Origin of the sequence: Exiguobacterium sp. UBA3968 (assembly GCF_002385115.1) — a bacterium.
Taxonomy (GTDB): domain Bacteria; phylum Bacillota; class Bacilli; order Exiguobacteriales; family Exiguobacteriaceae; genus Exiguobacterium_A.
The window spans coordinates 1,827,485-1,885,155 of record NZ_DGCW01000005.1 but is presented as its reverse complement, the minus strand read 5'-3'; the positions used below and the strand labels follow the sequence as shown (position 1 = coordinate 1,885,155).

52 protein-coding genes (2 of these 52 running past the window's edge) are annotated in these 57,671 nt (G+C 47.4%); 32 read left to right on the top strand and 20 right to left on the bottom strand.

Annotated features, from left to right (window positions below; translation table 11 throughout):
* Nucleotides 1-1,363, top strand: the 3' portion of a protein-coding gene (locus tag B3S86_RS11475) for an alpha-glucosidase (RefSeq protein WP_290752642.1). Its footprint begins 248 nt before the window's first position; only the last 1,363 of its 1,611 coding nucleotides appear in the window; its start codon lies beyond the left edge, outside the window; its stop codon occupies nucleotides 1,361-1,363.
* Between the two features lie 62 nt (nucleotides 1,364-1,425).
* Here the strand turns inward: B3S86_RS11475 and B3S86_RS11470 are convergent, their stop codons facing one another.
* The 3 genes from B3S86_RS11470 to B3S86_RS11460 form a co-directional block, all read right to left on the bottom strand.
* Nucleotides 1,426-2,154: an MBL fold metallo-hydrolase gene (locus B3S86_RS11470; RefSeq protein WP_035410300.1), complete on the bottom strand. Its 729-nt coding sequence runs from the start codon at nucleotides 2,152-2,154 to the stop codon at nucleotides 1,426-1,428.
* Nucleotides 2,155-2,280: 126 nt separating this feature from the next.
* A complete protein-coding gene (locus tag B3S86_RS11465) occupies nucleotides 2,281-3,087 on the bottom strand; it encodes an SMP-30/gluconolactonase/LRE family protein (RefSeq protein WP_056063188.1) in 807 nt (268 codons plus the stop codon).
* 179 nt (nucleotides 3,088-3,266) lie between these two features.
* On the bottom strand, nucleotides 3,267-3,530 hold the full coding sequence (locus B3S86_RS11460) for a metal-sensitive transcriptional regulator (RefSeq protein ID WP_035410294.1): 264 nt from the start codon (nucleotides 3,528-3,530) through the stop codon (nucleotides 3,267-3,269).
* Nucleotides 3,531-3,756: 226 nt separating this feature from the next.
* On the opposite strand from B3S86_RS11460, the gene B3S86_RS11455 reads away from it, so the two are divergent.
* The 3 genes from B3S86_RS11455 to B3S86_RS11445 all read left to right on the top strand — a co-directional run bounded on the left by B3S86_RS11455 (nucleotide 3,757) and on the right by B3S86_RS11445 (nucleotide 7,261).
* Nucleotides 3,757-4,320 carry an RNA polymerase sigma factor gene (locus B3S86_RS11455; RefSeq protein WP_029342596.1) on the top strand — a complete coding sequence of 188 codons (564 nt, stop codon included), beginning with the start codon at nucleotides 3,757-3,759 and terminating at the stop codon, nucleotides 4,318-4,320.
* Complete coding sequence (locus tag B3S86_RS11450) at nucleotides 4,301-5,038, top strand: anti-sigma factor (protein WP_290752633.1); 738 nt, start codon at nucleotides 4,301-4,303, stop codon at nucleotides 5,036-5,038. The genes B3S86_RS11455 and B3S86_RS11450 overlap by 20 nt, the downstream gene beginning before the upstream one ends.
* 180 nt (nucleotides 5,039-5,218) lie before the next feature.
* Nucleotides 5,219-7,261: a bifunctional diguanylate cyclase/phosphodiesterase gene (locus tag B3S86_RS11445; protein ID WP_290752630.1), complete on the top strand. Its 2,043-nt coding sequence runs from the start codon at nucleotides 5,219-5,221 to the stop codon at nucleotides 7,259-7,261.
* 233 nt (nucleotides 7,262-7,494) lie between these two features.
* On the opposite strand, the gene B3S86_RS11440 is transcribed toward B3S86_RS11445, so the two are convergent.
* Genes B3S86_RS11440 through B3S86_RS11430 form a run of 3 tightly spaced genes read right to left on the bottom strand, consistent with a single transcriptional unit; the run spans nucleotide 7,495 to nucleotide 9,527 of the window.
* A complete protein-coding gene (locus B3S86_RS11440) occupies nucleotides 7,495-7,842 on the bottom strand; it encodes an iron-sulfur cluster biosynthesis family protein (protein ID WP_035410282.1) in 348 nt (115 codons plus the stop codon).
* A gap of 51 nt (nucleotides 7,843-7,893) precedes the next feature.
* Nucleotides 7,894-8,622, bottom strand: a complete 729-nt coding sequence (locus tag B3S86_RS11435) for a tryptophan-rich sensory protein (protein WP_290752625.1) — start codon at nucleotides 8,620-8,622, stop codon at nucleotides 7,894-7,896.
* Nucleotides 8,623-8,681: 59 nt separating this feature from the next.
* Entirely contained in the window at nucleotides 8,682-9,527 is an 846-nt protein-coding gene (locus B3S86_RS11430) for a DegV family protein (protein ID WP_290752623.1), read from the bottom strand.
* A 187-nt stretch (nucleotides 9,528-9,714) separates the two neighbouring features.
* On the opposite strand from B3S86_RS11430, the gene B3S86_RS11425 reads away from it, so the two are divergent.
* The 6 genes from B3S86_RS11425 to B3S86_RS11400 all read left to right on the top strand — a co-directional run bounded on the left by B3S86_RS11425 (nucleotide 9,715) and on the right by B3S86_RS11400 (nucleotide 14,723).
* Nucleotides 9,715-10,260, top strand: coding sequence for a helix-turn-helix domain-containing protein (locus B3S86_RS11425; protein WP_081780412.1), 546 nt, complete (start codon nucleotides 9,715-9,717; stop codon nucleotides 10,258-10,260).
* 13 nt (nucleotides 10,261-10,273) lie between these two features.
* Nucleotides 10,274-11,368 carry an ABC transporter ATP-binding protein gene (locus tag B3S86_RS11420; RefSeq protein WP_035410273.1) on the top strand — a complete coding sequence of 365 codons (1,095 nt, stop codon included), beginning with the start codon at nucleotides 10,274-10,276 and terminating at the stop codon, nucleotides 11,366-11,368.
* Nucleotides 11,368-12,174: an ABC transporter permease gene (locus B3S86_RS11415; protein WP_414651173.1), complete on the top strand. Its 807-nt coding sequence runs from the start codon at nucleotides 11,368-11,370 to the stop codon at nucleotides 12,172-12,174. The genes B3S86_RS11420 and B3S86_RS11415 overlap by 1 nt, the downstream gene beginning before the upstream one ends.
* Nucleotides 12,174-12,974, top strand: a complete 801-nt coding sequence (locus B3S86_RS11410) for an ABC transporter permease (RefSeq protein WP_035410268.1) — start codon at nucleotides 12,174-12,176, stop codon at nucleotides 12,972-12,974. Before B3S86_RS11415 ends, B3S86_RS11410 begins: the two co-directional genes overlap by 1 nt.
* Nucleotides 12,975-12,977: 3 nt before the next feature.
* Nucleotides 12,978-14,048, top strand: coding sequence for an ABC transporter substrate-binding protein (locus B3S86_RS11405; protein WP_035410265.1), 1,071 nt, complete (start codon nucleotides 12,978-12,980; stop codon nucleotides 14,046-14,048).
* A 162-nt stretch (nucleotides 14,049-14,210) separates the two neighbouring features.
* Entirely contained in the window at nucleotides 14,211-14,723 is a 513-nt protein-coding gene (locus B3S86_RS11400; RefSeq protein ID WP_035410262.1) for a hypothetical protein, read from the top strand.
* 31 nt (nucleotides 14,724-14,754) lie between these two features.
* Here the strand turns inward: B3S86_RS11400 and B3S86_RS11395 are convergent, their stop codons facing one another.
* Nucleotides 14,755-15,363: a YktB family protein gene (locus tag B3S86_RS11395; RefSeq protein WP_290752610.1), complete on the bottom strand. Its 609-nt coding sequence runs from the start codon at nucleotides 15,361-15,363 to the stop codon at nucleotides 14,755-14,757.
* Nucleotides 15,364-15,497: 134 nt separating this feature from the next.
* On the opposite strand from B3S86_RS11395, the gene B3S86_RS11390 reads away from it, so the two are divergent.
* Nucleotides 15,498-17,195 (top strand): GGDEF domain-containing protein, encoded by a 1,698-nt coding sequence (locus B3S86_RS11390; protein WP_290752607.1) that lies wholly within the window; start codon nucleotides 15,498-15,500, stop codon nucleotides 17,193-17,195.
* Nucleotides 17,196-17,292: 97 nt separating this feature from the next.
* Here the strand turns inward: B3S86_RS11390 and B3S86_RS11385 are convergent, their stop codons facing one another.
* The 4 genes from B3S86_RS11385 to B3S86_RS11370 form a co-directional block, all read right to left on the bottom strand.
* A complete protein-coding gene (locus B3S86_RS11385; protein ID WP_035410251.1) occupies nucleotides 17,293-17,943 on the bottom strand; it encodes a homing endonuclease associated repeat-containing protein in 651 nt (216 codons plus the stop codon).
* A gap of 269 nt (nucleotides 17,944-18,212) precedes the next feature.
* A complete protein-coding gene (locus tag B3S86_RS11380) occupies nucleotides 18,213-19,862 on the bottom strand; it encodes a peptide ABC transporter substrate-binding protein (RefSeq protein WP_056063166.1) in 1,650 nt (549 codons plus the stop codon).
* A gap of 330 nt (nucleotides 19,863-20,192) precedes the next feature.
* The gene (gene bcp / locus B3S86_RS11375; protein WP_056063163.1) at nucleotides 20,193-20,642 is read right to left on the bottom strand and encodes a thioredoxin-dependent thiol peroxidase; all 450 of its coding nucleotides are present in this window, start codon (nucleotides 20,640-20,642) and stop codon (nucleotides 20,193-20,195) included.
* Between the two features lie 13 nt (nucleotides 20,643-20,655).
* Entirely contained in the window at nucleotides 20,656-21,495 is an 840-nt protein-coding gene (locus B3S86_RS11370) for a hypothetical protein (protein WP_056063160.1), read from the bottom strand.
* Between the two features lie 121 nt (nucleotides 21,496-21,616).
* Between B3S86_RS11370 and B3S86_RS11365 the strand changes: the two genes are divergently transcribed.
* The 9 genes from B3S86_RS11365 to rlmD all read left to right on the top strand — a co-directional run bounded on the left by B3S86_RS11365 (nucleotide 21,617) and on the right by rlmD (nucleotide 32,417).
* On the top strand, nucleotides 21,617-21,904 hold the full coding sequence (locus B3S86_RS11365; RefSeq protein ID WP_035410238.1) for a HesB/YadR/YfhF family protein: 288 nt from the start codon (nucleotides 21,617-21,619) through the stop codon (nucleotides 21,902-21,904).
* A 130-nt stretch (nucleotides 21,905-22,034) separates the two neighbouring features.
* Entirely contained in the window at nucleotides 22,035-23,579 is a 1,545-nt protein-coding gene (pruA, locus tag B3S86_RS11360; RefSeq protein ID WP_029342578.1) for an L-glutamate gamma-semialdehyde dehydrogenase, read from the top strand.
* 78 nt (nucleotides 23,580-23,657) lie between these two features.
* Entirely contained in the window at nucleotides 23,658-25,169 is a 1,512-nt protein-coding gene (putP, locus tag B3S86_RS11355; protein WP_035410234.1) for a sodium/proline symporter PutP, read from the top strand.
* 130 nt (nucleotides 25,170-25,299) lie between these two features.
* Nucleotides 25,300-26,526: an Nramp family divalent metal transporter gene (locus B3S86_RS11350; protein ID WP_290752594.1), complete on the top strand. Its 1,227-nt coding sequence runs from the start codon at nucleotides 25,300-25,302 to the stop codon at nucleotides 26,524-26,526.
* A gap of 200 nt (nucleotides 26,527-26,726) precedes the next feature.
* Nucleotides 26,727-27,017, top strand: coding sequence for an Asp-tRNA(Asn)/Glu-tRNA(Gln) amidotransferase subunit GatC (gene gatC / locus B3S86_RS11345; RefSeq protein WP_023469336.1), 291 nt, complete (start codon nucleotides 26,727-26,729; stop codon nucleotides 27,015-27,017).
* Between the two features lie 15 nt (nucleotides 27,018-27,032).
* A complete protein-coding gene (gene gatA, locus B3S86_RS11340) occupies nucleotides 27,033-28,475 on the top strand; it encodes an Asp-tRNA(Asn)/Glu-tRNA(Gln) amidotransferase subunit GatA (RefSeq protein WP_035410229.1) in 1,443 nt (480 codons plus the stop codon).
* Between the two features lie 14 nt (nucleotides 28,476-28,489).
* Nucleotides 28,490-29,923 (top strand): Asp-tRNA(Asn)/Glu-tRNA(Gln) amidotransferase subunit GatB, encoded by a 1,434-nt coding sequence (gene gatB, locus B3S86_RS11335; RefSeq protein ID WP_035410227.1) that lies wholly within the window; start codon nucleotides 28,490-28,492, stop codon nucleotides 29,921-29,923.
* Nucleotides 29,924-30,070: 147 nt separating this feature from the next.
* Nucleotides 30,071-31,033 (top strand): diacylglycerol kinase, encoded by a 963-nt coding sequence (locus B3S86_RS11330; RefSeq protein ID WP_035410224.1) that lies wholly within the window; start codon nucleotides 30,071-30,073, stop codon nucleotides 31,031-31,033.
* Nucleotides 31,034-31,058: 25 nt separating this feature from the next.
* The gene (gene rlmD / locus B3S86_RS11325) at nucleotides 31,059-32,417 is read left to right on the top strand and encodes a 23S rRNA (uracil(1939)-C(5))-methyltransferase RlmD (RefSeq protein ID WP_290752581.1); all 1,359 of its coding nucleotides are present in this window, start codon (nucleotides 31,059-31,061) and stop codon (nucleotides 32,415-32,417) included.
* Between the two features lie 123 nt (nucleotides 32,418-32,540).
* Here rlmD and B3S86_RS11320 read toward each other — a convergent pair whose 3' ends face one another.
* The 3 genes from B3S86_RS11320 to B3S86_RS11310 form a co-directional block, all read right to left on the bottom strand.
* Nucleotides 32,541-34,682 carry a bifunctional glycosyltransferase/CDP-glycerol:glycerophosphate glycerophosphotransferase gene (locus tag B3S86_RS11320; RefSeq protein WP_290752578.1) on the bottom strand — a complete coding sequence of 714 codons (2,142 nt, stop codon included), beginning with the start codon at nucleotides 34,680-34,682 and terminating at the stop codon, nucleotides 32,541-32,543.
* A gap of 102 nt (nucleotides 34,683-34,784) precedes the next feature.
* Complete coding sequence (locus tag B3S86_RS11315; protein WP_290752575.1) at nucleotides 34,785-35,942, bottom strand: helix-turn-helix domain-containing protein; 1,158 nt, start codon at nucleotides 35,940-35,942, stop codon at nucleotides 34,785-34,787.
* A 116-nt stretch (nucleotides 35,943-36,058) separates the two neighbouring features.
* The gene (locus tag B3S86_RS11310; protein WP_290752572.1) at nucleotides 36,059-38,266 is read right to left on the bottom strand and encodes a methyl-accepting chemotaxis protein; all 2,208 of its coding nucleotides are present in this window, start codon (nucleotides 38,264-38,266) and stop codon (nucleotides 36,059-36,061) included.
* Between the two features lie 171 nt (nucleotides 38,267-38,437).
* On the opposite strand from B3S86_RS11310, the gene B3S86_RS11305 reads away from it, so the two are divergent.
* Both B3S86_RS11305 and B3S86_RS11300 read left to right on the top strand, forming a co-directional pair.
* Nucleotides 38,438-38,860 (top strand): CBS domain-containing protein, encoded by a 423-nt coding sequence (locus B3S86_RS11305; protein WP_035410212.1) that lies wholly within the window; start codon nucleotides 38,438-38,440, stop codon nucleotides 38,858-38,860.
* Nucleotides 38,861-38,998: 138 nt separating this feature from the next.
* Nucleotides 38,999-41,785, top strand: a complete 2,787-nt coding sequence (locus tag B3S86_RS11300) for a putative bifunctional diguanylate cyclase/phosphodiesterase (protein WP_290752565.1) — start codon at nucleotides 38,999-39,001, stop codon at nucleotides 41,783-41,785.
* Between the two features lie 289 nt (nucleotides 41,786-42,074).
* Here the strand turns inward: B3S86_RS11300 and B3S86_RS11295 are convergent, their stop codons facing one another.
* Nucleotides 42,075-43,778, bottom strand: coding sequence for a M3 family oligoendopeptidase (locus B3S86_RS11295; protein ID WP_035410863.1), 1,704 nt, complete (start codon nucleotides 43,776-43,778; stop codon nucleotides 42,075-42,077).
* A 178-nt stretch (nucleotides 43,779-43,956) separates the two neighbouring features.
* On the opposite strand from B3S86_RS11295, the gene B3S86_RS11290 reads away from it, so the two are divergent.
* The 8 genes from B3S86_RS11290 (at nucleotide 43,957) to B3S86_RS11255 (ending at nucleotide 52,369) form a co-directional block, all read left to right on the top strand.
* Nucleotides 43,957-44,460, top strand: a complete 504-nt coding sequence (locus B3S86_RS11290) for a PTS sugar transporter subunit IIA (RefSeq protein WP_035410206.1) — start codon at nucleotides 43,957-43,959, stop codon at nucleotides 44,458-44,460.
* Nucleotides 44,461-44,617: 157 nt separating this feature from the next.
* Complete coding sequence (locus B3S86_RS11285) at nucleotides 44,618-45,379, top strand: ABC transporter ATP-binding protein (RefSeq protein ID WP_290752559.1); 762 nt, start codon at nucleotides 44,618-44,620, stop codon at nucleotides 45,377-45,379.
* Nucleotides 45,366-47,285, top strand: a complete 1,920-nt coding sequence (locus B3S86_RS11280; protein WP_290752556.1) for an ABC transporter permease — start codon at nucleotides 45,366-45,368, stop codon at nucleotides 47,283-47,285. The genes B3S86_RS11285 and B3S86_RS11280 overlap by 14 nt, the downstream gene beginning before the upstream one ends.
* Before the next feature lie 94 nt (nucleotides 47,286-47,379).
* Nucleotides 47,380-48,066, top strand: a complete 687-nt coding sequence (locus B3S86_RS11275; protein WP_035410198.1) for a response regulator transcription factor — start codon at nucleotides 47,380-47,382, stop codon at nucleotides 48,064-48,066.
* The gene (locus B3S86_RS11270; RefSeq protein WP_035410195.1) at nucleotides 48,063-49,055 is read left to right on the top strand and encodes a sensor histidine kinase; all 993 of its coding nucleotides are present in this window, start codon (nucleotides 48,063-48,065) and stop codon (nucleotides 49,053-49,055) included. The genes B3S86_RS11275 and B3S86_RS11270 overlap by 4 nt, the downstream gene beginning before the upstream one ends.
* A complete protein-coding gene (locus tag B3S86_RS11265; RefSeq protein WP_035410192.1) occupies nucleotides 49,048-49,812 on the top strand; it encodes an ABC transporter ATP-binding protein in 765 nt (254 codons plus the stop codon). Before B3S86_RS11270 ends, B3S86_RS11265 begins: the two co-directional genes overlap by 8 nt.
* On the top strand, nucleotides 49,778-51,709 hold the full coding sequence (locus B3S86_RS11260; protein WP_290752548.1) for an FtsX-like permease family protein: 1,932 nt from the start codon (nucleotides 49,778-49,780) through the stop codon (nucleotides 51,707-51,709). Before B3S86_RS11265 ends, B3S86_RS11260 begins: the two co-directional genes overlap by 35 nt.
* Nucleotides 51,710-51,739: 30 nt before the next feature.
* Complete coding sequence (locus B3S86_RS11255) at nucleotides 51,740-52,369, top strand: helix-turn-helix domain-containing protein (protein ID WP_035410187.1); 630 nt, start codon at nucleotides 51,740-51,742, stop codon at nucleotides 52,367-52,369.
* 47 nt (nucleotides 52,370-52,416) lie between these two features.
* Here B3S86_RS11255 and B3S86_RS11250 read toward each other — a convergent pair whose 3' ends face one another.
* From B3S86_RS11250 to B3S86_RS11240, 3 genes are all read right to left on the bottom strand, one after another.
* Nucleotides 52,417-52,848: a hypothetical protein gene (locus tag B3S86_RS11250; RefSeq protein ID WP_035410184.1), complete on the bottom strand. Its 432-nt coding sequence runs from the start codon at nucleotides 52,846-52,848 to the stop codon at nucleotides 52,417-52,419.
* A gap of 66 nt (nucleotides 52,849-52,914) precedes the next feature.
* Nucleotides 52,915-54,114, bottom strand: a complete 1,200-nt coding sequence (locus B3S86_RS11245; protein WP_290752541.1) for an ABC transporter permease — start codon at nucleotides 54,112-54,114, stop codon at nucleotides 52,915-52,917.
* Nucleotides 54,104-54,997 (bottom strand): ABC transporter ATP-binding protein, encoded by an 894-nt coding sequence (locus B3S86_RS11240; RefSeq protein WP_035410178.1) that lies wholly within the window; start codon nucleotides 54,995-54,997, stop codon nucleotides 54,104-54,106. Before B3S86_RS11240 ends, B3S86_RS11245 begins: the two co-directional genes overlap by 11 nt.
* A gap of 179 nt (nucleotides 54,998-55,176) precedes the next feature.
* Between B3S86_RS11240 and B3S86_RS11235 the strand changes: the two genes are divergently transcribed.
* Nucleotides 55,177-56,115, top strand: a complete 939-nt coding sequence (locus tag B3S86_RS11235) for a VOC family protein (RefSeq protein WP_290752538.1) — start codon at nucleotides 55,177-55,179, stop codon at nucleotides 56,113-56,115.
* Nucleotides 56,112-56,708, top strand: a complete 597-nt coding sequence (locus B3S86_RS11230) for an alpha/beta hydrolase (protein WP_290752535.1) — start codon at nucleotides 56,112-56,114, stop codon at nucleotides 56,706-56,708. The genes B3S86_RS11235 and B3S86_RS11230 overlap by 4 nt, the downstream gene beginning before the upstream one ends.
* Before the next feature lie 59 nt (nucleotides 56,709-56,767).
* Here the strand turns inward: B3S86_RS11230 and B3S86_RS11225 are convergent, their stop codons facing one another.
* A complete protein-coding gene (locus B3S86_RS11225) occupies nucleotides 56,768-57,235 on the bottom strand; it encodes a hypothetical protein (RefSeq protein WP_035410169.1) in 468 nt (155 codons plus the stop codon).
* A gap of 344 nt (nucleotides 57,236-57,579) precedes the next feature.
* Nucleotides 57,580-57,671, bottom strand: the 3' portion of a protein-coding gene (locus tag B3S86_RS11220; protein ID WP_214852417.1) for an SGNH/GDSL hydrolase family protein. 649 nt of this gene lie beyond the right edge of the window; only the last 92 of its 741 coding nucleotides appear in the window; the start codon falls outside the window, past its right edge — the gene reads right to left on this strand; its stop codon occupies nucleotides 57,580-57,582.

The window sequence follows — 57,671 nt, the reverse complement described above, 5'->3', positions numbered from 1 at the left end:
GTTGATCACAGCGGCTCACGCACGCGGCTTAAAGATAATTCTTGATTTGGTCGTCAATCATACGAGTGACCAGCATGACTGGTTCCGTCAGTCGCGGGACCGAATCCACGACAAGGATGATTGGTACATCTGGAAAGATGGAACGAAAGAGACGCCCCCGAACAATTGGCGGTCGTACTTTGCGCCGAGCCCTTGGACATGGAGTGAAGAGCGCGAACAATATTATTTCCATTCTTTTGCGAAAGAACAACCCGATTTGAACTGGGAACAACCGGCTGTCCGGCAAGCGATCTACGACATGATGAACTGGTGGATCGCTCAGGGGATTGACGGTTTCCGGATGGACGTCATCAACTTGATCAAAAAACGTTCGCTTGAGGATGTCGTCAATCCGTTTGATCTATCGTATCTCGGAAATCAACCAGGTGTGCACGACTTCCTTCAGGAAATGCATGCGAACGTCCTTGCCGGGAAAGACTTGTTCACGGTCGGTGAGATTCCGTTCGTCGGTCCGGAAGACGGTCTGTTATATGTCAGTGAAGAACGTGAAGAACTTCGGACACTGTTTCACTTCGAAATCGCGGACGACATGGAGGCGATGGATCTTTTACGTTTCAAGGAAATTCAGAAACGATGGTATGACGTCTTGTATCCGTTAGGCGTCAATTCACAGTTTCTCAACAACCACGATCATACGCGACAAGTGACTCGCTTTGGCAGTGAACGATACCGAGTCGAGAGTGCGAAACTACTCGGTTTGATGTTGCATACATTACCTGGCATTCCATACGTGTATCAAGGAGAAGAGATTGGGATGACGGGGATTCGCTTCTCGGATCCGTCGCTCTATCAAGACGTCGCCTTTCGCAATCGATACGAAGAGCGCGTCGCTGGCGGCGAGGATCCGGAGGTCGTACTCTCGTCAATGCAGTTACTCGCACGCGATAATTCCCGCACGCCGATGCAGTGGGACGGTACGCACGCGGCAGGCTTTACGAGTGGGAAACCGTGGTTAGCGGTCAATCCGAATTACACGGACATCAACGTCGCACAAGCAGAAGCCGATCCATCATCCGTACTTGCCTTCTACCGAGCATTGATTCAGATGCGAAAGGATCATCCAATCATGGTCTATGGTACGTATCGCGACTTAGCTCTTCATGATCCGTATCTCTACATCTATGAGCGGGAACTAGAAGGAGAAGTGTGGCGGATCGTTCTCAACGTGCATGACGAACCGATGCAAACTGCCTTCGTTTTATCACAAGATAAGTTGCTTGTGTCGAACTATCCAGATATCTCGGATGAACTACGTCCTTATGAAGCACGTGTATATCGATATACTGTTACAGAACAGAATTGAACTACTGGACGAAAAAACATCCGCGACGTGTCAGGAACGCGTCGCGGATGTTTTTTCGTGTGTTATTTGAAAGGTGACGATTTTTTCGTCTGTAAGACTTGCGTGAATCGATCGACGGCTTGGCGCATCTCGTAACTTGGTCCAAGGATGAGGGGACCATGTCCGACGGCAAGAATATCTGGAGACAGTTCCGTTAATTGATCGGCGGAGCGAAGAGCAACGTCCGGATCCCATGTCGCAAGTGCTGGGAACGGAAATTGCCAACGGACGTCACCGGAGACAGCGAGTCCCCCTTGTGTCTGAAAGGCATCTCCGGCGATTAGCATCCGACTACCTTCATGCCAAAGAGAAATCGAACCAGGTGTATGACCTGGCGAGGCGATGACGCTGAGGCTACCGACTTGTTGACCACTTTCGAGCAAACGATCTGGACGTGTTTTGATGTTTTTCGGAATACCGCCTTTTAAAGGAGTCGTTTCGCCTTCGCGTAGCGTCTCGTCCCCACTGAGCAATGCGGCATCACGGTAACTGATGCAGACTTGAGCGAGAGGAAAGGCATTCGCAAGGAAATCGAGCGAGCCGACATGATCGGCATGTGCGTGTGTCAGGATAATTGCGCCGAGCGGTTTTTCTTGCTTTCGAATATAGTGATAAAGCGCCTTTGCGTTGATTCCGAGTCCGGCGTCAATCAATGTCAAACTGTCTGCTTCTTCAAACAGGTAGCAATTGACCGGGAAAAAGGATGGGGTCGTCTGCAATTGGTGTAAACGTTCGATGATCGTGACACGCATCGGCTTCACTCCTTCAAAAAGTAAATAGACTTCTTCTTTAGTATCGTCTGTTTTTGAATAGGCGTCTAGACGGATTATGTGTAAAAAGAGGCACCATCTATTACTAGATGATCCCTCCCATGCTAATTATTCAAATGTCACAGCGAAGACAGCACCGGCATGTGGTGCATCATCTCCGTTGGCAGCTGTCGTGACGAGTAATCGATCTTCGTAAAAAATCGGACATGTCGGATTCGAGACAGGGAAGTCGACATGATCCAGTTTTTCGCCCGTCGTAAGATTCCAACGTGTGATACATGATCCGGCGTAATGTGCGATCCAAGCATGACCTTCAGCATCCTTCGTCATACCATCCGGGAATCCTTCTTCCTCTTCGAGATCAACGGCGACGCGTTTATTCGAAAGTGGGGCATCGGGAGCGTAGTCGAAGGCATAGACTTTTTTTGTTGGTGTATCGATATGATAGAGCGTCTTGCCATCTTCTGACCAGACGAGTCCATTGGAGTTCGTCAAGTCTTCGTGTAAAACATCGATGGAACCGTCATGACGCAGACGGAACAGCCCAGCTGTTTTACCGTCTTCTTCATTAATGCTACCAGCGACATATTGTCCGGTCGGATCGAGCTTACCATCGTTCATCCGATCAGAATCCGGTAATGACAATTGATGTTCGAGAGACAGATGACCTTCCTTGAGATCGAACGTGCCAAAGCCATGTGCTGATGTGACACGCAATAAGTCCGGAGCGTCCGTCAAGGCAATCGATGTAATAGCGCTTGGCAACGTATATGGTTTAAGTGCTTCTGTAACAAGATCATATGAAAAGAGCAGTTGATTCGGAATATCGACGAAATAAAAGCGTTTTGTTTTTGCGTCGTAAACAGGGGATTCACCTGTCTTGCAGGTGATATCAATGAATAGGGAAACGGTCATGAGTACTCTTCCTCCTAAGCGGACGGCTCTACATGCTGTCCAAGTAATAACAATTTAGTATACCTGTTTTGATACGCAATCAAACCTAAGTCAAGGTGTACCCTCGCATCGACTTTGGGAAAAGAAACGTTTAAAAAAATAGCCTGCTTCCAAAGCAGACTATCGGTATGAACGTGACGTCAGCGGCTTTTCACCAGTAGGTTGACCGCTTCCTTCACGAGTTCTTCTGTTTGTCCATCGCCGTTTTGTTCTGCTTCCTTGACACACTCGATCAAATTCGAGCTAACGACGACGCCGATCGTCCGGTCAATCGCAGAACGGGCAGCGGAGAGCTGGGTGATGACATCGCGGCAATCTTGCCCTTCTTCCATCATCCGTAAAATACCTCGTAGCTGTCCTTCAATCCGACTAACACGGTTTTTCATCTTCCGATCATAATCCATCTTTATTCCTCCGATTCCCGTTGACCTGACGTCATGTAGTATCTTTATGCTATGCCCATTACGGTATCGCTGTCAATTCAGCAGAATTTTAAGCTATACTTTTAATAGAATGAGGGAATATGGATGTGGTGAAGTTTTTTACTTAGAAAATGGATGAAATCGAAAACGATTTGGTGTCAGCTTACGTATACTATATGATAGGGCTGACGTCAGAAGGAGGAGAAGGATGCACACTCAATCCGATGAATCGCTTTATCATCTGATGCGTAGCGGTGACGAGCAAGCTCTCGAGACATTATACGATAAGTACGAGAGGTTATTGTTTTCATTCGCCCATCGCTTTACGAATAATGACCGGTTGTCCGAAGAAGTCATACAGGAAGTATGGATGAAGATTTGGAATGGTCGTGTTGATTTTGATACACAAAAAGGAAAGTTTTCATCGTGGATTTTAACGATTACACGTAACGCGGCACTCGATTGTCTCCGTCGTGAAAAACGACAACCGACGATCGAAGTCGAAGAGCGGGATGGTGGATACGACGAGCCGGTCGAGCGGACGGTCATGCAGCGCGAAACGGCTGCTGAAGTACGCGGCGCGGTCAGTGAATTGAAGCCAGAACAGCAAGAGCTGATCGAACTCGTTTACTTCCAGGGGATGACGCAACAACAGATTTCAGAGCAGCTCGATTTACCTCTTGGAACGGTCAAGACGCGAATCAGGAGCGCGATTCAAGCATTACGAAAACGAATGGATGGGAGGGAACGAGATGGAAGAACGTTGTCATGACTTAATCGATTATTTTAATGGAACATTATCCGCAGCTGATCGCGACGCGTTCGAAGCGCATCTTTCGACGTGCGAAGAATGTCGTGAAGCGCTTTTAGAAATGGAAGAACTCATGCTTCCCATCGCTGAATCGCTTCCGGAGCGACCCGTTCCTGCAGGTATGAAAGCGCGAATTCTTGGAGAAGTCCTTGGTTCAGCAGAGGCAGCGTCTCCGAAGGAAGCACCGATGACTACTCCGGTAGACATTAAACAAGCACGTCAGCAACAAACGAAGAAGAAGAGTGTGCCACTCGGTTGGTTGATGAGTATCGCCGCCGCCTTGATTCTCTCGCTTGGTGCGAATGCCTACTTCCTGTCACAGGAAGAGAGCACAGATACACCAGAGACGTTAGCCATGGATGAGATCAAAGGGATGGGGAACTTTGAAAGTACCGAGTCCATTAAAGGATCGAGCATGATTTTCACGCAAAACGATAAATCGTATATGCTCGTTCAACTGAAAGATTTACCACCGCTTCAAAAAGGTCAGCTCTATCAATTGTGGACGCTCGAAGGAGAGACACCTACTGCGAACGGTGTCATCGAAAAAGATGGAGAGGCAGCAGCCGTCTTCCCGCTTAAAGGAGACGGAAAAGTTGATGCCGTCGCCATCACGGTCGAACCCGAACCGGATTTAGAAAAACCGACGGGTGAAATCGTCGCATCGGTAGCACTCTAAAAATGATGTTTAACGGATCCGTCTCGAGCGGATCCGTTTTTGTGTAAGAAGTCGAGTGGATTAGGTAAAAAAGTGATGGAATGATAAGAAATCAAACGAATTTCTAAATTTCACTGAAAAAAAGAGTCAGAGCAGACGATAGTTAGGAGAATGACATTTCATAAGGAGAGACCTCATACAATGAATGAATGGATCATCTTAACGAAACACTACGAAGTGACATTGGTCGTGTTATCGGTGCTCGTTGCCATCCTCGGCTCATATGGTTCACTGGAGTTAAATCGTCGTCTAGCGAAAGCGACTTCCTTAAAGAAGCGTGCCTTGTTCCTCTCGTCGTTGACGATGGGGTTATCGATCTGGGGAATGCATTTCGTCGGGATGGGAGCATTCTCTCTGTCCGTCACGGTTCGCTATGATTGGTTTTTAATGTTCTTATCCGTCATTCCCGCTATTTTGGCTGCTTTCATTGCCTTTCATTTGTTGTACTCGTCGACGATTACGCGAAAGAAGGTCATTTTAGCAGGATCCCTGATGGGGAGCGGAATCGCTACGATGCATTACCTTGGCATGATGGCGATGGAGTTCGGTGGAGCCGTTCGGTATGAGAAAAGTTTATTTTTTTTATCCGTCCTGATTGCAGTCACTGTCGCCTATATCGCCTTGCTACTGCTTCATCGCTTGAGACATGTCGATAAGAAACGGATCTTGATTCCCATCGCAGTCGTGATGGGGTTTGCCATCTCTTCGATGCATTATGTCGGAATGCTCGGCACATCGTTCTGTATTCCAGCCTCAGATGCCGGACTTATCGGTGATGCTCCAATCACGTCGAACATCTTGAATGAAGTCGCGATACCGGTCTTCTTGATTCTCGTGTTGATTGCAGGTCTCTACATTCACCTCGAACGTCGTGCACTGCAGATGATGGCGTATACCGATCATCTGACGGGATTAAACAACCGACGATGGCTCGATCATCACATGACAAAAGTCGATGCCCAGTATGGTCGTGCTAAGCAGGAGATGGCGATGGCGTTACTTGATCTTGATGGATACAAATGGGTCAATGACACATTCGGATTCGATAAGGGAGATGCGGTCATCCGCCAATTCGCAGAACGGATGTTACAGACGTTGAAGGAAGATGAAGCGTGTATTCGTTATAACGGGACGCAGTTCTTCCTCATCAAACGTGTCTCACAAGAAGACATGACAGATGTTTTCGAACAAATTTTAGACGATGTACGTCTTCCGATTGATCTCGAAGATCAACCGGTTCATTTGACAGCAACGATGGGCGTCATCCTCCCGAATGCGAAGGAATCACTTGAGATGCGAATCGGTCAGATGGAGAGTGCGCTTCGGGCTGGCAAAAATGAGGGACGTGATCGCTTCATCGTGTATGATGACTCACTACACTCGGATCGTAGAGAGCAATTGATTGTCGGATCCTTACGCCGGGCGATGACGGATTTCAAGGAGTTCGCCCTCGTCTATCAACCGAAGATCGCCCTTGCGACGGGAAAAGTTGATCAAGCGGAAGTCTTGATCCGCTGGAATCATCCGAAGTTTGGTTTCATCTCACCGGCGGAGTTCATCCCGCTTGCAGAAAAATACAGTTTGATTCACCGTTTAACTGAGTGGGTACTCAAAGAAACCGTCGCCCAGATGGAGATTTGGAAGAAGGAAGATTATTTCATTCGCCAAGTCTCGGTGAACTTATCGGCGATGCATTTCCGGTCCGAGTCACACAACTTAATGATTAAGGAAATCGTCCACCATTCATTGAAGAATGGGAGCGAACTACAGCTACAGCTTGAAATCACGGAAACATCCGTCATGGAGAACCTCGACCGGGCAATGATGATGCTCGGTGAACTGAAACAACTCAGTCTGACGATCGCACTTGATGATTTCGGAACGGGTCTATCATCATTGACACACCTGAAGCATCTCCCGATTGATATCCTGAAGATCGATAAATCGTTCATCGATGAAGTCCCGCATGACGAACGCGGAACGGCAATCACGGAAATGATCATTCAGCTTGCGAAGAGTCTCGGGATCGAAGTCGTCGCGGAAGGCGTCGAGACACTCGAACAGCATCTTTTCCTGAAACGTCTCGGTTGTGATTATGGACAAGGTTATTATTACAGTAAGCCGATGCATGTGAAGGATCTGAATCAGCGGACGATTGAAGAGACCGTTCTAAATGTCGGATAAAGCAATCCAAACACGACTTTCGTTCGTATACTAGATAAGCATGCGAGGATGATGCATGCGACGTCTGGGGGGACGCAAAGCGCTGGATTTTCTCACCAGCTTGTGCACGGCGCAGACAGACATCTAGTACATTCAATCATACTCAGACCATCCAAGCTTTTAACGTAGCACCTGTCTGTTCGAACACAAACAAAGGCAACTTCCATCGCGGAAGTTGCCTTTTTCGTCTGTGCTTATGAACGAACCGTCAGGACACAGCCTGTTTGATCCGTAACGAGCACGTTCGTATTGAAGTATTGTCCATCGCTTTTAAGGATTAACGCTTTTTTCTCCGCGTTGTAATCGAGCGTCATGTCTTGATCGAGGAAATGACTCGACCATCGTTTGACAAGAACGGGTCCGACATTCGAGTCGATCGTCATGTCTTCCGGTGTCGCTTCATCGACGAGACGAATACTGAAAATACCAGAGTTTCCGCAACCGCAACCTTCTGTATCGTAGTAGAGGTGTAGTTGACCGGATACTTCACCGCGTAATTGATTGATTCGTTCCTGAGCAGATGGTGTAAATGTGATGTTCATGGTCATTCACTCCTTTTCTCTAGTATACGCCGTTCGAATGAGAAAGGAACGTCACTTGCTCACGCTGACTCGACGGCGCATCCGTACAAGAAGGAAGATATACCCGGCTAACAATAAGACGACGCTACCGAGAACCGCCGTATCGACGAGACCGTTATCCGACTCGAAATTGATTGCGATGTACGCCCAGACGAAGACGAGCGGATAAATCGGATCGCGGTTTGCGAACATGAAGAGAAGGGCGACGATGACACCGACGACCAGCATAATCATCGTCCAACCGGCATCTCCGATTCCAAGCCACGACGTCACGCCCTCTGCGTTGATCGTTAGGAAGATGTCGGCGATCGTTGCGACCGATACCCAGCCGAGATAAAGCGAGAAAGGTAGCTTGAAGCGTAAGCCTTTCGTCTCGCGGTCGATTTTCGAGTAGATGACGATCAATGACAGCAAGAGACCAACGATGACGACGACAGATACGACGAACAATTCGAAGGTGAATGAGACAATCCAGCCAGCATTGAATAAACAGCAGATCAGGAACCATGGTCCGATTTTTTTCGCCAGTTCATGTTCCTTGAATTTTGGGATCGTTTGGAGAATCAACCAAATGAGTAAAATCGTATAGATCAATCCCCAAATCGAGAACGCATAACCAGCCGGTTTGAATAACGTAAAGATGGAGTCAGAAATCCGTCCTGTCTTTCCACCATCGAGGGCGTTCACAGCAATCGTAAAGATGAAGCCGACCCAGTTAAGCCAAATCCATTTATTTTTCAAACAAAAAACCTCCTTTATTCTCTAAAGAAGGTTTACCCAAAAATCATTTTCATTAGTCATCATGGTCGACGCGTCGGGTTCAAAAAGGACATGCCGATGGCGGGGTTTCCGGTATGTGAACCGAGAACCGGCGTTAAATCATCGATTCGGACCCGGACGTCGAACTGTGCTTCGAGTCGATTTTTCCAATCGAGCGCCAGTTCATACGCTGTCGCGTGGAACAACGAGATGTCCGTCACTTGACCGCGCTCGAGAATCAAAACAAGGTGATCAAAAATCTTTGAATGGGCTTTCTTGAACGTCCGAACGGTTTGGTATGGAACGATCTTTCCTTCTTCGAAGTGGAACAACGGACGCAGTTGCAACAAGTTACCGACGAATGCCTTCGTCGAGGATATCCGTCCACCGGCTTGCAATTGATCGAGGTTCGCGACAGTGAATTCGATATGGTGGTCGAAACGACGCTCCAGAATGATCTGTTCGACGGATTCAATCGAATGTCCCGCTTCGACGAGCTCGATTGCCTCTGCTAAGAGCTGACCAGCCGGATAAATCCCACAACGAGAATCAATCGCGATCAAGCGGAAGCCGGCAATTTCTGCGCCTTGGACGGACGCGTTATACGTTCCGCTCAGTTCACTCGACAGGTGGACAGCAAAACCGATGTCGTAATCTTCTTTTAGTCGTTCGTAGTGTTCGGTAAAACTACCGATGGAAGGTTGGCTCGTCGTCACTTTATGTTTTGCATCAATCCAGCTATAGACGGTTTCCGCATTTACATCGACCCCATCGATGAAACTTTCACCATCCTTCATGACGAGTAAAGGGACAACCGAGAGATCGTCGCGCTTTGCGATCGTATCCGGTAAAATCGTCGTACTATCAGTGATCCAAGCAATCCGCATTACAAGTTCCTCCTCAAATTAGTACCTGATAATAATTGTAGGTGTAAGCGTTCTCGCTGTCAAATGAACATTAAAAAATATCAAACGTTTTAGTTGATTAAATAATGAAATACGCTATAATCGGTACGTGATTAGTAAACTTTTAGTCATCTTATACTAAACTAAGCCGATGAGAGGAGGACGTCGATTGTACTCAATCGGACAAAAAATCAAGAACCTCCGTCTTCAAAAGGGATTGACGCAAGAGGAACTCGGGGAAAGAACAGACCTGAGTAAAGGGTACATCTCGCAACTCGAACGGGAAATCAGTTCCCCATCGATCGAGACACTGTTTCATCTCCTTGAAGTCCTTGGCATCTCACCGAAGGATTTCTTTGATGAGGACGCACTTAATCAAAAAGTCGTCTATGGAGAAGAAGATGTCACAACATATGCGGACGAAGAACAAGGGTATCATGTCACATGGCTCATCCCGGAATCGAATGAAAAAGAGATGGAACCGGTCCTGCTGACACTTGCGCCAGGGGGAGCCTTCAAGACGTATGAACCTTCGGGGGCGGAGACATTCGTCTATGTGCTCGCGGGGAACGTCACGTTGACGCTCGGACGTCAGTCTTTTTTAGCGAAGCAAGGGGAGACACTTTACTATAAGGCTTCAGAAATTCATCAATTACGCAATGAGTCAATGCAAGAGACAAAGGTCCTCGTGACCGCAACCGACTCATACCTATAAAGGAGGAACTAGATTGGCAGATACTACGATCATTCAATTCAAGGACGTCACGAAACGTTATGACGATCAGACCGTTCTTGATCAAGTCAGCTTTGAAATCGAACGCGGCAAGTTCTATACGTTACTCGGACCATCGGGTTGCGGGAAAACGACGATCTTACGACTTATCGCCGGTTTTTCGGAAGCGACAGAGGGAGACATTATCTTCGACGGGAAACGGATCAATGATGTGCCGGCGAACAAACGTCAAGTTAATACCGTTTTCCAAGATTACGCACTGTTCCCACACTTAAATGTCTTCGAAAACATTGCTTTTGGTCTTCGGATCAAGAAGGTGAAGGAAGCGGAAATCGCACAACGTGTGACCGATGCATTGAAGTTCGTCAACTTGTCCGGTTATGAGAAACGGGAAATCACCGAGATGTCGGGTGGACAACGGCAGCGTGTCGCGATTGCCCGGGCAATCGTCAATGAACCGGAAGTCATCTTGCTCGATGAGCCGCTCTCGGCACTCGACTTGAAATTGCGGACAGAGATGCAATATGAGCTCCGCGACTTACAACGTCGTCTTGGGATCACGTTCATCTTCGTCACACATGACCAAGAAGAGGCACTCGCGATGTCAGATGAAATCTTCGTTCTCAATCACGGTGTCATTCAACAATCGGGAACGCCGACAGATATTTATGATGAACCGATCAACCGCTTCGTCGCGGACTTCATCGGCGAGTCGAATATCATTCCTGGACGTATGATTGAAGATTATCGAGTTTGGTTCGCAGAAAAAGAATTCGAATGTGTTGACCGCGGTCTTGAGCTGAACGAACCGGTCGAAATCGTCATTCGTCCCGAGGATCTTGAAATTACGAATGTGACACAAGGAAAACTAAAGGTTACGGTCGACTCACAGTTGTTCCGTGGGGTGCACTATGAAATCGCCTGTATGGATGAAGTCGGAAACGAATGGCTCGTCCACAGTACGAAAAAAGCGACGGTTGGTGAACAAATCGGTCTGACGTTTGATCCGGAAGCGATCCACGTCATGCGATTGAACGAGACGGAAGAAGAATTTGATAAGCGTCTGGAATCCTACGACGGGGTGTTATGATGCAGAAATCACGTAACTGGTATCTCATCCCGTATCTATTCTGGATCGCCTTATTCGTCATCGCACCAATTGTGCTCGTCGTCTATTATTCGTTTCTTGATCTTGATGGCAATTTCTCATTTGAGAACTACCGGAACTTCTTCACATCGACGTATCTAACGATGACGCTTAGTTCGTTCTGGTATGCTTTTTTGATCACCTTGTTTTCACTCTTGATCGGTTATCCGACGGCTTATTTGCTGACGAAGACGAAACATAAACAACTTTGGCTATTGCTCGTCATCTTGCCGACATGGATCAACTTATTGTTGAAAACCTACGCCTTCATCGGATTGTTCAGTACGTATGGTCTCGCAAATCAAACGCTTGAAGCGATCGGAATCGGACGGAAGCAAATCCTGTTTACCGATTTCAGTTTTGTCTTCGTCTCGGTTTACATTTTCATTCCGTTCATGATCCTACCGATCTTCAACGCGATAGAAAAACTGAACCCATCGCTCGTCTTCGCGGCACGTGATCTCGGAGCTTCAAATTTCACGACATTCCGTCGTGTCGTCTTTCCGTTGACACTTGACGGTGTGAAATCAGGCTGTCAGCTTGTCTTCATTCCGGCATTGTCACTGTTCATGATCACGCGTTTGATTGCCGGGAACCGCGTCATTACGCTCGGTACGGCGATTGAACAGCAATTCCTCGTGACACAGAACTGGGGCATGGGCGCTACGATTGCCGTCTTCCTCATCATCGCGATGGCAATCATCCTTGCCTTGACAAGTACGAAACGGAAGAAAGGAGCGACGACTTGATGAAACGTCTGAAACTAGCAAATCTTTATTTGATCGGTGTCTTCATCATTTTGTATGCTCCGATTTTTTATCTCGCATTCTATTCGTTCAACAGCGCTGATAACATGACGAACTTCGATTCGTTCACGTGGGATTGGTATAAGGAAGTCTTCCAAGATTCACGCTTGTTGATCATCGTCTTGAACACACTCGTCATCGCGTTGTTGTCAGCCGCAATCTCGACGATTCTCGGAGTATTCGGAGCGATCGGGATCCAGGCGGTCCGCAAGAAACGTGTCGAGACGTCGTTGTTGACGCTCAACAGTATCTTGATCGTCAGCCCCGATGTCATCATCGGAGCATCGTTTTTGATCTTCTTTACGATGCTTGGAATCCAGCTTGGCTTTACGTCAGTCTTACTCTCTCATATCGCATTTTCGGTACCGATCGTCGTCATTCTCGTCTTGCCGAAATTACAGGAGATGAGTCCAACGCTCGTCGATGCGGCGCGTGACTTAGGCGCGAGTCGCTGGGATGTCTTAACGAAGGTCGTCCTGCCGTATATCACACCCGGTATCTTTGCTGGATTCTTTACAGCATTGACGTATTCACTTGACGATTTTGCGGTGACATTCTTCGTAACAGGAAACGGCTTTACGACATTATCTGTCGAAATCTACTCACTTGCCCGCCAAGGGATTTCGATGAAGATCAATGCGTTGTCGACCGTCATCTTCTTGTTTACATTCCTGCTCGTCATCGGCTACTACTTCTTGAACCAACGAGCTGCTACGAAGCTTTCGCGACCGGAGGTGAAATGACCGTTGAAAAAATTGATTCAATTATTCGTCGCGATTTTCTTGATCTCGGGTGTCATCCTATTCACCTTGAATCAGTTAAACGAGACACAAGGGTATTCAGGTAAGAATGTCTTGAACATTTATAACTGGGGCGATTATATCGATCCGGCATTGATCAAACAGTTTGAAAAAGAGAGTGGCATCAAGGTCGTCTATCAGACATTCGACTCGAACGAAGCGATGTTGACGAAAATCGAACAGGGAGGAACGACGTACGATATCGCCGTTCCATCCGACTATGCGATCGCAAAGATGATCGATGAGAAGCTCGTCCTGCCGATTGATCATCAAAAAATCCCGAATCTCAAAAATATCGATTCACGTTTCTTGGATCTATCCTTTGATCCGAAAAATAAATATTCGATTCCGTATTTCTGGGGAACGGTCGGTATCGTCTACAACAAAGACTTGATCGGAAAAAAACCAACGAGCTGGAAGGATCTATGGGATCCGAAGCTGAAGAACCAGATTCTACTTGCCGATGGTGCGCGTGAAGTGATAGGTATGAGTTTGAACAGTCTCGGTTATTCCTTGAATGAGACGAATGAGTCGAAGCTACAGGAAGCAAAAGCGAACCTGATGCGTTTGACGCCAAATGTCAAAGCGATCGTCGGGGACGAAATCAAGTTATTGCTTGCGAACGAAGAAGCAGGACTTGGTGTCGTCTGGTCTGGAGATGCGAACGAGATCATGAGTGAAAACGACAAACTTGACTATGTCATTCCAAAAGAAGGCTCGAACGTCTGGTTCGATAATATCGTCATTCCAAAGACAGCTAAAAACGTCAAGGGAGCACATCAGTTCATCAACTTCATGTTACGCCCAGATATTTCAGCGAAAAATGCGGACTACGTCGGTTATTCGACACCGAACAAAGAAGGCTTAAAGTTACTCGACAAATCGGTTCGGACAGATAAACGATTCTATCCTGATAAACAAGTCACGGATACGCTTGAAGTCTATGAGAACCTCGGGAAGAAGATGCTCGCGCATTACAATGAGTTGTTCTTAGAGTTTAAGATGCATAAGAAATGAGGAAAAACCTAGTGCTAGGGGCACTAGGTTCTTTTTTTATTTCTCTTCATAAAAATAAATATAAGTTCCCAAAAAAAAACTGTAAAAACTGAATAATTTTTTGAAATAGGGGAATCAGTTTATTATCAACGCCTTTTTATAGGCACCGGGGAGGACATCATCATGAAACAAGTTCTAGGAATCATCTTAACTGCCGCTCTCACTGTCAGCATCGTGTCAGGCACTTCATATAAACAGCAACCGGTCGAGGCGTCAAAACAATCAGACGTCAAATGGCTTCAAGAAATTCAAACACAAGCGAAACAAGCGCGCTCACTCGATGGAAAAGTCGTACTTGAAAAAACGACACTTGCACAAGTACATAAAGCGTACAAAGGGGAAAAGAACTCCAATTGGTGTCAAAGTGGAAATGGTCTTGCTTCAGCAGATCGCTCCCTTCATTACTGTTCAACGTATGGCGTGAAGGACACAAAAGCTAAAGTTAGCGCCATCGTCTATGATCCAAAGCAAATCAAACGGACGGTGACGGTCAAAGAAGCTAAAAAAGCATATCCGACAGCGAAACTCGATAAAACATTCAACGTCATGACTGTTTCCTCGAAACAGGTCAACATTTATCTAAATTTAAATTCCGACCGTACACAAGTCATGTCAATTCTAGTAAAATATAACTAACGAAAAAGGATGACCGATTCGGCCATCCTTTTTATTTAATCGTTTTATAGAGTGGTACGAGATGCGAATAGGTATTTCGAATCATTTCGAGTAATTCTTCGCGTGACAGTTGATGAACTTGTTCTGCCGGAATATGGCGACCGACAAGGAACTCTGCTTTTTTGACGTCGTGGAAACGTTGTAACCCTTTTTGAAGATCCGTCGCGTGAACAGGAACCGCGTCTTTTTTCATATGGTCATAAGAAACGACGAAATCATCCGGAAGAGTCGTCAGCAGTTCCGTATGCTGTAACAGTTTTGATGCATATTGTTGTTTGTTCGGTAACTCATAAATATAAGCGAGCCAAATGAACAAGTGATCATCAAATAGACCGACTTGAAAGTGCGGATGTTTTTTATATCCACGTCTATCGGGCGAGAATGCCATCCATGTATCTTTCGGAGGATTGACCTTCCGCCGAGCATGTTGCGCGATGTGGACATGGACATCTTCTGCTGTTGCGACCGTCAAGTCAGGTGCGACTTCTTGACCGATGTCGCGGAAGACAGGCTGAATCCGTTCACGAATCGCCTCCATCCGGGGTTCTAATCCATCAATCTGAAATGTATCAAATGCATGTTGCGTGAATGTGTTTGTCATGAAAAATATCACCTCATATTAATTGTATCAAAGGATACTATCGAAGTTCGACATTTTGCTTGAAAAGTAGAATAATGGACATGTCGATTTCCAGTAATATACAACTACATACTTAAGAGGAAGGGGAATGTTTTGTGCGTCGTTTTCAACAATATCTCCTCCGAAGCTGGGCCGTTTTTTTCGTAATCGTCATTGGCATCGATCTTTTTGCGAAGTCAAAGGATTATAATCTCAGCATCGATTTGTTTACGTTCTTATTGATTGCCGTCTTGTCGACGATTTTCGTCATCGATCCTGTCCGCCGTCGTCATATGAGTTTTACCTTTCATTTTGGATTTGTTCTCTTTACGTTTTTATCATACGGTTTGTTATCAGCGATTTTCGTCGGTCAACTGACGATGCTCATCTATCAGTTGCGGACGATCCATACGCCGATCGGACGTCGTCGGATGTTGCACAACTATCCGTTCAATGTCGCGCTCGAGTTGTTTCTGATCGTGCCAGCAGGTCTTGCCTATAATGCCCTAGGTGGAACACACGGAGACGCATTCCTGTTGACAGAAAACATCGTTCCGTTACTAGCGATGGTCGCGATCCTTTGGATCGTACTCTTGTTACAATACCAGTTATCTCGATTTCTTCTCGGAGAAAACATTCCGAGTGACGTCATGTTCCAGCTCTTACGTTTTGAAGCAGTCGTCATCACGGCAGAACTGTTATATGGGATCTTCAGTACACTCGTCGTCCAAGGGAATGGGAATAGTGGACTCGTCATGGCAGCATTTGCATTGTTCATCATCAAACGAGCACTCGGGAGTTCGGTCGAAGCGTCTGATCGTATCGAACATTGGGAGCAGATCGAGCGATTGAAAGAAGCAGCTTGGAAGGACGGCGATGCACAGTTCATCATCGAGCGATATCTGCGACAGCTCAATCAATTCGTCAAACCGGATATCGCTTGGATTAAGTTTGATTTTGAAGAAGGCAAGCAGACTGTCTACTATTCGTTGAAGGATGGACGAAAGTTAAAAGCAGATCATGTCGAAGGACGAATCATTGAAGATATCATCGAAAAAGAAGAAGTCCTTCTTTACGGCATGCAACAGGAATGGGATATTCGTCTGTACGATTGTCTGCCAGAAGAAACACAATCTGTCCTCTTCATCCAACCGGAGGCGACGGAGACGATTAACTGCTCCTTATTCCTTGCGTCCCATGCGAGTGGAGAGTTCACGAAGGATTTCGGATACGAGTTATACCGCGCTTTACGTGTTCTATCATGGGCCGTTGAACGAGCGCACGAGCGAGAGCGGTTATTGACGGATAGTCGAACAGATGCGATGACAAAATTGCCAAACTATCGTGCGCTACAAGAGTGGGGCGATCGTCGTATTAAACAACGCGATCTGTATCCGTTCTCTGCATTGATGATTGATTTGGATCACTTTAAACAAATCAATGATACGTATGGTCATGAAGTCGGAGATGTCGTTTTATTTGAAGTCGCGAAGTTATTGATGCAAGCAACACGTATCACGGATCTCGTTGCGCGTTACGGGGGAGAGGAATTCGTCATCTTGCTACCAAATACGGATCTTGATTCCGCACAAATCGTTGCAGAACGGATTCGTGAGACGTTACATGCGCATCCTATTTTAGTTGAAGGTCACACCCTTCAGATCACAGCAAGTATCGGAATCGATACGTTAAAGGAACTTGGGGATCTCGCGAGTCTGATTCGAAATGCGGACCGGGCGATGTACGTCGGTGCCAAGTTCCAAGGACGCGATCGTGTCGCATCGTATCAGGAGTGGAAAGAGAAGGTCATTTAAAGAAGCGAATAGAAGGTGGCGGATGCGTCACCTTCTTTTTTGATGTAAAAAATCCTCCCAGTTCAAATGAACGAGAAGGATTGAAGAAGGTATAAGTTCATTGGGCTTGTTGTTTACTAAGGCGAATCTCGTTTTCGATCGCATGGATCGCGGCTGACCAAGACCCATAGCGATGAAGTAAGGCTTTCGTCGATGGTTTGTTGTTTCGCTTTGCCCATTCTCGATATGCTTCAAAGGAGAGGGAGAAGCCAACTTCTTCGATTGCTTGACGCAGGGAAGCAGCAAGTTCAGCTTTTGAATAGGTGACACTTGCTTCAAGTCCTGCTGCGGTACAGGCGTCATGCCATGAACCGAACATCTTGACGATATGATAGTGACTCGGGGCATGATGGACGGATTTACGCCACATTTGATACTTTTTGAGCGTGATCGTCGAGCCGACGTCTTGTGCATACCGTTCGAATGACTTTAAGATCTCGTCTTTCGTGTATTTAGGTGCACGCTCGAGTTCCTCCGGCTGTTGATCGACATTCCACTCGTATCCAGCAGCAGATAAGGCTTCTGGCCATGAACCGAATTGACGAATGATGTTTTCTGGCTGAGGCCAGTCATTCACGAGAGCATAACGGCGATAGACAGTGCGGCGTGGACGATCCTGGATGAGTTCACCGACCGCGCGGATGGCTTCAATCATCTCAAGTTGCTCTTCTGTATAACTCTGTTGACTCGTAAGTACACGTTGCTTCATGAGTGAGTCCTCCTTCCTAGTTCGATGTAATATTGAGGCAAAAGTCCTCTGTATTAGATATATCGGTACATTTCCATTAATTATGAATAATTCCCGCAAAATATTGTAAATAAAGTGAATCGGATTCTTTGCTTAGTATAAATGGAAGTCATGGAAATGAAAACAGAATGACACGAAATTTTAATTCTATTCAGAAAAATAGGACAAACGGCTCATATGGAAAAAAAGACCAGACACGCTCGTCAGCGAATCTGGTCTTCGGATATAACTTATTTTCCTTCAATGGAAGCCCATTTGTACGAAGTATCCGCACCAACTTTGTGGTTGACGACTCCTTTGACATACGGTTTACGTAGGAAGGATGCTCCACGTTGGTACATGACTGAGATGGCTTGATCATCCTCAAGGAGTGTTTTCTCAGCATCTTTCAGTGACTGCCAACGTTTTGCTGCATCGACTTCTTTTTGAGCCGATTTGATGAGTGAATCATACTTATCGCTTGTGTACTTACCACGATTGTATGGTCCACCTGTTACCCACATATCGAGGAACGTCATCGGATCCTGATAGTCAGGTCCCCATCCTGCGAATGACAGTTCGAACTCACCTTTTGATTCAAGATCCAATTTGTTCTTGAACGGTTGTTGTTTGATCGTGACTTCAAGACCTGGAAGGTTTTTCTCCCACTCGCCTTTGAGGTACTCAGAGATTTTCTTCGAGTTGTCATCATCGTATGAAAGAAGCTCGAGTTTCACCGATTTCTTACCGACTTCTTTGAGACCTTTTTCGAACGATGCTTTGGCTGAAGAAGCGTCGTATGACCCGAAGCCTTCGTTGCCGTCACGGAAGTCTTTACCGTCTGGACCTTTTGCGAAGTCTTTTGGTACATAGTAGTACGCAGGGATCGAACCGTTGTTCAAGAGGACTTTCGCCATCTGCGCTTTATCGTATCCCGAATCGATCGCTTTACGGATATCCTTGTTTTTCAAGAGTTCATTCTTGAAGTTCATTTGGATGTAGTACATTGACGCATCAAGACGCGTATCGAACTCTTTGCTATCTTTGTACTGATCAACGAACTCACTCGTCAGACCGACTTGGTCGACATCACCTTTTTCGTAAAGGTTGACGCTCGTTGAGACTTCCTTAACGATCTTGAAGTTGATGTCATCGAGCTTGACGTTGTCTTTATCCCAGTACTGGTCGTTCTTCTTAAAGCTCCAGCCGACTTCCGTCTTCCAATCCGAGAGGGTGAATGGTCCGTTGTAGAGGAATGTATCCGGCTTCGTCGCAAAGTTTTTCCCTTGTTTTTCGACGAATTCTTGCTTGAGCGGCATGAATGAACCAAAACCAGTCAATGATTTGAAGTATTCAGCCGGTTGCGTCAACTTGACTTCGAGTGTTTTGTCGTCGACCGCTTTAACTGCAACGTCATCTGCTTTCCCTTTACCCGTGTTGTACGCTTCCGCACCGTCGATGATATACATGATGTACGCATATTGCGAACCGCTCTTCGGATCGAGGACGCGTTTCCACGCATATTCGAAGTCTTTTGCTGTGACATCGCTGCCATCCGACCATTTTGAATCACGAAGTTTGAACGTGTATGTAAGTCCATCTTCCGAAACATCCACACTCTCAGCAACACCTGGTGTTGCTTCTTGTTTGTCGTCAAGACGGAACAGACCTTCTTGAACGTTGTTCAATACCGTGAAGGATACAGAGTCCGTTGCGACTGTCGGGCTAAGAGCCGGAATGTCTGAACCGCTCGTTAAGTTCAAGACTTGTTTGTCTGAAGTTTTGTCGCCTGACGTCGAGCCGCCTTCTTTTTTACCTTCATCTGTCGTCGAACATGCCGCAAGACTTGATCCAGCGATGGTCAGTGCTCCGACGAGTGCGAGTGCCTTTTTCTTCTTCATAAAGTAAATCCCTCCCAAAAGAAATAGATATATATGGTGAAACGAAAAGAACCGATAGGATAGCGATCCGGTGTCCGACTAAAAATAAGAGGGGTCATCGCCTTTTATTCTTAAGCTATGGAAAGCACCGGATCAACTTGTTATCAATAATAAATACAATATTCAGAAAAATCAATAGGATATTTTCAGATTATTTCAAAATTATTAAATTTGTGTGTGATACCAACGTTTCCTTACATGAAATTATTTTTATGTAAGGATAAAATTAGGAATATTAATAATCTGCACATACAAAAAGAACCAGTTGAATGATTCAACTGGTTCTTCGAATTATTTCCGTTCTTGTACGTATTGAAGTGCTTCTGCGACGTGATCTTTTACTTTCACACTACGCCATTCCTTGACGATTTCACCGGATTCATCGATTAAGAAAGTCGAGCGTACGATTCCATAATATTCCTTACCGTAGTTCTTCTTTAATTGCCAGACGCCATATTGTTCACAGACTTCGTGATCGACATCTGATAACAATTGAAACGGTAATTCGTATTTCGCGATAAAGTTCTGATGACGCTTTTGACTATCAGCGGAGACGCCGAGAATGACGGTGTTGTTCTCTTCAAAAGCTTGCGTCGCATCTCGGAAATCACATGCCTCGGTCGTACAACCCGGCGTTGAATCCTTTGGATAGAAATAAAGTACGACTTTTTTTCCGCGATAATCCTCAAGGGAGATTGGTTCTCCTTGTGCATTTGGAAGGGTGAATGTTGGTGCTTGCATGAAAAACTCCTCCTTATCCTAATTCCATGTTTAATTGATCCGCATATTTTTCAAGCTTCTTTTGAAGGCTTTCTTTTAACGGATCGAGTGCGATCAAGTACTTCTCATAATCCGTACCGGCTTTCGCTGTCTTCATGAGGAGAGGCTGTTCTTCCTCATACCAATCCGCATAGTCTTGATAGTAATCAACAAGCGTCTCAGGGTTTCCTTCATTTTTCAGCGCCTCACCATAAATCATCAGAATGTTACTGTTCATCTCAAGCGCCATATAATCCGTTTGCGCATTGACGCGAGAGAAGACGGCATCCTGTTCTTTTTCATCCGTTTTCCCGATTTCGTCTGCTGCTTTCGCATTGACACCATACTCATCGGCGTTAAACCCAGTGAACAGATCACCAAGCGTCGAGAAGACGGCCGGGTCGAACGTCGTTGGTGTCAGAACGATCTTCCACTCATCGTCTTTCTTCAATAACAGCTTCGATCCGCGGTTCGGGAGAATTGCTCCCTTCGCATCCTTGAATTCATGGATGATATAAGCGACGTCGCCCTTTTGGAACGACTTGACGATTTTACCAGGAATGACGTTCAAGTTCTTCGCACCAACGGCGAGGGGTTCAAGTTGTTTTGCATCACCTGTATATTCAATCGATGCGAGGTCTTTCGCATCTGCTCGTCCCGATTGACCGAGCGTTTTTTCATAGGTTTGATAGATATCGAGAACGGCTTGTTCAGCCTTCTGTTGTTTCGTTTCCGTCGTCTTCGGGGATTTGGTATTTGTAGAAGACGGGGAATCGTTTCCGCAACCGACGAGTACGAGACTGGTCGCAAGCAGCACTACGAGCGATCGTTTCATTCGAATTCCTCCTAGATGGGTGTTCCGTGATGATTTCATAGCTAATCTTGTCTCTACCATACAGGAAATTCGCTTTTTTGAGTAGGATATCGGTACACTAAACGAAAGGGGAGTGATAGATATGAAAATTCATATTACAGACGAGGCATTGCAATACTTTAAAAATGAGATGGAAGCACAATCGGGCGATACGATTCGCTTTTTCGCAAAATATGGTGGATCAACGGATTTAACGCAAGGTTTCTCCGTCGGCGTTCATATGGAAGAAGTCGAACGGGCAGCGGTCGAGGAAGTCGTCGACGGTATTCATTTCGTCGTATCTGACCAAGATGACTGGTTATTCCAAGGACAAGACGTCAAAGTCTCGATCGAAAACGAAGAGATTGTTTTTTCACAAGCGAAGGAATGATAGAGGAACGAGGAGAGACCGAATCGGTCGCTCCTTTATTTTTTTGACTAGAATAATTGTAAGCGGACTCATGCTTCTGTACAATGGAGAATGTAAGCGATTTAAAGTAGAGATTAAAGGGGGAATAGAGATGATTCCGTACAAACACGAACCATTCACGGACTTCTCACAAGAAGCAAACAAGAAAGCGTTCGAAGAGGCACTTGCACTCGTCACGCAAGAACTCGGCAAAGATTATCCGCTCGTCATCGGTGGAAAACATGTGACGACGGAAGATAAAATCGTCTCCGTCAATCCGGCCAACAAAGAAGAGATCGTCGGACGTGTCTCAAAAGCGACACAGGAACATGCAGAAGAAGCGATGCAAGCAGCAGTCACAGCCTTCGAAACATGGAAATTCGTCAATCCGTCTGTACGTGCGGACGTCCTATTCAAAGCAGCGAACATCATCCGTAAGCGGAAGCATGAGTTCTCTGCCTACCTCGTCAAAGAAGCAGGGAAGCCTTGGAATGAAGCGGATGCGGATACAGCAGAAGCAATCGACTTCCTCGAATACTACGCACGTCAGATGCTCGTCTTAAAAGACGGTAAGAAAGTCGAGAGTCGTCCAGGCGAATACAACCGTTACGATTACATTCCACTCGGTGTCGGTGTCATCATCTCACCATGGAACTTCCCACTCGCGATCATGGCTGGAACAGCCGTCGCAGCAATCGTGGCAGGGAACCCGATCCTCTTGAAACCAGCATCGACGACACCGGTCGTCGCAGCGAAATTCGTTGAAGTGATGGAGCAAGCTGGTCTTCCGGCAGGCGTCTTGAACTTCGTACCCGGTTCAGGAGCAGAAGTCGGCGACTACCTCGTCGATCACCCAAAAACACGTTTCATCAGCTTCACGGGATCACGTGATGTCGGTCTTCGCATCAATGAGCGGGCATCAAAACTGAACGAAGGTCAAATCTGGCTCAAACGTGTCATCGCGGAAATGGGCGGAAAAGATACGATGGTCATCGATGAGTCGGCTGACCTCGATTACGCAGCGGACATGATCACGAAAGCGGCATTCGGATTCTCAGGTCAAAAATGTTCAGCTTGTTCACGTGTCGTCGCACTCGACTCTGTCTATGACGAGTTGCTCGAAAAAGTCGTCGCGAACACGAACAAACTCAGCATCGGTAACCCGACGGATGTCTCAAACAATGTCGGACCAGTCATCGATGCAGCAGCCTTCAAGAAAATCACGTCGTACTTCGACGTCGCAAAAGAAGAAGGACGCATCGTCGCAGGTGGTACGGCTGACGATTCAACAGGATTCTTCGTCTCACCGACAGTCGTCGCGGACGTTCAACCAACGGATCGTTTGATGCAAGAAGAAATCTTCGGACCAGTCGTCGCCTTCACGAAAGCGAAAGATTTCAAAGAAGCAATTGATATCGCAAACAACACGGAATACGGATTGACAGGTGCTGTCATCACGCAAGACCGGACGAATCAAGAGTACGCACGTGCGAACTTCCACGTCGGTAACCTCTACTTCAACCGGGGTTGCACAGGCGCAATCGTTGGCTACCAACCATTTGGTGGGTTCAACATGTCAGGTACGGATTCGAAAGCGGGCGGACCGGATTACTTGACTTTACATCTTCAAGCAAAAACTACTTCAGAAATGTTCTGAAATGGTGTTTAATAGATGAAACGGGTGTGCGACCTGCACACCCGTTTTTCTTATATCACGGAAAAAGGGGGAGCAAGGATGAACGGAATGTGGTTCGCGATTTTGCTATATCTCGGCCTGATGGTCGCACTTGGCGTCATTGCGTATTATCGGACGAAGAACATGAATGACTATATGCTTGGAGGACGTACGATCGGTCCCGTCGTCACGGCGCTCTCTGCAGGAGCAAGTGACATGAGTGGGTGGCTGTTGATGGGTTTACCGGGTGCGATGTATGCAACTGGTCTGTCCAGTGGATGGATTGTCGTCGGATTATTACTTGGCGCTTATGCCAACTGGTTACTCGTCGCGCCTCGTCTGCGTGCGTATACGGCACATGCAGGGGATGCAATCACGATTCCCGATTACTTTGAAAAACGATTCCACGATAAAAGTGGTGTTTTGCGTACCGTTTCAGCTGGAGTTATTTTAATATTCTTTATAATGTACGCATCAAGTGGTTTTGTCGCAGGTGGTCGTTTATTCGAAGCTGTCTTTGGTCTTGAATATACAACAGGTCTTTGGATTCTCGCAGGGGTCGTCATTGCGTATGTCTTCCTCGGTGGTTTCCTTGCCGTCAGTTGGACGGACGTCGTGCAAGGGATGATCATGGTCATCGCATTGCTGATCGTACCAGCTGTCGCGCTGACTTTAAGTGGTGGGATTAATGATACATTGGAGACGATCCGGTCGACAGGCGGCTCGAAACTGGAACTGTTCAAAGGGACGACGACGATCGGTATCATCTCGCTTCTCGCGTGGGGACTCGGCTATTTTGGACAGCCGCATATCATCGTTCGTTTCATGGCGATTCGTAACTTACATGAGATGAAGTCGGCGCGTCGTGTCGGGATGATTTGGATGACGTTCTCGATCGTTGGTGCAATGGTGACGGGCTTGATCGGATATGCCTATTACACGCAACAAAGTGCAGGATTAAAAAATCCAGAGAATGTCTTCATTCAATTATCACGTGACCTTTTCCCAGGGTTCATTACAGGGTTGTTGCTTGCAGCCTTACTTGCTGCGATCATGTCGACGATTTCGACGCAGCTGCTCGTTTCTTCAAGTGCGGCAACGAATGATTTCTATCACCGTTTCTTTAAACGTGATGCTTCAGACCGTGAATTGATGTTGATGGGGCGTGCTATGGTTCTTGTCGTAGCGCTTCTTGCGATTCTCTTATCATTCGGTGCGGAGAAGTCGATCTTAACACTCGTCGGATACGCGTGGGCTGGTTTTGGTTCAGCGTTCGGTCCGGTCGTGCTGTTCAGCTTACTGTGGCGCCGGATGAACAAGACGGGAGCACTTGCTTCAATGATTACGGGATCTGTCGTTGTCATCGCTTGGATCCTCATTAACCAAAATGTAGATGGATTACCATCGTATATTTCGGAAATGTACGAGATGATTCCGGCATTCATCGCTTCGACGATCGCGCTCGTTATCGGTAGTCTCGTGACGAAGGAACCAAGTCAAGCAATCTATGATGAGTTCGATCAAGTACAAGCACAACTAAAAGGTGCAGAGCCTGAGCGAAAAATCGTCTAAATAACGGAAAGGGGTGTTTCCTGAGTAAAGGAGACACTCCTTTTTTTGTTTACTTGATACGTTATTATTTACCATAAACATATTTGTTGCGCTTACGCAAAATGAGCGTATAATAAAAACAAAAAGTGAGGTGAATGAGATGGTGACACAGCCACTTACACAAGACGTACCCAAAAAACGGACATATATCGGACCGGCGTTCGTTGCTGCCGTCGCGTACCTCGATCCGGGAAACTTTGCAACGAACATGACGGCAGGTGCTCAATATGGCTATTTACTGCTCTGGGTCATCGTTGCCTCGAACTTGATGGCCGTCGTCATTCAGTTCCTATCAGCCAAACTTGGAATCGTCAGCAATCTTAGTTTAGCGGAGGTGATTCGAGAAGAGTTATCGCCGGTCTATCGCTTCTTTTACTGGGTACAAGCGGAACTCGTCGCAATGGCGACCGATCTCGCGGAGTTCGTCGGAGCCGCACTCGGATTTCATTTACTGTTTGCGATCGACTTACGCATGGCGGCGCTGTTGACGGCAGTTTTATCATTCGTCATCCTCGGATTCGAGCAAAAGGGACTTCGACATTTCGAAGCCGTCATCGCGGTGCTCGTTTTAATCATCGCTGCTGCTTTTGCAATTGAAGTATTTGAAGTCCATCCGGTCTTTCGCGATCTATCGGCAGGATTGGTACCGGGATTTGAAGGTACGTCGAGTATCGTGCTTGCTGCCGGGATGCTCGGAGCAACCGTCATGCCACATGCGATCTATCTCCATTCCGATTTAACGAAGCGACGGATGGGACATGTTGCAAACAAAATACCGCTGTTACGAATCCAACGCTTCGATATTTGGGGAGCGATGCTGATCGCCGGAGCGGTCAACGGAGCAATGCTCGTCATCGCGGCCAGTGTATTTTACGGTACGAAATATCAAGCTGGTTCACTTGAAGCGATCTATGAGGGACTTCATGTCACGCTTGGTGGCATCGCGCCGTATCTGTTTGCAATTGCCTTACTCGTTTCAGGTCTTGCATCATCGAGTGTCGGTACGATGTCAGGTGACGCGATCATGCGCGGATTCCTCCATCTTCAATTGCCGTTGTTCGTTCGACGGACTGTGACGATGTTACCGGCGATTTTGTTGCTCTTCTCCGGTTTTGATCCGACACGAGCACTTGTCCTGAGTCAGGTCGCTTTATCGTTCGGGATTCCGTTCGCGCTAATCCCTTTGATTCGGGCGACAGCGAGTGAACGGTACATGGGGGAATATCGAAACAGTCATTTCATGAACGCGTTGGCATGGATCATCGTCTCGATCGTCATCGTCTTCAATATCTATTTACTCTTCGATGTCTTAGTATGAATATTCAGTATTTTTGTTTCGTCTGATTTAAACCGGGTATTTCATAACTAGAAGCTTTCCGCCCGGAAGCTTTGCTACCCCTATAAGGACGATGGTGCGGACCTCCCCCCGATGCACCATCGTCTTTTTTGTCTGGACAAAAAGTGCTATGATTAGAAATAGTGTAAAATATATCGCAAAAGTTCCGGAGGTGGAATGACATGGCAAAGATTAATGAGGAGCAAGTCCGCCACGTGGCGCATTTGGCACGCCTTGCCGTGACAGATGAAGAAGTAGCACAATTCACAGGACAACTCGAGAAGATTCTTGGGTTCGCTGAACAATTAAATGAACTCGATACGACAGGCGTCGAACCGACGACTCATGTCCTCGATTTAAAGAACGTCCTACGTAAGGACGAAGTACGTCCATCACTTCCGCGTACGGAAGTAGAACGACTCGCACCCGATTGGGAAGACGGACAAGTCCGCGTCCCAGCGGTGTTCGAATAAGGAGGAAATGACCCGATGTCACTTTTTGAACATGGTGTCAAAACATTACACACACTCATTCAGGATGGCGAAGTCAAAGCTTCTGAACTCGTCAAGGAATCCTTTGATCAAATCGACCGCGTCGACGGAAAAATCGGTGCGTTTCTCTCATTGAATGAAGAAGCGTTCGAGCAAGCGAAACGAATGGATGATGTCGCGAAACACGAAGCGAACCCACTGTTTGGTCTTCCAATCGGCGTCAAGGATAACATCGTCACGAAAGGAATGACGACGACATGTGGTTCGAAATTCCTTGAGAACTTCGTACCAGCACATGATGCGACGGTCGTCGAGCGTCTGCATGAAGCAGGGGCAATCACAATCGGGAAGTTGAACATGGATGAGTTCGCAATGGGTTCTTCAAACGAGAACTCAGCGTACAAACCGGTTCGCAATCCATGGAATACAAAACACGTTCCAGGCGGTTCTTCGGGTGGTTCAGCAGCTGCTGTCGCAGCAGGCGAAGTCTTGTTCAGCCTCGGTTCGGATACAGGTGGTTCGATTCGTCAACCGGCTGCCTATTGTGGTGTCGTTGGGTTGAAACCGACTTACGGTCTCGTCTCACGTTTTGGTCTCGTTGCGTTCGCGTCGTCCCTTGACCAAATTGGTCCGTTGACACGAACAGTCGAAGATAACGCGTATCTTTTGAGCGCGATCGCAGGACACTGTGAGATGGATTCGACGTCTGCGAACGTTGCAGCAACGGATTATACACAAGCGTTGACTGGTGATATCAAAGGTTTGAAGATCGCTGTTCCGAAAGAATACTTCGGCGAGGGTGTCAGTGAAGGCGTCAAAGCCAACATCCGTGAAGCGATCCAAAAACTCGAAGCACTCGGTGCGACGGTTGACGAAGTCTCACTTCCGAACTCGAAATATGCGCTTGCGACGTACTACTTACTCGCTTCATCAGAAGCATCTTCGAACCTCGCACGCTTTGACGGCATTCGTTACGGTGTCCGCGCGGAAGCGGACGCACTTGAAGATGTCTTCAAGTATTCCCGTTCACAAGGATTCGGAGACGAAGTCAAACGCCGGATCATGCTCGGAACGTATGCACTCAGCTCTGGTTACTACGATGCCTACTATAAAAAAGCACAACAAGCTCGGACGTTAATCAAAAAAGATTTCGAAGATGTCCTTGCGAACTATGACGTCATCATCGGACCAACAGCACCGACACCAGCATTCGAACTCGGTGCACAGCTCGATGACCCGGTCACGATGTATGCGAATGACATCTTGACGATTCCGATTAACTTAGCAGGTGTCCCAGCGATCTCGGTTCCAGCTGGATTCGTCGACGGTCTTCCGGTCGGCTTACAAATCATTGGAAAACATTTCGATGAGGCGACGATCTATCGCGCTGCGCATGCGTTTGAGCTTGCGACAGGTGGATTCGCGCTTCCGAAGTTATAAGGAGCGAATGTATCATGAACTTTGAAACGATCATCGGGATCGAGGTCCACGCCGAACTGAGCACGAACACGAAGATGTTCTGTGGTTGTGCGCGGGAATATGGCGCAGAGACGAACACGAAAACGTGTCCGATTTGTCTTGGACACCCGGGCGTCTTGCCGAAAATCAACGAAAAAGCCGTCGAACTCGCCGTTCGTGCAGCGATGGCACTCAACTGCCAAGTAGCCGATCAAACAAAATTCGACCGGAAGAACTATTTCTATCCGGATACGCCAAAAGCGTATCAAATCTCGCAGTTTGATCAACCAATCGGCTTTGATGGCTACATCGATGCGGAAGTCGATGGCGAAACGAAACGCTTCCGAATCGAACGTGTCCATCTGGAAGAAGATGCCGGTAAGATGAACCACACGGGTGCCAATCACTCGGTCGTCGACTTCAACCGGACAGGCGCACCGCTAATTGAGATCGTCAGTGAAGCGGATATGCGTTCACCGAAAGACGCAGTCGCCTACCTCGAACGTCTCAAGGAAGTCTTGCAATATGCAGGCGTCTCAGACGTCAAGATGGAAGAAGGATCACTCCGTTGCGACTGTAACATCTCGGTGCGTCCATACGGACAAGAGAAGTTCGGTACGAAAACAGAGCTCAAGAACTTAAACTCATTCGGAAACGTCTTAAAAGGGCTTGAGTTTGAAGAAGATCGTCACCGTAAACTATTGCTTGCGGGTGGTGTGATGCGTCAAGAAACACTCCGTTTCGATGAGACGAAAAAACAAACCGTCCTCATGCGTGTCAAGGAAGGGGCGTCGGACTATCGTTATTTCCCAGAGCCTGACCTCGTCAAGCTCGTACTGGATCACGATTGGAAAGAAGCGATTCGTGCCGGTATCCCGGAACTTCCAGATGCACGCCGTGTTCGTTATCAAGAAGAACTCGGTCTTTCAGCGTATGACGCGAAACAATTGACGGTCACACGTGAAATGGCAGAGTACTTCGAAGCGACACTTGCAGCTGGTGCAGAGCCAAAAGCAGCAGCCAACTGGACAGTCGGTGAGATCCAAGGTCACTTGAATAAATCGACGGAAACGTTCGAAACAGTCAAGATGACACCAGCGCGTTTGGCAGAGATGATCGACTTGATCGCAAGCGGCACGATTTCTTCGAAAATCGCCAAACAAGTCTTCACGGCAGTCATCGAAGAAGGTGTCGAGCCGCGTGCATACGTTGAAGCAAACGGTCTTGCACAAATTTCGGATGAAGGATTGTTGCGTGGTCTCATCGTCGAGATGTTCGAAGCGAACCCAGCCGTCGTCGAGGAGTTACTCGGTGGACGTGACCGGAAGAAAGGCTTCGTCATCGGTCAGATCATGAAGAAAACAAAAGGAATGGCAAACCCTGCTCTCCTTGATCAACTCTTCTACGAAGAGCTCGAAAAACTGAAATAAGTTCCACTTAAGATGGCGTCCGTCTCTACCTCGCTGAGGTGAAGAAACGGACGCTGTCTTTTTTGGCTTTGTAATGTCTCGAGAGTTCATGTAGAATAAAACAGTTATGTATCAAATGAACGGTTGAGTCAAAAAGGAGAAAATCTTATGAGACCTAGAGCGCGCGTGATTTATAACCCGACTTCCGGGAAAGAGATGGTTAAACGAAACTTACCGTATATCCTCGACCGACTCGAAGCAGCGGGTTATGAGACATCTGTCTACTCGACGAAAGCGGTCGGCGATGCGACGTATGAAGCAGCACGAGCATGCGAAGCAGACTTTGATCTTGTCGTCGCTGCAGGCGGCGATGGTACGTTGAATGAAGTGATCAGCGGAATGGCAGCTTATAGCAAACGTCCAAAGCTTGGTGTACTACCTGTTGGAACGACGAATGACTTTGGTCGAGCGATGCGTATTCCGTTGACGATCGAAGGGGCGATGGATGTCATCTGCACAGGACATACGATGCCAGTCGATATCGGTAAGATCGAAGGGTCGACAGGCGTCCATTACTTCATCAACATCGCCGGTGGCGGCATCATGACAGAACTGTCGTACGAAGTGCCTTCAAAGCTGAAGACGGCACTCGGACAGCTCGCGTACTATGTCAAAGGGATGGAGAAACTTCCGCAAATCCGACCAACATATGTCGAACTGGAGCATGAAAAGGGTATATTCAAAGGAGAAGTCATGTTGTTCTTGACATCCAATACGAACTCTGTCGGCGGATTCGAGAAGTTGTCACCGAACGCGTCACTTAACGATGGGCGATTTGATCTCTTCATCCTGAAGAAATGTAACCTCGTCGAATTAATTCGTGTCATGCGTCTTGCCTTGAAAGGGGATCATTTCTCGGACCCTTGCATCGAGCATGTCACGACCTCATTCGTCCGTATGAAGAACACATCAGAGATGAGTTTGAACATTGATGGTGAGTTTGGCGGCATCTGCGAAGGCGAGATGACGAATCTTCGCTCTCATTTCGAAGTCATGACACCAAAGTTCCGGATCGAAGAAATGGAACAGATTAATACACAACTACAAGAAGCAGAAATGAACCTCGCGTGAAGCGAGGTTTTTAAGGAGGATATTCATGATTCCAGTACAAAAGAACGATGAACACGTCGTCGAGATCGTCGACCTGACACATGAAGGGTCAGGGGTCGCGCGCATCGATGGATATACGGTCTTCATCCCAGGCGCATTGCCAACGGAGCAGGTCAAGATCAAGATCACGAAAACGACGAAGTCTTACGGATTCGGTCGCATCATCCGTCAAAAGACGAAGAGTGCCGATCGTGTCGAGCCACCTTGCCCAGTTTACAACCAGTGTGGCGGTTGCCAATTGCAACATTTGTCATACGACGCAGAACTCAAGTTCAAGCACAACCGCGTTCGTGACGCTTTCGCGCGCCTAGCAGGCCTCGAGATTCCGGTCCACGAGACGATGGGTATGGAAGATCCATGGGGTTACCGCAACAAGGCACAAGTACCGGTCGCGTTCCAATCGAACAAATTGATGGCTGGCTTCTATCAAAAACGGAGCCACCGGATCATCGATATGGACTACTGCTTGATCCAAAACAAAGAAAACGATGAAGCTGTCCAAGCGGTTCGTAAAGTCCTCGCTGACTTAAAAGTCCCAGCATACGACGAGAAGAAAAAAGCAGGTGTCATTCGTCATATCATGGCACGTCATGGCTACCATACGAACGAGTTGATGGTCGTTCTCGTCACGAAGGTCAAACAACTTCGCGGTATCGATAAAATCGTCGAAGGAATCTTAAAGGCGTTACCGAACGTCACTTCGATCCAGCACAACATCAACCCGGATGATACGAACGTCATTCTTGGGAAAAAGAACGTCGTCTTGTACGGACCGTCCGTCATTCGCGATCAAATCGCTGGTTTGACATATGAGATCTCACCGCATTCGTTCTTCCAAGTCAACCCGTTGCAAACAGAGAAACTCTACGCGAAAGCGCTCGAGTATGCTCAGTTGACAGGAGATGAGACAGTCGTTGATGCATACTGTGGAATCGGTTCGATTTCATTGTCACTCGCAAAACAAGCGAAGCACGTCTACGGTATCGAAATCGTACCGCAAGCAATCGATGACGCACGCCGGAACGCACAAGCGAACGGGATCGAGAACGTGACGTTCGAGTACGGTGCAGCTGAGAAGGTCATGCCAGCACTCGTCAAAGCGGGTATTCAGCCGGACGTCATCGTCGTCGACCCACCACGTAAAGGCTGTGACGAAGAGTTCTTACGTGCTGCAGCAGATGTCGCACCGAAGCGGATCGTCTACGTCTCATGTAATGCGTCGACACAAGCACGTGACGCGAAGTTGTTGACGGAGCTCGGTTATACACTCGTTGAAGTGACACCGGTCGATATGTTCCCGCATACGACACACGTTGAGAGCGTTGCCTTGTTCGTCCGTAACTAAATCGTTTTGAATGCCTCTTTCCACTAAGGAAGGAGGCTTTTTTGTCTTTACGCTTAGCAATTAATGGGTGGGAACAAAAAATGAGAAACGGCTTTATTAAACCATTTCTCATTTTGATAATCGTCATTCTGTTTCTGTTGTTTCATCCTCAATCGTTGACTGTGCTGTGCTCGGGAACAACTCAGCAAGAACACGTTCACTTGCCGTGCCGTCATCCAAGCTACAGAACCGTTCGAGGAAGCGATCATACTTTTCTTGATACGCGACGGACTTCGTATCAATCTGTTCGATATAATCGATGACTTGGTCCGTTTCCTTCAAGAGTGGTCCCGGAACGACTGCTTCGAAATCGAAGTAAAATCCACGTAACGTCGATGCATATTTCTCTAAGTCATACGTAAAGAAGATCATCGGACGTTGTAAGTGCGCATAATCGAAGAAGACAGACGAATAGTCGGTGATTAGCACGTCACTGACTAAATACAACTCTGCGATATCACCGTATGACGACACGTCATAGGCAAATCCTTCATGTCCACTGATGTCCATGTTTTGTGCAATCAAGTAATGCATCCGGAGTAAGACGACGTAGTCGTCACCGAGTCGGGCTTGCATCTCGTTCAAGTCGAGTTGGAGATCAAAGCGGTATTTTCCACGCGCAATGAACTCGTCATCCCGCCATGTCGGTGCGTACAAAACGACTTTCTTGTCGGCTGGAATATCCAGACGCGCTTTGATTTCGCTGATTAAACCAGCTTGATCGTCCGCATACAAGAGATCGTTTCGCGGATAACCTGTCTCAAGCATCGTATTTTGGAAACCGAACGCACTCTTGAAGATTTCGCTCGAATACGCATTCGGAGAAATCAAGTAGTTCCATTCCTGTGCTTGATTGTAGAAGTTCCGTTTGTAGCGTGTCGCATTCGTTCCCGCCATATGGACTTCTTCCATGTCGAGACCTAGTCGTTTTAATGGTGTACCGTGCCATGTCTGGAGATAGATTGTTTCTTCGCGTTTTTTCAAGCTCAGTGGCTGACGCGTGTTGAAGATCCAATACTTCGCACGTGCCATCGCTTGGTAGTACGCGAAGCTATTTTTGAGCACCCAGTTCGGACAAGCTTCCTTGACGTCATCTGAAGGTTCTTTCGAGAAAATCCAGACGAGTTCAAGTTCAGGGCGTTGTTCTTTTAATTTCAGGTAAAGCGCCTTTGGATTATCAGAATAGCTCCGACCGAGGAAACTCTCAAATAAGACGAGGTTCTCTTTGACCGGCATCTTTTGGAACAGGCGATAGAGCATCAGACCGTTCTTGATCTTTTTACGTCGTGCCGTCCGTAGCGTTCGTTTTGTCTTCACGGCAGTGATGTATGAACGGAACATGAAGTAGGAACCTGTCGACCATGCTTGTAGATACTTACTTCGTGTCTTCGTCCGTCTTAAATCGTAAGCGACGTGACGGAATACATCTGCCTGCTGACTTTTTGACGTGCTTCGTTCAAGCAACGCACGACCACGTTTTGAGATGAATCGTTTGTACCATGTATTCAAGAACTTTTGAACAGTGTTATCCATCGTATGCGCAGATAACATACCATAGATCCGTGAGATATCAGTCAATGTCGTGATATCGCGTGCTTGATAGAGTGATTGTCCCTCGAGTGGTGTACTGCGTGAGTTTCGACCGTAGACGACATAACTGACCGATGTCAGGTTCGTCAGTTTCGCGATAATCGTATGCGCGATGATCGTATCAGCAAACCATCGTGTCTCAAGAACCGGCAAATCGCTCAGCAATTCCTTTTTGATCATCCATCCGTGAATCGTCGTCAAATGACGCGAATTGAATTTCGTGCGAGTGTAGAAGAAATAACGATCATCATCGATCGGCATAAGCCATTTTTTCTTGTTGTAGACAGGTGAGACTTTACCGATGATGACTTCACCGCGTGATTTCTCATAGGCTTTGATATACGTATAGAGCGCACGTGGTGCGAGGATATCATCACTGTCGAGGAATGTGACGTAGTCACCTGTCGCGACTTCAAGACCGCGACGGCGTGCAGCATATGTTCCTTGATGTGCTTGTTCCAAGATCGTACAAGTCGGATAGAGGGAGCGAAGCTCATCGATGTATGGGCTTGGTCCATCAAAGACGACGATGATTTCTACCGGAATAGACACCTTCTGATCAAGAACGGATTGAATGGCTGCCTTCGTTTGTGATTCGGTTTGATAGACAGGAATGATGACACTAATTGAGTTCATGTTGATTCTCCTTTTTTGTTGAAAGAATCCGCTCAAGACGGATTCACGAAAATAGTTCCTGTTGAATAGGATATCACAAAACGAAAAAAAGGCACGATTCTCTTAAAATTCACTTCGTTGACGATAATGTGTCGGGGTCTCACCGGTCGTCTGCTTGAAGGCTTGACTGAAGTGACTTTGACTCGAGAAGTGTAACTTGTTCGAGATCGTCAGCAAGGAATCGTCCGAAGAACGCAAGAGGCGCTTCGCTTCCCGTATCCGTTCCCGGATAACGTAGCGGGCGAGCGGTAGACCGGTCTCATCTTTGAATAGGACGGACAGATAGTTAGACGAGACATGGATGGCTTGACTGATCGACGAGACGGACAAAGGTTCATAGAGGTGTTGCTGAATATAACGAATGGCTGCCAACACATGTGGCGAATGACGTAATGCTTGGAGCTCCTTGACGGCTTCGGCAAACGAAACGGTAATCCGGACATGCCGATTCCGGAGCTCAGCGATACTCGTCGCCGCTTCAATCGTCTCAATCATCCGGTCGCTGAGTGAGAATGCCTCATCCGGTTCCAGTCCGCCGCGAATCGCAGCACGCGCGCTTAAGAGGACAGTCCCGAGCAACAAATTCTTTTCTGCACGTAAGGGCTGATGACGGGCGAGTGTTCCGAACTCGCCATAGGCCGGCAGGGAATAGGTCGTAGCGAGGCGCTCACTTTGACCGGTCGCGATCCAATCAATGATTTGTTGTTCCCGTTGCCAGGCTTTTCGATACGCCGTGACGCCCGTATGGGAAGGGGCGTCTGCGACGAGAGGGATTTCGGCTTCCTGAATATCAGACTGTTGTTCGATCTCGCGCTTCGGTAGAGCTTCCCCGTGTAACAAGCGATACATCAGGTGAGCACAGTCAATCAGTCGATTCTCCGTCGTACGTGGTAAGACTTTATAGAACTGATGGTAGGCTTCATCTTGGATGTGTGCCCGAAAAAGAGCCGATTGTAGTAAAACCGGACCGATTCGGTATATTCCTTGTTCCGGAACATCTAAAAAGAGGTAAGCTGTACCATCTTTCAGGGTATAGAGTAGAGGAGTCTTTTTTAGTACTGGCCATTCGTTCTCAATCAGTAAGGTTCCTGGGTGAGATGGAGCTTCTGGACGTAACGACAGCGGAGTACCGTGATGATCTCGGTACGTGACGAAAAAACCAGTCATCCCGTAGAGGTGCTCTGCGATTTGCGTCAAGTCAGACGTCGACAAGCGATTCATGACACGACTCCTTTCGAAATATAGTGGATTGCTTCTAGTGTATGTCCTCTTTCGCGGATAGTCGAGAACGAAACAATGAAAAACGAAGCCTTTCGAAAAAAGACTTCGCTGAAAAATCATTCGGATGAAGACGAAGGAACCTTTAAATCCGAATCATGTCGTTCCTCGTCAAGTGATGCGACAGCTGCTTCCTCATACAAGACGGATTCTTCCGAATGTATGACCTCTTCAACGGAGTCGTGAACCAATGTTTCCGTATCGTCGAGTTGGAAATCAAGCGTCAGTTGATGGAGATTACCAGCAATCTTTGCAAGATGCGTAGCGGCAGACGTCACGGATTCGAGTGTTACGTTCGTTTCTTGAATGCTCGCACTACTCGTCTCAAGACCTGCGGCATTCTCTTCCGTCAAAGCGAGAATCGTCCCCATGGCGTCTGAGACTTCTTCCGTCGCTTGCGTCAACGCATGGATGTCACCGGTCAGTTCTTCTGTCCGGCGTGAGACATGTTGGACGGAACCCGCGATTTGCTCGAAATCGTCACCGGTCGTCTTGACGGAATCAAGCGATCGTTTCAAATCATCCATGACATGGTGCATCGCACCCATCGCGGTCTGTGTCTCGTCTTGGATATGATCGAGGAGTTGTTTGATTTGCTTCGCAGAAGCGTCACTCTCTTCCGCAAGCTTTCGGACTTCACTCGCAACGACAGCGAATCCGCGTCCTTGTTCGCCAACGCGTGCTGCTTCAATGGCGGCATTCAAGGCGAGCAAGTTCGTCTGACTCGAGATTGCTTGTAGTGTGCCAAGGACTTTGGCAATCTCATCCGATCGTTTACCGAGGAAGTCGGACGTATTTTGGATTTCCTGTTCGAGTGAGACGGAATGATCAAGTAAATCGGCGATCGTCTGTTTCGTTACATCACTTCCGCGAACGGCTGCGGAAGCGACGGTCGAGACTTCCGATAATGTCGTTGACGCGACGTGTTGCATGGCCGTCGACCGTTCCTTGACGCCATGAACGGCATGGGACGAGCGCTCTGCTTGTTTCGTCTGTGTTTCACCAGCCGCCGCGATCTCTTCCATCGTTCGTCCGATTTGCAGAGAAGCTGTTTGGACGTGCGTTGCATTCGTGGAGAGTTCGGCAGATGCATCCCGGACGGTCGTCGCTGAAGTCGTCAAAGCGAGAATTGTTTGACGTAGTCGAGCCCGCATCGCGTCAAAGTTCTCGGTGAGATCCGTCAACTCGTCTTGGATGAAACGTGTCGGACGCTTTGGCGTCCGTAAATCACCAGAGGCGATGGCAAGTGCTTCTTGACGGAGTGTTGATAAAGGACGATTGATTGATCGACCAATCAACCAAGCAATCAACGTGGCTAAAGCGATCGCGACGACGAAGTTGATCAACGATTGACTGAGCATTTCTTCTTTCGGTGCATACAAGGAAGCATAGTCAAGAACGACAGCTAACTTAAAGCCTGTTTTTGACGAGGTCTGCCAGATGACGACGGATTTTGTACCGGCGACGTCCATGATGTTCGAACCCGACTCTTGTTCCATCATTGCTTTAGGAGCAGAGAAATAAGGTTTTCCGTCTTCTTTCATCTGCGTTACGTTTTTGAAGAAATAATTTTTATTCGGATGGGTGACAATCTTCCCATTTTGGGTATAGCTGAAGACGAATCCTTTTTGTCCGATTTCAATCCGTTTCATGTCTTCTGCTAGGCGATCGATACTTTTATAGATGGATAAGACACCTTTGATATTCGCCTGTGCATCTAGTGTTGCTTTTGAGAAGCCGATGATGGATAGTTTCGTTGCCGCATCATAATGCGGTTCACTCATGATGACGGTGCTAGAGTTATCGAGTGCTTGTTTGTACCAGTCTTCCTTGCGTGGATCGTATCCAGGTGCTGCCGCTTGTTTTGGCCAATTGAGATAACCACCAGCGGTATCCGCATACTGAATGAATGAGTTTTCGATTTTCGATGAACCGTACTTTTCTAGGACGCTATAGATATCGCTCGCTTTTTGCGTCGGAGGAGTAGCCGGATCGGGTTGTTTCGTTTGATCCGTGTAGTTCGGTAAAGCGCCGTCCGCTCGGTTGAACGGAAGACCTGCGAGTAAGGTCGTATCCTTCTTCGTATCATCAATGATTCGTGTAAAGGATTGTTCGAGTTGCTTCAAAGCGGTTTGTGACGTCGAGTCTACAAGCTGATCGACGGTTTGGCTCGTCTGATCATAAGAAAACCAGGTCGAGGCACCGAGAGTGAGAGCGGGCAATAAAATAAGCCCGATGAACAGGCGACGCGTGATCGGGAGGCGCATATGTATTCTCCTAACTAAATAGTCTTTAAATTCTGTCTACTTGGAATATCGGAATAGTATGACCAAATATGAAGGAATTATGTAGAGATTTTCATCATTTGAGAAATGAATCGGAGCAGGGTTCATGATAAAATGAAAAGGGTGTCACAGAGTGGCTAGGGAGGAACAGAAATGAATATTGCTTTTTTCTTATTACCTAAAGATGAGGTGAAATATTTAGATCCTGAGTCAACGGTCAGACAAGCACTAGAAAAGATGAAACATCATCGTTTTACGTCAGTCCCACTCGTTGATAATAAAGGGAAATACGCAGGAACGCTGACAGAAGGCGATGTCTTGTGGGCGCTCGAAGCAAATCTCGAGCATGCTGATTATGACCATGTCTTGCAGACACGTTTAACCGATATCAAACAACGCGTCCGTTATAAACCGGTCTCGATCACAGCGCAAATGGAAGAGATGATTGAAGTCATCACGGATCAAAATTTCGTACCCGTCATCGATGACGGAAGACATTTCATCGGGATTATCCGACGACGTGACATCATCGATTATTTTGCTAAAAAAGTAGCGCGTGAGAACGTCAGTTATTAAAAAAGAATAAAACTAGTAAAAAAAGCACTTATTTTCGCAGAAATGTGGGAAGACGTGCTTTTTATTGACCCAAAACGACTTCAGGAAACGGTATGAGACGACGATATAGAAACATAATGACAATTTAGGGAGGACGATGTGTTGCGACGTTTATCACCAGTCTTCATCGTAGAAGCTTTTCGAAGACGCTCCTACTATAAAACGTTCTCATGGATGATTGCGATCATCGGGTTATTAGCATTGATCGTCGCATGTCAACATTTGATGAAAACACTCGAAGAAGGTTATCGCTTCAAAGCATCAGGAAAAACGATTGCTGAAGTGACACCATTTAATCATGCTGAACAAGAAGTGACACGCTATTATTTTTCATCATTGAATGAGGACACGGATGTTCTACAAGCGTCCAAACAATCCGATCGTGCATTGGAACAACTAACCGATCGTCTACCGAACATGAAAGCGACTGGGTCGGCACAGGAAGAAGTCTTGGCGGAAGTCAAGAAGCTTCAACGGCAAGGATATGAATCGAACCATCGCTTCTTCACGACGATGACGAATTTCAAGAGTGAAATCATCTTCAATCAACTCGTACTGAGCAAAGAGACAGGATCTTATTATAATGTCTTCTCCAATTTGATTCTGATGGAGGAACAACTTGGGAAATCAGCTGAAATCTTAAAAGATGCCCGTCAAAAGGAAGAACCGAGCTCGATTGATCGATTACGGATTCAGCAGATGCGGATTGATTTACCGATACGCCAGGCATCACTCATCAAATCATTGTATGATGTGATTCCTCTTCAGGACGATACGGGACGGCAAGATGTCGCAACAATGCGGGAACAGATGGCTTCCTATACACAAACGCTCGATGATCTATTACGTGCTCCAAAAGTCGAGACGTACGCTGCTTTGGCAGGACAAGCGGAAGAATATGAATCGAGTATGTATCGTCTGTACGATCAAGAACTCAACCAAGTCGCACAAGAAATGCAGGATCGAGGCCATCACATCATTCGCAATGCCTGGCTTCTCTTTGGTGCAACCAGTGTCTTAATTCTTGGACTGTTGATTTTGACCTTATCGTTATTACGCGCCTTTCGCCAAGATCTATCCTTACTGAAAGGAGAAGCGAATACCTTTGCAGAAGACCGCCGGCAATCCGGTTATGACGTACCGGAGCGAAATGATTTTCAACCTGTCGTCCAAGCGTTTCGGACGATGACGGCCATCATCGCCGGGTTGCTCGATCATAATGATGCCAAAACAAAAGAAATCAAGCAGAAAAAAGCGGAAATCGAGTCGCTCTTTTCACAAAATACAGATCCGATTCTTGCGATGTCATCTGACTATACGATTGTGAACGGAAACGAACGCTTTCGACAATTGACGAAAGTGACGGCGGAATGGACGATCGAAGAACTGATCCATCCGGCTGATTTGAATCGGATGCGGCGAGCGTTGAAGCAATCATTGGAAGGCCATAGTCAAACGATTCGTTGCAAGATGTTGTTCGATGAAGAAATCTTAAACATGTTCGTCAACATCGTCCATGTCGCAAACAAAGAAGACGATACAGGCGTTGCACTTTACTTATCCTGTCATGATGAAACGGATCAGTTCCGGCGCGAAGAACGGATCACACAACTCGCACTCTTTGACATGTTGACGGGACTGTTGAACCGAAATGGCTTTGAACAAAAGATGGCAGATGCGTTGAAAGCACCTCAGCCGGGAGAACTCGTCACCATCAGCGTTCGACAATTCCGGCGGATCAACGATATTTACGGACATGGTGCAGGCGATCAGATTTTGAAAGATCTCGCCAATCGACTCAAACATCATTTCATCGGAACGGGACAAGCCGCACGAATCGGGGGAGACGAATTCGCCGTGTTGGTTGCACAACAGGATATCGTTGATTACGAGAAATTGAAGCAAGTCATCGAACACGTCTATGAGATCGATGGAGAGTATGTCAATGTCAGCATCAGTATGAGTATGGTGCGGTACCCCGATGATGCAGTAGCCGTCACGTCCTTATTATCTTCGGTTGATATCGCGATGCAGCATGCGAAGCAACAGACAGAAGGCGGACCGGTCTGGTTCGAATCCTGGATGAGTGCCGAGTATCTCGAATCCGTCGTCCTCGAAGGAGAACTGCGGGACGCGATCGAAAAGAACGAGCTACAATTGTTCTATCAACCACAAATCAATCTCGCGACCGGTCAGGTCGATGGTTGTGAAGCGCTCCTGCGCTGGTTCCACCCTGAACGGGGGATGATCAGTCCGGCGATCTTCATTCCGATTGCCGAACGATCGATGTTGATTGAAGAGATCGGGATGTGGGTCGTTGCCGAAACGGTCCGACAAGTCGAAGAGTGGAAGGATACGGAACTCGGAGTACTACGCGTCTCAGCGAACTTATCCGTCAAAGAACTCGTCTCCGGTCGGATCGTCGATTATCTGACTGATGTCCGAGAAGTTCATCCGGGAATCGAACAACGGATGGAACTTGAAATTACGGAATCATTCGGTGTCTTTTCAGACACACGCGTGTTTGATGCGTTACAGAAGTTGCATCAGATGGGGTATCGTCTTGCGATTGATGACTTTGGTACGGGGTATTCTTCCTTGTCGTACTTGAGTCGCTTGCCAATTCAGCGACTGAAAATTGACCGTTCGTTCATCAGTGGTCCGGATGCATGCTCGAACGCACCGCTCATCGAGACGATCATCAAGCTCGCACATACGCTGAAGTATGACGTCGTCGCTGAAGGAGTCGAAGAACTTGAACAAGCTGATCATTTGCGAGTGCTTGACTGTGAGTATGCGCAAGGATTCTATTATTCAAGACCGATTCCAGCCGACGTGTTTCGAGTCTGGTACGTGAAGTACCATCAAAAGCTTCTATCTGAATGAATTAGTCTATTATGACTCATGATTTTAATATGTATGTGTCTTAAAATGAAAAAAGGTGAGTTTCCAGTCCGGAAAGTCACCTTTTTTCATTCGATAAATAGAGAACGTGAATGTTCACCCTCTACTCCTACAGGAAAAGAAAGCACGATTTTCGCTTTCGTCAGGGCTAGATAAGACCCGACAGACCGCATGAAATGCGAGGTGGCGCGGCTTATCACCCGCCTGTGGAAAGCGGGGATGACAGAAACGTTCGTTGTAAGCGTGAACTTTAGATTGATGAAAATAATTATTAAACGCGATCGAGTACGAGGTCGTCTGCTTGTTCGAGATACGCTTTGACCGGTGCGACCGCTGCTTCAACCGTACCTGGTGCAAACGGAGACTTTAATCCAGCGCGCTCGACGAGCGTGAGGAAGCTTTCCGATCCACCGGCACGACAGAGATCGAGATATGATGTCCAAGCCGCTTCCCGGTCCTGTTCCATCCAAGCATAGAACTGGAAGGCACAGACTTGAGCGAGCGTGTAATCGATGTAGTAGAAGGGACTTCCGAAGACGTGCCCTTGCTGATGCCACCAGGCACCTGAATCGAGATAATCATTCGCTTCGTAATCACGATGCGGCAAATATTTCTTCTCGATCGTCCGCCATGCTTCGCGACGCTCAGCTGGTGTCAATTCCGGTTGGTTGTAGATGACGTGCTGGAACTCATCAATCGCAACGCCGTATGGAAGGAACGTGACGCTTCCTGCGAGGTGATTGAATTTGTATTTCGCCGTCTCTTCACCGAAGAATTCTTCCATCCATGGATAAGCAAAGAACTCCATCGACATGGAGTGAATCTCGCACGCTTCATACGTCGGGAAGGCACTCTCTGGAGCAGTCAGGTGACGGCTCTCATAGACTTGGAACGCATGTCCGACTTCGTGTGTCAGGACATCGATGTCGCCTGCCGTTCCATTGAAGTTCGAGAAGATGAACGGGAGTTTTTCGTCTGCGATGTAGGTACAATACCCACCGCCCGCTTTTCCAGGCTTCGCCGTTAAATCGAGTGCTTCCCGGTCGAGCATGTAGTTGAAGAACTCGTTCGTCTCCGGTGACATCTCCGCATACATCTTTTTGCCGCCTTCGATGATGAATGACTCTTCGCCTTTAGGTGTCGCGTTCCCAGACTTGAAGGCGAATCCTTCATCGTAGTAGTACAAGTGATCGACACCGATGCGTCGTTGCTGGCGTTCTTTAAGTTGTGTCGCGAGCGGGACGATCGTTTCAAGGATCTGTTCGCGATATTGTTCAACCATCGATTGATTGTAATCGACGCGAAGCATCCGTGCGTATCCGAGTTCGACGAACGATGGGAAACCGAGTGTCTTCGCGATGTCTGTCCGGATACGAACGAGTTTATCGTAAATTGTATCGATCGTTTCCCCTTGCTCTTTTAAGTAGCCATAGCGGGCTTCTGAAGCGGCTTTACGAACAGCCCGGTCTGGTGATTGGAGGTAAGGACCGAACTGCGATAAGTTAAGCGTCTTCCCGTCAAACTCGATTTGAGCAGAAGACATCAGTTTCGTATATTCGCTTGAGAGACGGTTCTCTTCTTGGAGCTTTGGAATGATCTCTTCCGAAAACGTCTTTAAGCTCGCTTCCGCGATTAGGAATAACTGTTTGCCTTGCGTCCGTTCGAGTTCATTGCGAAGCGGATGCGTCGTCAACGCTTGATAATAGCTTGAGACATATCCCTGATAGATTGCGCTTGCTTCATCAAAGAACCCTTGTTCCGTCTCATAGAACGTATCGCGTGTATCAATCGTATGACGGATTTCGACGAGCTGGCTTGCCGTTTCAAATTGATTTCTGAGGGTATTAATCTCAGTGATGGCTGCGTTTGCTTCATCTACCTGTGTGGCTTCCGTTAGTCGAGCGATTGCTTGATTCATCGATGTTTCAAGTAAAGCAAGATCAGGACGGACATATGTAATTTCTGAAAATGGCAACATGTAAGCGCCTCCTTTTGATTTCTAACTATTATCACACAAAAATACTTGCAAAACCAGAGGGACAAACGTATGCTTTTTGTGAGAACGTGAGCGAGCTGTCTAACAGCTTACTCCTATAAAAAATCGAAACTTCCATTCGGAAGAAAAACGATCGAGAAAGTAGAGGGATAGTATCATGGGATTCTTAAAAAAATTGTTTGGTGGTAACGACGCAGGAAACACGAAAATCGCTTCTGCACTTACAGGTAAAATCGTCAACATCGAGAACGTACCCGATCAAGTTTTCTCTCAAAAAATGATGGGCGACGGTGTCGCGATCGAGCCAACAGAAGGTAAAGTCGTCTCGCCGATCAACGCAACGGTTGAAACGATTTTCCCAACAAAACACGCAATCGGTCTAAAAGGTGAAGATGGTCTTGAACTCTTGATCCACGTTGGTCTTGATACGGTTAACCTCAAAGGCGAAGGCTTCACGGCTCACGTCCAGTCAGGTGACAAAGTCAAAGCAGGAGACGTCCTCGTCGAGTTCGATCTCGAGTACATCCGTGCGAACGCACCATCGACGATCACACCGATCATCGTGACAAATCACGATCAATTCACGCTTTCAGCTGTACCAGCTGAAGGAACTTCTGTTGTCGCAGGCGACACAGAGCTCTTCAAAGCAACACATAAATAAGATACGACACGCCTCCATCCCTTACGGATGGGGGCTTTTTTGATGTCTCATCCCTTGTCTTACCGTTTTGTAAGAGAAGTGAAAGTAAAGTCCATTTTGAGAAAAGCATGGAAGGACTAGACTGAGTGTAACGAATCAAACACAGGAGGCATTACAGATGAAAGCAATCTTACGAGCAGAACAGATCACAAAAACCTATCAAACGAAAACGGCACGCCACGAAGCACTACGTCCGACGACGCTCAGTGTCCATGAAGGGGAATTCGTCAGTATCATGGGACCGTCCGGTGCCGGGAAATCGACGTTGCTTAATCTGCTGTCGACAATCGATCAGCCGACGGACGGATCGATTTTAATCAATGGAGCAGACGTGACGGCGATGAAGGAAAAACAATTGGCTCGCTTTCGCCGGAAACAACTTGGCTTCATCTTCCAGGATTTCAATCTCCTCGATACAATGACGGTCCGGGAAAACATTGCCTTACCACTCTCACTCGCGAACGTCGATAAAAAGATGATCTTAGAGCGTGTCGATCGTGTGGCGCATCAACTCGGTATCCAGGAACTACTCGATAAACGTCCGGTCGAACTATCGGGAGGACAAAAACAACGGACGGCTGCCGCCCGTGCAATCATTCATGATCCGTCACTCATCTTAGCGGATGAACCGACCGGTGCGCTTGATTCAAAGTCAGCGACAGGATTGCTTGAAGCGATGCAGTCACTAAACGACGAAGGCGCGACGATCTTAATGGTGACACACGACCCGATGACGGCGTCTTATGCAGAACGAATTCTGTTCGTCAAGGATGGAGAGCTGTTCAAGGAAGTCCATCGCTTCGGTTCACAGAAGGATTTTTTCGAGCAGATCATGGAAGTCCAACGCGAACTCGGAGGTGCCGTCCGTGAGTTTGTCTAAACTGGCGTTTCAAAATCTAAAAAACATCCGTCAAAACGTGATGTACCTCGGTGCGGTCACGTTCGCGATTCTCATTTACTACACGTTCCTCGCGATTCGATCAAACGAAGCGATGCTTCAGGCGAATGAATTGTACGGAAAATTAGGAACGGTCTTTACTGGAGCGAGTGTTATTCTAGCGCTTTTCTCTGCTATCTTCATCTGGTATTCAAGTGACTTCTTCTTACGCCGCCGTAAGAAGGAAATCGGTCTCTACGCGTTGCTCGGTTTAGAGCGGGGACAGATCGCCCGACTGATCTTCCTTGAGACGATGGGGTATGGAGTGATTGGCCTGATCCTCGGGATTGCGATCGGAACAGTCGCATCGAAATATTTCGTACAGTTGCTGGCTTCCGTCATGGCGATGCAAGTCGATGCGACCTTTACGATCAGCGGAGCTTCCGTCGTGCAGACGATCGGCGTCTTCCTTTTGATTTTCCTGATCATTGCCTTACGTTCAGCCCGGACGATCTATCGTTTTACATTGATTGAATTGTTCAAGGCAGAGCAACAAGCGGAATCCCTTCCGAAAGTCCATCCAATCCTAGCCGTGCTTTCGGTCGTTTTGATTGGTATCGGTTACTATTTGACGGGACAACCGTTAATGGATCACTTTACGATTGTCGCACCTCTCTTGATGCTGTGTGTGATCCTCGGGACATTTGGAACGATGAGTTACTTCACGATCTTCTTATTACGCCTCTTAAGTAATCAAGCGCGACATTTCAAAGGAACGAATTTGATTCTGCACGGACAATTGCTGTCACGAATCAAATCGAACGCTGTCATGCTGTCGACGATCACGGTCATTACTGCCGTGACATTGACGACAGTCGGTACAGCGACATCGATCTATTACTTCATCGATCAGACTGTCGAGGAGCAAGTCCCGTACAGTCTGTCGATTGCGAGTAAACAAGCGGAAGCGGAACAGCTGATTGCCAAGTCCGACCAGAAGATCGACAGCCGGACGATGGTCAACGTCAAGAACGTCGATCACAAGATGACTGAGCTTCCGAACCCTCTGACGTTTACACGCTATTATCAAACCTATGCTTACGAAGATCAGCCAGGGCAATTTAGTTACGTCAATTACTCGGATTACGTGAAGCTTGCGAAAGCAAACGGTCAAACGGTCATCAAAGAACCGAAACGAGGCGAAGCGATCGTCCTTGAAACATTTAAAGGAAACGATTTGTTGAAGATGAAAGTCAAATCGCCGGTCGGTGTCAAAATCAAGGATGTCCATGAGTCCTTTCGCATCACCGCTGCGACGAATTTACCGATCGCTCAACTTTATGAGAAACAACGGCTTGCCTTCGTCGTAAACGACGATGCGTTTGCAAAGATGCCGGAAAAAGGTTTTACGCTGACGAATTATCAGTTTTCGGATGAACGTCATGACGATGGACTGATAAAGCAATTAACGCAACTGTATGGAAAACAAGCGGATACAGAAATGGCAGCGTACTATCCGGTCTATACGATGACGACGGCAACGACCGGCTTACTCGCGTTTGCTGCCGGCTTCCTCGGTCTCGTCTTCTTGCTTGCGACAGGTTCAATCATCTACTTTAAGATGCTCGCGGAAGCAGAAGAATCGAAACAACGGTTTGCGATCATTCAAAAGATTGGTGTCGATGAAAAGGAACAAACGGGTATCATCCGTCGCCTGGTCGGATTCGTCTTCTCTTTACCGTATGTCCTCGGACTCGTTCATAGTCTAGTTGCGATGCAAGTCCTGCAGAAACTGTTGAACTACAATATCGTCCGTCCGACATTACTTGCGATTGTTTGCTATACGATCGTCTATCTGATCTACTATATCGTCACGGTTCGTGCTTACCGCCGCATCGTGACGGGATGAACTAAATACGGATACACAGAACTGGAAACGGAATAATCGTTTCCAGTCCTTTTTGAGTTCGTTATGATAGAAACAGAAGGAGTTGACGTGAACGATGCATACGATTTTATTAGTCGAAGATGATGTGAAAATCGCGACATTATTAAAGGAACTACTCGAACGTTATGATTTTAAGGTCGTCGTCGAGGATGGACGAGGGGATGTCATCGCGACCTACGAGGAAACGAATCCTGATGTCATTTTATTAGACGTTAATTTACCGAAGTTCGACGGTTTCTATTGGTGTCGGCAATTACGGATGAAGACACGGGCACCGATTCTCTTTATCTCGGCACGTGTCGGCGAGATGGATCAAGTCATGGCACTCGAATATGGTGCTGATGACTATATCGTCAAACCGTTCCAAGGAGCGGTCGTCATCGCGAAGATTAAAAGTCAGATTCGCCGGGCGTATGGCACGTTGTCGAACGAGGCGGATGAGCGGACGGTGACGAAAGAGGGTGTCACACTGTACTTAGACCGTTATATCGTCGAGTACGGGGAACAGTCGATCGAGCTGTCGAAAAAAGAAGGGCTGATCCTTGAGATGCTGCTGACGGCAAGTCCACGAATCGTTAGTCGGGGTGACTTACTCGAACGGATTTGGGATGACGAAGCGTTTGTCGATGAGAATACATTGAATGTAAATATCACCCGTGTCCGTAAACGACTTGCAGAAATCGGAGTTGCTGGTCTAGAGACGGTTCGAGGTGTCGGCTATAAACTGGTTCTTGAGCCATGAAGCTTTTTTTACGGCACGTGATACCGGGTACCATCTTCTTTACCGGACAGATGCTCATTTTATACGCTATTTTATGGCTCTACGACCTCTATCGTCCGGCAGCATTTTTTTACATCGTCCTCTTGAACAGCATCGGTCTCTTGATTTATCTCAGCTATCGTTTCTTCAGCATGCTTCCGCTGTTACGACGGATGCAACAACCGGTCCAGTCAGTCGCAGAACCGATTCGTAGTGATAGCGAAGAACCGATTTCCGTTGCCGTCGAACAATTTTTAGAGCGGCAACAGACATTGTTTCGCAATAGCCTGTTTGCTGAGCGACGAAAAGAAAAAGAACGACATCGGTATGTCGATCAATGGATTCATCAGATGAAGACACCATTATCTGTCATCGAACTGATCCTCGAACATCCAGGGGAACACTATCAAGCGGATTTACGTCAAGAGGTTGATCGGTTACGCAGTGGACTCGATCAGATGCTCTATTCGTCACGTTTAGAAGCAATCGAGACAGACTTGAAGGCGGAACGACTGGTATTGAAGCCGCTCGTGACGAGCATCATCAATCAAGAAAAACGATTGTTCGTCAAAAACCAGGTCTACCCGAAACTCGACATCGCCGAGGACGTGTATGTCTATACGGATGCGAAGTGGTTTCGTTTCCTCGTCTTACAGCTCGTGACGAACGCGATCAAGTATACAACGGGGCATGGTCGAGAAGTCGTTCTGACGGCAGAGGTGACAAAGGGGCAGGTCGTCTTGTCGATTCAAGACGATGGTGTCGGAATTCCGAAACGAGATGTGCCGCGTGTCTTTAATGCGTTCTTCACGGGTGAGAATGGGCGCCGCTACGGGGAATCGACCGGGATGGGCTTGTATTTCGTCCAACAAGTTTGCTTGAAGCTCGGGCACGAGATCGAACTCGAGAGTGAAGAAGGTGTCGGCACGACATGCCGGATTCGATTAGTAGGAGGTCGTGCACATGATTGAAGTCAAACAATTGGGGAAGGTCTATCCCGGAAAGGTGACGGAGCAACCGTTGACCGATTTGAACTTTCGGGTGGAGGAAGGTGAGATGGTTGCCGTCATGGGACCGTCCGGTAGCGGCAAATCGACACTGATCAACTTGCTTGCGACACTTGACGAACCGAGCTGGGGATCGATTCTGATCGATGGCGTCGATACAGCAACGTTCAAGCGAAAAGAGATGACACGTTTTCGGCGCGAGACGCTCGGGATCATCTTTCAGGAATTCAATCTACTCGACTCGTTGACACTCGGTGAAAACATGCTCGTTCCGTTGATGCTGTCGGGGAAAAAGGCGAAGCTTGCGCGGGAAGAGATGGAAGAGTTGGCACGTCGTCTACAGATTGACGATCTGCTCGATAAACAGGTCGATGAGGTAAGTGGCGGACAACGACAACGAACGGCAATCGGTCGTGCCTTGATCCATACCCCGCGTCTGATACTCGCGGATGAACCAACCGGAGCACTCGATTTTCAATCGACGAAACATGTCATGGACGTCCTAGCCGAGTTGAATGCGACCGGGATGACGATGGTCATCGTGACGCATGATCCGCAAGTCGCGTCGTACTGTAATCATGTCTTGTTTCTCAAAGACGGTAGCATTCAGACGGAATTATTCCGTGATGAGCCACGACGTATCTTTTTCCAACGGGTCATCGAATCATTATCGTTATTAGGAGGGGATGAGCATCAATTATCTGCAATACGCCCTACGTAACATCCGCCGCTATCAGCGGTTGTACTACGGTTACGCCTTGACAATTATTATCGCGATGACAATCGTGACGAGTTATTGGAACTTGTTGACGAATAGATCGTTCCAAAATGTCGCCAAGGTATTGAGTCAATTGAACCAGGTCATCGAGCTGACGATTTTCTTCGTCTTCACCGCGGAGCTGATCATCTTACTCTTTAGTGTCCTGTTCATTTATTCGACGACATACACGATGCTTGAGCACCGTAAGAATGATTTGCGGACGATGCGAACACTCGGCAGTGGACTATCGCATTTCTTAAAATATTTTTTGATTGAGGTCTTGATCGTCGGTGGATTTGCGATTACGGCAGGACTAGTGCTTGGAAACGTCTTGACGAAGATGTTATTACTCTCTGTCGTTAAGGTCATGTTCTTGCCACCGATTGAATTCGAGTTATCATTTTATGCAATCCTCGCCTTGATTGGTGGTGCCCTCATCGTCTTACTAACGGCAACCGTTCTCGCGATCTATCGCTTTCGTCCCGACCGACCGGTTCGATTACGGTCTCCGTTTCGACGACGGATCTGGATTCTGATACAAGTCATTGCTTTGTTGACTCTGATTTACGGGTATACGCTCGCATTCATTCGGATGTACGAATTTTACATCGTATTTCCCCTCGTCATCTTCATCGGATCGTTCTTCATTTGCCGGTATGTCTTACCGTGGTTGACCCAATTATACCGTCCTCGTCGTCTGTCGCTTCGGAAGCTGATCGTCTCGGAAATCGCCAATCAACTCCGGACGAATAGTACGTTGATTGCTCTTGGAACGATTTTGACGTCGTGTGCGCTGACAGCAGTCGGTCTCGTTTTCTTATTTCAATTGGTCGGACTCGATTTATCGTCACAAAACCAATTCGGTCTCGTCTATTATGAAGAGTCCGCTCAGCCGACGAAACGATTGAAGGATATCAAGCAGACGATGACCAAGGCGTTCCCGGATCGCTACCAGCAGGATATTCAAGTGAAGGCAGATGGAACACGGGTGCTCTTGCCGATTTCAGCGTACAACAAGATGATGCGTCAACTGCATTTTCAGGAGCGGACAGCGACCGGTCGACAGAGTTTCTTCGTACCGGCACGTCCAGTACAACTTGAAGAGAACACGCCGACGATGAAAAAAGCGAAACAGGCGATGGAAAAAGCCGACTTTGAATTGCTTCCCGCTGCTTCCCATGATTTAGTCTTCGGTTACAACTACCGGATTGAAACGATGTTCGTCGTCAGTGATGCCGTCTTTCAAACACTGAAGCAACCTGTCCGTCAAATCGTCGTCTTTGATACGCCAGCCTATCATGATTACGGAACAAAGGACTGGGAACAGTGGATGAAGATTGTCCGCAACATCCAGTCTGCAGCAAAGCTAGATGGAAAACAGTCGGTTCCTTATCAGTTGATCAATGAGACGGAGGATGAGATCGACGGCATCCGGATCGTGCGCCTCGTCACGTTCGTCGTCATCCTCCTGACGATCTGGTTGTTCGTCATCAATGCAAGTTTCCTGCATGTGTGGATGCAGATGACAGCGGAACAAGAACAAAAACGAATGAAGACATTGTTTGCGTTAGGGTTCGGTTCCGGGAATATCCGCCGTTACTTGCTCATGAAGTATGGTGCGGTCTTACTCATTCCGTACCTGATCTCGGTTTTTCATGCTTTCTTATTGTTCCAAGTCGTCGTGACCCGAGCCGGACTACAGGTCGGATCATTCCTCAACTTAGCCGCATTTTGGATCAGTATCGTCACGATCGGATACTTTTTAAGTGTCTTACCGATTTGGTTACGCTACCCACGCCATCTGTTCCGGAATTCATCCAAAAGTTCGATGTATCCGACACCGGATTCAAGGGTATGATGATACCATAGGAACAAGGGAGGGAATCGTATGCTAGACCATTCACCATATCGGGGTTACGGTGACCGGATCCGTATCTTACGAGAGCGTGCCGGGATTACGATCGAACAATTGGCTGAACGCCTCGGTGTCGCACCGTATTTCATCCGTCGGACGGAACTCAGCGAAGTCTATCCAACTAAACCCTACATCGAAGCATTAGCGGACGTCTTGAACATCGATGCCAGTTATTTGGCACGGCATATCTGGACGGGAGAGTCGTTAAAGTTCATCATGCAACAGAACACACCGCTCGAAGAGATGAAGCTTGCTTATGAACAGACGCTCGGACAAGACGGAACGTGGGTCGAGGAACAGCTCGAGGAGCGAATGCGTCTATTTGATTTAATGTATGATGAGGATGTCAAACGGATCGAGCAGACGATGAGTGCCACTGAGCAACGGATCTTTCATGAGCTCGTCGAAGCCGTCATGGAAGCAGGAGAGTTGCAACGCGATCAAGCTGAAGAGACGTATGAGTTATTTGAGGATAAATTACCATCGATGATGCAACTGGATGAATACCTCGATCGTATGACGGACGGGATTTCTTTGTCCAGTTCGACTTATTATGCGGATTATAGCGACCGGAAAAGCCGCTCTCGTTATCACCGAAAATGAAAAAAAGTCGCTATCTTCTGATTGACGTTCAGAAGACAGCGACTTTTTTATTGACGTTGTGGCATCGGACGTGGACGACGCGTCTTTTGACGTGTCCGACCGATGATGAAACCGATGATCGCATTCGCAATGACGAGTACCCAACCGACATAGCCGAAATTGAGAGTTAAGCTACCGAGCATCGCTTGCCACTTGAAAATCATCATCACATCACCACGCAAGACGAATCGCGCGAGACAGACAAGTAAGACAGTCAATCCGGCGATGAAGACACCAACCCAGCTACCGTATAAACGGGAAGACTGGCGGCGCACCGCGACGAAGGACCAGCAAAAGAGGCTAGAGACGAACGCCATGCCTCCGTAGGCAATGACGAGTTCCCATGTCGCACTCGCTTGCGGGAATTTCGTGAACATGACAAGTGACGAGACCATGGCAGCAGCTGTGAAAAGGATCGCTGCCCAAAAACGAGACCGCATAACGTAGTTCCTCCTAAAGGCTTTTTCTCACCTAACGATAGCGGAAACGATTCGTCTTGTAAACTGTTACCGGCGTCCGCTTAAGATCCGGCGTAATTGTTTAAGCGGATTCGATCCGTAGAACAGAACACCACCACGGTAGAATTTCGTTCCGACAAATAAGGCGAGCGAAATGCTGATCAGCATTAAAATGAGAGAAATCGAAACTTGCCATAGCGGTACATCGGTCAACATGACACGCAAGAACATGACCATCGGTGTAAAGAACGGAACGAATGACAAGACGACGACGGCTTGATTCGTTGGTGCGTTCAGACTGAACATCGAAATCATGAAGGCAGCAACGATTAACAAGATGACCGGTAACGTCACTTGCTGCGCATCCTCGACCCGGCTGACGAGCGAACCGAGTGCTGCAAGTAACGTGGCATACAGGAAGTATCCGAGCAAGAAGAAGACGAACAGATAAATGATTGTTCGGGCACTTAAGGAGTCGAGTGATAACTGATTGAATAAACTACTGCTTTGAGCACTGTAGTAGCCGACACCGACGAGAATCGACAATTGTACGAGACTGACGGTAGCGATTGCAAGAATCTTCGCGAGCATGTGCTGGATCGGACTCGCTGCAGAGATCAGCAACTCCATGACCCGTGATGATTTTTCATTCGCGATTTCCGTGACGATCATTCCACCGTAGATCGCGATCGTGAAGTACATCAAAAACAACAATACATAGACGAGCGCGGAGGCAGCAAAGAGTTCGTCTTCACTTTTTCCACCTGTCGACGTCAACTCTTGTTTGACGGGAACGGGTTTAGCGAGTGACGCAAGAACGTTCGGGTCAATCTTCGCATCCGTGATGACCGCTTGATCACGGACTTGTTTGACGACCGTCGCGACTTGTGTCTGTAACTCGGATTCAGGACTAGCACTAACGAGCGTCACGTCATAAGAGTCTTGGACAATCGCTACGATGTCAAACGTGCCTCGATCGACCGCTTTACGTGCTTCTGCGACCGTATACTCCTTCGGTGTGATGTCTGAGGTGACACCAGCCTTTTTCAAGGCAGGGCGAAGGTCTGTCGATAATTCACTGACGAGGGCGACTTTCGGATCGTCACCCGAGAACCAGTCGAGAATCCGTTCGATATTGCCGAAGCCGACGAGAAACAGGACCATCAGAACAGTTGAGATCAAAAAGCTTTTGGCACGTAGTTTCTGTAATAGATTGAAGCGATATAAAGTCAGGAATTTACGGTTCATAACGTTTTCCGACCTCCTCGATGAAGATATCCTGCAAGGATAATTGATCCCAGACGAAACGATCAACATGGTGTCCTTCACTGACGATATGTTGGAGAAGTTGGTCAGCGGTTTCTTTTGAAGAAACTTGGACGACATGTCCATTATTGTCCGACTCAACTTGAAGGACACCCGGTAAGCTATCCCATAGGAGTGGTGGGGCATCCGTCGTCAAGAGGACACGGGTCTTCCCATAGCTCGCCTTGATATCAGGAAGATAACCAGCGACGACGGGCTTACCATGATCGAGAATCGCAACATGCTCGCAGAGTTCTTCAACATGATCCATTCGGTGACTCGAGAAGACGATCGTCGTTCCATCGACGGTCAATTTTTTAACGGCACGTTTTAATTGTTCCGCATTGACTGGATCGAGTCCGCTAAATGGTTCATCTAAAATCAGCAGTTCAGGTTTATGTAGGACGGCGGAGATCAACTGGATTTTTTGTTGGTTTCCTTTTGAGAGTTGTTCGACACGCATTTTTTCATATTGAGGAATTTGGAAATACTCGAGCCATTCGGTCAGTGCTCGTTTTGCATCCTTCCGTTTCATATCGCGGAGTTCAGCAAGAAATAAGAGTTGTTCGTCGACTCGGACTTTCGGATACAATCCGCGTTCTTCCGGAAGATATCCAATCTTTGAAGTCGGAATGCGTTCTCCGTTCCATGTGATCGAACCTTCGGTCGGTTGGAGTAGACCGAGTAGCATCCGGAACGTCGTTGTCTTACCGGCACCGTTTGCACCAAGCAAACCAAAGATTTGTCCGCGTGGCACTTCGATCGTCAACGCATCAACGGCAGTGAAATCGCCGAAACGCTTCGTGATGTGTTTGATTTCTAACATAAGTACCTCCTTATAAAGATGTCTGTTGCACGACAAGTGTACCATTGTTACATAGTGTCCTACGGTCAAAATTGGGTAAAGGTTCCAGGGAAAATGGAAACAAGTCTAATTAGTTTACTTTTTGTTCATTAGTTACTATTATTGTGTTAACAGTAACGATTGAAGGAGGGACCTATTCTATGAAAACGCAAGGTATCCATCACATCTCAGCAATGGTCGGCGATCCTCAAGAAAATCTTGATTTTTACGGAACGATTCTCGGACTACGGTTCGTCAAAAAAACGGTCAACTTCGATGATCCAGGGACGTACCATTTTTACTTTGGAAACGAGTCTGGTGCACCCGGAACGATCATCACGTTCTTCCCATTTAAAGGCATGGCGAGAGGACAGGTCGGTGCCGGACAGGTCGGAACGACAGCTTATGCGATTCCGGTCGGTGCATCGGATTTCTGGAAAGCACGGCTGACGCAAAAAAACGTCTCGTTTGAAGAAACAGTTCGTTTCGGAGAGCAACAGATCGCGTTCGAAGATCCACATGGTCTTCAAATCGAGCTCGTCGAACGCAAGGCGGGACGAGACAGTCGCTATGAAATCGACGGTGTCACGCGTGACGTCGCCATCAAAGGATTTGCGGGAGCGACATTACTGTCGCGAGATCCATCAGACACAGCCAAATTACTGACCGATACATTGGGGCTCACCCTCAGTAAACGGACGGAGACCGTTGACCGGTACATTGCGGAAGGGGAGTTTGGAGATGTCATTGATGTCGTCCATGGTCAGATGCCGGTTGGTCGTCCGGGTACGGGAACCGTTCACCACATCGCCTGGCGCGCAACCGATCAAGAGGAACAACTCGACTGGATGAAGGCGATCAACGCGTTCGGTTTGCAGACGACTGAAGTAAAAGATCGCAATTACTTTACGTCGATCTATTTCCATGACCGTGGACGCATCCTCCATGAAATCGCAACTGACAATCCAGGGTTCGCGATCGATGAAGACTTCGAGATGCTTGGAGAAGGCTTGAAGTTGCCGGAACAATTTGAAGCGCATCGCACCGCAATCACGAATCACGTAACACCTATTACAGTACCGAAGGGGAGACTCATATGATTCATTTATATCAAGCGCCAAAAACAATGGATGCACCGATCTTTTTACTCTTACACGGCACAGGCGGAACGGAACAAGACCTCGTCGGACTCGTCTCGCTGCTTGATCCGGAAGCCGGTTACTTGTCTGTCCGTGGAGAAGTCTCGGAAAACGGGATGCCACGTTTCTTCAAACGGCTCGCAGAAGGCGTCTTCGATGAAGAAGATCTCGCTTTACGGACAGCACGATTGATTCAATTTTTACAGGAACAAGCAGCGGAACGTGACTTCGCACTCGATCGCCTGATTCCGGTCGGTTATTCGAACGGGGCCAACATCGCAGCGAACATGTTGTTTGAAGAAGCGCTATTTAAACAAGCCATCTTACTGCATCCGATGGTACCACGTCGCGGTGTGACGTTACCGGACTTATCAAACGTTCGTGTGTTCATCGGCGCCGGTAGTAATGATCCAATCTGTCCCGCTCAGGAAACAGAAGAGTTGTCAGCACTCTTGAAGGAGGCTGGTGCATCAGTCGATGTCACATGGTCGAACTACGGACACCAACTTGTCATGCCGACGATCGAAGCAGCAACCGATTGGTTAAAACACTAAAAAGGGACTGTCCCATCTGCTTCTCTTCTAGAAGGTAATGGGGCAGTCCTCTTTTCGCTTCAAGCGGGATGATCACTTTTTGGACGGGAGTAGACGATGAGCACGCCACGCTCGACAAGCTGAAGGGCAAGGATCTGTTTCACTTCTTCCGATGCCTTCGTCTGAGCGAGCTGCCGGTAAAGTAGGCGAAGTTCACGACGCATCGTCTTACGGATCAGCCACATGCTATCGATCGTCGTGCACCAACTGGTCACGGTCTCATGTCCGATATAATACTGGGTCTGACGTTCAAGATAATGAATCCACCACTCGTCACGCGCCATTTTTAGTACGATACCTGTGAGCCCAAGTACAAGGATCGCGAGGGGAATGCTTTCATATAAGGGAAGACGACCAAGAACGGTACCAACATTCGTGACGAGGGCAAGCATCACCCATCCTATGCATCCGATGACAAGCCAATATCCAAAGTTGAGAGTACTTCGATGTCGTAACGTCACTTTCGGCGTAAGCAATGAAGTGGCCATCAGAAACACCTCCTTGTTAAATAATCGAATTTTCTGACAATTTATAGTTGTCCTTCTACTATAGTTACTTTTTCCCGAATCGTCTAGTCATTAGACATGGAAAATGTGTTTCTTTCTTGACGAAATTCGTGTACGCTAAATGTAGAAGTGAGCGGTTACATAAAGGAGGATATGAAGAAATGATGGATCAGGTTATCTGGATCGCTGTCGGAATCGTTGCTGTTGCTGTTTTCTCAGCATCAAGCGTTGCAGCTTATATGGGTGTTAAAAACCAAGAAGACTAAGAATCGAAAAACGGCGCATCCCGATTGCCGGGATGCGCCGTTTTTTTAATGCGCCATCGCTTATTTGTTTGCTGTTATATTTGTTTGCAACGCATAAGGTTTTAAGGCATCACTCCAGCGCAGGTAACCCCCACCGACGAGGTGTAATCCAT

Bases quoted from the DNA above. Each gene is read 5' to 3' on its own strand.
- B3S86_RS11415 (WP_414651173.1), top strand. From the start codon at position 11,368: ATGCAGAAATCACGTAACTGGTATCTCATCCCGTATCTATTCTGGATC.
- B3S86_RS11250 (WP_035410184.1), bottom strand. From the start codon at position 52,848: ATGCGGTCTCGTTTTTGGGCAGCGATCCTTTTCACAGCTGCTGCCATG.
- B3S86_RS11365 (WP_035410238.1), top strand. From the start codon at position 21,617: ATGAAAATTCATATTACAGACGAGGCATTGCAATACTTTAAAAATGAG.
- B3S86_RS11240 (WP_035410178.1), bottom strand. From the start codon at position 54,997: ATGTTAGAAATCAAACACATCACGAAGCGTTTCGGCGATTTCACTGCC.
- B3S86_RS11400 (WP_035410262.1), top strand. From the start codon at position 14,211: ATGAAACAAGTTCTAGGAATCATCTTAACTGCCGCTCTCACTGTCAGC.
- bcp (WP_056063163.1), bottom strand. From the start codon at position 20,642: ATGCAAGCACCAACATTCACCCTTCCAAATGCACAAGGAGAACCAATC.
- gatB (WP_035410227.1), top strand. From the start codon at position 28,490: ATGAACTTTGAAACGATCATCGGGATCGAGGTCCACGCCGAACTGAGC.
- B3S86_RS11245 (WP_290752541.1), bottom strand. From the start codon at position 54,114: ATGAACCGTAAATTCCTGACTTTATATCGCTTCAATCTATTACAGAAA.
- B3S86_RS11460 (WP_035410294.1), bottom strand. From the start codon at position 3,530: ATGGATTATGATCGGAAGATGAAAAACCGTGTTAGTCGGATTGAAGGA.
- B3S86_RS11380 (WP_056063166.1), bottom strand. From the start codon at position 19,862: ATGAAGAAGAAAAAGGCACTCGCACTCGTCGGAGCACTGACCATCGCT.
- B3S86_RS11270 (WP_035410195.1), top strand. From the start codon at position 48,063: ATGAAGCTTTTTTTACGGCACGTGATACCGGGTACCATCTTCTTTACC.
- rlmD (WP_290752581.1), top strand. From the start codon at position 31,059: ATGATTCCAGTACAAAAGAACGATGAACACGTCGTCGAGATCGTCGAC.
- B3S86_RS11260 (WP_290752548.1), top strand. From the start codon at position 49,778: ATGAGCATCAATTATCTGCAATACGCCCTACGTAACATCCGCCGCTAT.
- B3S86_RS11225 (WP_035410169.1), bottom strand. From the start codon at position 57,235: ATGGCCACTTCATTGCTTACGCCGAAAGTGACGTTACGACATCGAAGT.
- B3S86_RS11290 (WP_035410206.1), top strand. From the start codon at position 43,957: ATGGGATTCTTAAAAAAATTGTTTGGTGGTAACGACGCAGGAAACACG.
- B3S86_RS11285 (WP_290752559.1), top strand. From the start codon at position 44,618: ATGAAAGCAATCTTACGAGCAGAACAGATCACAAAAACCTATCAAACG.
- B3S86_RS11395 (WP_290752610.1), bottom strand. From the start codon at position 15,363: ATGACAAACACATTCACGCAACATGCATTTGATACATTTCAGATTGAT.
- B3S86_RS11320 (WP_290752578.1), bottom strand. From the start codon at position 34,682: ATGAACTCAATTAGTGTCATCATTCCTGTCTATCAAACCGAATCACAA.
- putP (WP_035410234.1), top strand. From the start codon at position 23,658: ATGAACGGAATGTGGTTCGCGATTTTGCTATATCTCGGCCTGATGGTC.
- B3S86_RS11315 (WP_290752575.1), bottom strand. From the start codon at position 35,942: ATGAATCGCTTGTCGACGTCTGACTTGACGCAAATCGCAGAGCACCTC.
- B3S86_RS11275 (WP_035410198.1), top strand. From the start codon at position 47,380: ATGCATACGATTTTATTAGTCGAAGATGATGTGAAAATCGCGACATTA.
- B3S86_RS11330 (WP_035410224.1), top strand. From the start codon at position 30,071: ATGAGACCTAGAGCGCGCGTGATTTATAACCCGACTTCCGGGAAAGAG.
- gatC (WP_023469336.1), top strand. From the start codon at position 26,727: ATGGCAAAGATTAATGAGGAGCAAGTCCGCCACGTGGCGCATTTGGCA.
- B3S86_RS11265 (WP_035410192.1), top strand. From the start codon at position 49,048: ATGATTGAAGTCAAACAATTGGGGAAGGTCTATCCCGGAAAGGTGACG.
- B3S86_RS11230 (WP_290752535.1), top strand. From the start codon at position 56,112: ATGATTCATTTATATCAAGCGCCAAAAACAATGGATGCACCGATCTTT.
- B3S86_RS11455 (WP_029342596.1), top strand. From the start codon at position 3,757: ATGCACACTCAATCCGATGAATCGCTTTATCATCTGATGCGTAGCGGT.
- B3S86_RS11430 (WP_290752623.1), bottom strand. From the start codon at position 9,527: ATGCGGATTGCTTGGATCACTGATAGTACGACGATTTTACCGGATACG.
- B3S86_RS11235 (WP_290752538.1), top strand. From the start codon at position 55,177: ATGAAAACGCAAGGTATCCATCACATCTCAGCAATGGTCGGCGATCCT.
- B3S86_RS11370 (WP_056063160.1), bottom strand. From the start codon at position 21,495: ATGAAACGATCGCTCGTAGTGCTGCTTGCGACCAGTCTCGTACTCGTC.
- pruA (WP_029342578.1), top strand. From the start codon at position 22,035: ATGATTCCGTACAAACACGAACCATTCACGGACTTCTCACAAGAAGCA.
- B3S86_RS11305 (WP_035410212.1), top strand. From the start codon at position 38,438: ATGAATATTGCTTTTTTCTTATTACCTAAAGATGAGGTGAAATATTTA.
- B3S86_RS11445 (WP_290752630.1), top strand. From the start codon at position 5,219: ATGAATGAATGGATCATCTTAACGAAACACTACGAAGTGACATTGGTC.
- B3S86_RS11255 (WP_035410187.1), top strand. From the start codon at position 51,740: ATGCTAGACCATTCACCATATCGGGGTTACGGTGACCGGATCCGTATC.
- B3S86_RS11440 (WP_035410282.1), bottom strand. From the start codon at position 7,842: ATGAACATCACATTTACACCATCTGCTCAGGAACGAATCAATCAATTA.
- B3S86_RS11470 (WP_035410300.1), bottom strand. From the start codon at position 2,154: ATGCGTGTCACGATCATCGAACGTTTACACCAATTGCAGACGACCCCA.
- gatA (WP_035410229.1), top strand. From the start codon at position 27,033: ATGTCACTTTTTGAACATGGTGTCAAAACATTACACACACTCATTCAG.
- B3S86_RS11450 (WP_290752633.1), top strand. From the start codon at position 4,301: ATGGAAGAACGTTGTCATGACTTAATCGATTATTTTAATGGAACATTA.
- B3S86_RS11465 (WP_056063188.1), bottom strand. From the start codon at position 3,087: ATGACCGTTTCCCTATTCATTGATATCACCTGCAAGACAGGTGAATCC.
- B3S86_RS11385 (WP_035410251.1), bottom strand. From the start codon at position 17,943: ATGAAGCAACGTGTACTTACGAGTCAACAGAGTTATACAGAAGAGCAA.
- B3S86_RS11310 (WP_290752572.1), bottom strand. From the start codon at position 38,266: ATGCGCCTCCCGATCACGCGTCGCCTGTTCATCGGGCTTATTTTATTG.
- B3S86_RS11410 (WP_035410268.1), top strand. From the start codon at position 12,174: ATGAAACGTCTGAAACTAGCAAATCTTTATTTGATCGGTGTCTTCATC.